We start from the raw sequence: 57,671 nt of genomic DNA on the forward strand, positions 1-57,671 counted from the left end.
ACGCCTTCCGGCAGTTCGATGGTACCGGTCACGTCGGTTGTACGGAAGTAGAACTGCGGACGGTAGCCCTTGAAGAACGGGGTATGACGACCACCTTCTTCTTTGGACAGTACGTACACTTCAGATTCAAACTTGGTGTGCGGCTTGATGGAGCCCGGCTTGGCCAGTACCTGACCACGCTCTACGTCTTCACGCTTGACGCCACGCAGCAGCGCGCCGATGTTCTCGCCTGCACGACCTTCGTCCAGCAGCTTGCGGAACATTTCAACACCGGTACAGGTGGTAGAAACGGTGTCTTTGATACCCACGATTTCTACGGTCTCACCGACTTTAACGATACCGCGCTCTACACGACCGGTAACTACGGTACCACGGCCAGCGATGGAGAATACGTCTTCGATAGGCATCAGGAACGGCAGGTCAATTGCGCGCTCCGGCTCCGGGATATAGGTATCCAAGTGGTTAGCCAGCTCGATGATCTTCTCTTCCCATGCAGCGTCGCCTTCCAGCGCTTTCAGCGCGGAACCACGAACTACCGGCAGGTCATCACCCGGGAAGTCATACTCGGTCAGCAGTTCACGAACTTCCATCTCGACCAGTTCGAGCAGCTCTTCGTCATCTACCATGTCGCACTTGTTCATGAACACGATCATGTACGGGATACCAACCTGGCGACCCAGCAGGATGTGCTCACGAGTTTGCGGCATCGGGCCGTCAGTCGCTGCTACTACCAGGATCGCGCCGTCCATCTGGGCAGCACCGGTGATCATGTTTTTAACGTAGTCGGCGTGACCCGGGCAATCTACGTGCGCGTAGTGACGGATGGCGGTGTCGTATTCTACGTGGGAGGTGTTGATGGTGATACCACGCTCACGCTCTTCCGGTGCCTTGTCGATCTGGTCGAAGGCGAAAGCTTTACCACCGAAGTGCTTGGCCAGCACGTTGGTGATGGCGGCAGTCAGGGTGGTTTTACCGTGGTCAACGTGGCCGATGGTACCCACGTTAACGTGCGGTTTATTACGCTCAAATTTTTCTTTAGACATGATCGTCCCTCTAAACTAACGCTGAGTACGCGGTGGCAAGCCAACCACAGAACAGTTTATATGATGGATTTGAATCTGGTAGGGAAGAGAGGTTGGTGCTGGCAGCCAGGTTCGATTGCCGAACTCACCCGCTAAGGTGTGACTCTTGCTATCGCCTGAGCCATATCAGCATCTTGGAACGGGCAGCGGGAATCGAACCCGCATCATCAGCTTGGAAGGCTGAGGTAATAGCCATTATACGATGCCCGCATTTCTCTAACCCAAAGAACTCAAACCGCAGAGAAATATGGTGGAGGGAGAAGGATTCGAACCTTCGAAGGCAGAGCCGTCAGATTTACAGTCTGATCCCTTTGGCCGCTCGGGAACCCCTCCGGTGCATAAATGCCACAACGGTAATTCTGCTTGCACCCGTTGTTTTTATCGCTTTTGCCGAGCAAATAACGACAGACATCCAAGCGTCGCGCATTTTATTGTAAGGATTTTGGGGATGCAACCATTGCGCCTTGCAAAATGTGCATTATTGCCGGGAAGTATGCAAAAAAGGACTCACTCCCTGCTCGGATCCGCAGCATAGCTTGTCGCTCCCCACCCCTTGGTGTATGGTCGCCCTGCCCAAGAAACAGTGATGACACCATGACGACAGAGCATAACCCCTATTTGCAATTCACCCGCGAACAATGGGCGTTATTGCGCGATGCGGTCCCCCTGACCCTGACCGAACACGATCTGCAGACCCTGCGCGGTATCAATGAAAAGGTGTCATTGCAGGAGGTGGAAGAGATATACCTGCCCCTCTCTCGCCTGCTCAATCTCTACGTCAAGGCCAAGCAGCGCCGCAGCCGGGTGCTGGAACAGTTCCTCGGCCAGTCCCGCGGCAAGGGCACTTACATCATCAGCATCGCCGGTAGCGTGGCGGGGGGAAAGAGCACCACGGCCCGTATCATGCAGGCGCTGCTGGAGCGCTGGCCGGAGCATCCTCGGGTAGAGCTGGTCACCACGGATGGCTTCCTTTATCCCAACAAGGTGCTGGAAGAGCGAGGCCTGATGCGCCGCAAGGGCTTTCCGGAATCCTACGACATCCGCCATCTGGTGGAGTTTGTCGCCAATATCCGCGCCGGCCATGAGAAGGTAGAGGCGCCTGTCTACTCCCACCTCATCTACGACATCATTCCGGATGAGAAGAAGGTGGTGGAACAGCCGGATATCCTGATCCTGGAAGGGCTCAATGTGCTGCAAAGCGGCATGGACTATCCACAGGAACCCCATAGAGTCTTCGTGTCAGATTTTGTCGATTTCTCCATCTATGTGGATGCCGAAACCGAGTTGCTGCGCACCTGGTATGTCGAGCGCTTCCTCAAGTTTCGCAGCGGCGCCTTCTCGGATCCAGACTCCTACTTCCACCACTACGCCAAGTTGGCGGAGAGTGAAGCCAGCAAGATCGCCAACACCATCTGGCAAGATATCAACTATCTCAATTTGCAGGAAAACATCCTGCCGACCCGGGAGCGGGCCAATCTGATCCTGACCAAGGGTCATGAGCATGCCATCGAGCAGATCAAACTGCGCAAGTGATGGCCGGTGAGCACAGTACATGAACGAAGAGGGGGCCTGCAGGCCCCCTCTTCCATTGGTGTCCCTGGCACACCGGGATATCAGTCGCCCCGTCGCAGGGAAATCTCTCCCCCCAGATAGAACTTGATCCCCTCGCTCGTCTCCAGGCGCAGGGCGCCGCGATCATCGATGCCGCGGGCGATGCCACGGATCTCCTGCTCCCCCATCAAGAGGCGCACCGGCCGACCGGCGAAGTGATCGAGCCGGTTCCAATCATCGACAAAGTGCGACAGCCCCTGCTGCTCGAAGGTCAACATGGCCTGTTGCAGGTGGCCAAGCATGCGGGCGGCCAGCAGATTGCGATCCACCAATTCCGGCTGTATGTGGCGAAGCTCGGACCAGGCCTGATCGATCCGCTCCCCCTCACGGGCTGGCATCGCCAGGTTGAGGCCCACCCCGATCACCAGGTTGCAGCTCGCGCCGGCGCTGCCGCTCATCTCCACCAGAATGCCAGCCAGCTTGCGGCCCTGATAATAGAGATCATTTGGCCACTTGAGCTCGACCCCCGGATAACCCAAGGACTCCAGCGCCTGCACCACGGCCACACCGACCGCCAGACTGAGGCCCATGGCCGCCGCCATGCCCTGCTCGAGTCGCCAATACATGCTCAGGATCAGCTGGCAGCCGAAGGGGGAAACCCAGGGCTTGCCACGGCGACCACGACCGGCAGTCTGGCACTCGGCCAGACAACTCTCGCCGGACTGCAGCTGGTTGACTCGCTCCAGCAGATACTGGTTGGTGGAGTCGATCACCGGGAAGCAGTGTACCGGCGCCATGGGGGCCAGCGCCTGCAACTGCGTCTGATCGTACAGCGCCATTGGCACCGCCAGCCTATAGCCCTTGCCGGTCAGACTGAACAGGTCCAGCCCCAGCTCCTTGAGCGCTGCCATGTGCTTGCCCACTGCTGCACGGCTGATGCCGAGCTGCTCGCCGAGCTGCTCGCCGGAATGAAACTGGCCATCGCTGAGCAGGGTGATCAGCGTCTGCCTGATGGGAGTAAGCGTCATGCCAGTACCTCATCGAGCCAAGTCTCACCGGTCAGCCCCATGAAGCGCACTTCGTGCTCCAGCACCACCCCGAATTTCTGCTCCACGCTGTCGCGCACATGGGCCGCCAGAGCGATGAGCTCCATGGCGCTGGCGCCCCCCAGATTGACCAGCACCAGGGCCTGCTCCTGGTGGACGGCTGCGCGGCCGATGGCAAAACCCTTGAGACCGCACTGATCGATGAGCCAGCCAGCCGCCAGCTTGGCCTGCCCTTCCCCAGCCGGGTAGCAGGGCATCTGCGGATATTGCTGCTTGAGCGTGTCGGCCAGCGTCGTCGTTACCACGGGATTCTTGAAGAAGCTGCCCGCATTGCCGAGCAGGTTGGGATCCGGCAGCTTGGCCATCCGGGTGGCGCAGACGGTATCGAAGATGGCCTGCGCCGTGGGCGAGTCACCGAGCGCCGCCAGCGGGCCATAACCCAGCATGGGCGTCCAGGCCTTGGGCAGACGCAGACCGACGGCGGTAATGAAGTGAGAATCCTGACAGGCGTGCTTGAAGATGCTGTCACGGTAGCCGAAATGACAATCGGCGGCCTTGATACGCTCCAACTGACCACGCTGCCAGTTGAATGCCTCCACATAGGCACAGAAACGAGCCAGCTCGACCCCGTAGGCACCGATATTCTGTACCGGCGCGGCGCCGACTGTACCCGGGATCAGCGCCAGATTCTCCAGACCATACCAGCCCTGTTGCAGGGCATGACACACCAGTTGATGCCAGTCCTCACCGGCGGCCACATGCAACAGCCAGTGCTCCCCCTCATCCTGCAGTGCGATACCCTTCAGCCGGTTGAGTACCACCAGGCCAGCGAAATCATTGCAAAACAATATATTGCTGCCGCCACCCAACACCAGGCGGGGCAATTCTGCCAGTTCAGGACTGGCCAGGATCTGCGGCAGGTCATCAAGATTGTCTACCTCCGCCAGCCAGAGGCAGTGGGCATCGAGGGCCAGGGTGTTGAGCGTCAACAAGGAGGCGTGGGGGGTGAGTTTCATCTGCGTGTCCCGACAATAGCAAGCGGGCAGTCTACCTTATATTCCCGCCGGACGAAAAATCCCGCCCTCTTTTCGGACTCGATCTGCTGGAGTAGAGTATCCGGCTCCGACTCCCGAGGAAGTACTCATGAACAACCAATTTGCCGTCATCGGACTGGGTCTGTTTGGCAGCGCCCTGTGCGAAGAGCTGCAACGGCAGGATGCAGAGGTGCTGGCGATTGATATCGACGAAAGCAAGACCCGCCAGATAGCCACCCTGTGTAGCCATGTCGTCGTCGCCGATGCGACCGATGAGGCTACCGTAGCCGAGCTGGGGCTGGCCAACTTCGATATCGTTTTCGTCGCCATCGGTGACAACCTCGAGACCAGCATACTCACCACGCTCGTCCTGAAAGAGGCTGGCGTGAAGAAGGTGTGGGTCAAGGCCCGTGACAAGTTTCACGCCAAAATCCTGCATAAAGTCGGGGCCGACAAGGTGATCAATCCGGAGTGGGACATGGGCCGACGGGTCGCCCAGAGCATGCTGGACAACCGGTTGTTCGACTATCTGGAGCTGGGCCACGATATGGTGCTGACCGAAGTCGTTATCGGTCTGCAGCAAAATGCCCGCAATCTCGGTGACTTGCATCTGCTGCAGCAGAACGACTTCCAGTTGCTCGCCATCAAGCGAGGCGATGTGCTGCATAACGTGCTGACCGGCAAGATGGAGCTGCAACTGGGCGACATACTGATCATGGCAGGCAACAAACACGCCATCGACCACTGGCTGGAAACCCTATGATCAATTGGCGCAGCAGCTACGCCTTCGCCCTGCATCGGGATGACAACTCCCGCTGGAGCGAAGCCAAGCTGATCCTGGGCAGCTTTCTGGTCATCCTGCTGATCGGCACCATTTTTCTGGTACAACCCTCAAGCCACAATGGCGAGGTCACCTTCGTCAACGCCCTGTTCACCGCCACCTCGGCCATCAGCGTTACCGGGCTCGGTGTGGTGGATACAGGTACCGCCTTCACGCTGCAGGGGCAGGTCTTCCTGTTGATATTGATGGAGATTGGCGGTCTGGGTCAGATGACAATGACACTGCTGCTGATCGCCATGTTCAGCAAACGGGTCGGCCTGCGCCAGCAGGTGCTGGCCAAGGAGGCGCTGGGACAGGAGGGCTCGGTCAACATAGTGGGGCTGGTCAGACGCATAGTGTTGTTCGCCTTTATCGCCCAGCTGATCGGCACCGCTGTCATGGCCATCCGCTGGGTGCCCGATATGGGCTGGGAACACGGCCTTTACGTCAGCTTCTTCCATGCGGTTTCTGCCTTCAACAACGCCGGTTTCTCGCTATTTTCCAATAACCTGATGAACTACCGGGATGACCCTATCATCAGCCTGACCATCGCTGGTCTGCTGGTCCTCGGGGGGATCGGCTTTACTGTCGTCGTCGATCTGGTGCGCAACCGGCGCTGGCGCAAGCTGAAGCTGCACAGCAAGCTGATGCTGGTGATGACCCCAGCCCTGCTGCTGCTGGGCACCCTGATGTTCTGGCTGCTGGAGCGCAACAATCCGGGCACCCTTGGCGCCACCTCCTTTGGGGGACAGTGGCTGGCTGCCTTCTTTCACTCTGCCAGTGCGCGGACCGCGGGCTTCAATACCATAGATATCGGGCTGATGACCCCTGCGGCCCTGCTATTCCTGATGATGCTGATGTTTATCGGGGCGGGTACCACCTCTACCGGCGGTGGTATCAAGGTGACCACCTTTGCGGTGGTGCTGCTGGCGACCCGTGCCTTCCTGAGCAAGCGACCCCATGTCACCGCCTTTGGTCGCACCTTGTCACCCCAGATAGTGACCCGCTCGCTGGCCATCATCATGGTCAGCACCATGGTACTGATGCTGGCGATGTTCCTGCTGATGGTGACCGAGGATCTGCCGTTCGACAAAATCATGTTCGAGACCGTCTCTGCGTTCGCCACTGTGGGGCTTTCCACCGGCATTACTGCCTCCTTGAGCGAGCCGGGAAAGCTTATCCTGGTACTGGTGATGATCTGTGGTCGTCTCGGTCCGCTGACCCTGGCCTTCATGCTGGCTCGCCCGAGTGAAACCCGCATCAAGTATCCGGAAGAGAGTGTCTATACGGGCTAGTCCAGGTGCAAAATAGAAAAAGGGGCCAAGGGCCCCTTTTTCTATTTTGCTTATCCAGCCTGGTATTGCGGCGCGGCGACTCAGGTCGCCTTGCTCTTGGCCGGGCGCTTGCCGGCACTCTTGCGAGGAGTGCCAGTGGTGCCTGCACTGCTCTTGCGACGGGTAAAATGCGGCTTGCCGGCCCCCGGCACCGCCTTGGGCAGGGCGCTGAAGCTGGCACCGGAATCCTGCCGGGCTCCCTCAATCAAGGCGTTCAACTGATCTGTCAGTGGCCCCATAAATTGCTGATAGCTGGCGTGCCGCTCGGCAATCTGGCCCAGGCTCTGCTCCCACAGAGCCGTCATGTCCGGCGTGGTGGCGGTGGTGGGCAGAGCCAGGATCAGTGCCCGTCCAGTGGGCGTGCCCTTGATGCTCTTGCCCTGGCGCACCAGAAAACGACGCCTGAACAGCAGGTCTATGATGCCGGCCCGGGTCGCCTCGGTGCCAAGACCGTCCGTTTCGCGCAGGGTCTTGCGGATCTCGGGATCCTGCACGTAGCGGGCTATGCCGGTCATGGCGGCCAGCAGGGTGGCGTCGGTGAACGACTTGGGCGCCTGGGTCATCTTCTCCAGCAGCTCACCGCGCTCGCACAGCAGTTGCTCTCCCTCTTTCAGGGCGGGCAGGGTACCGGCTTTCTCTTCGTCGTCATCTTCTTCGACCCCCAGCAGCGCCTTCCAGCCTGCCTTGAGGATCCGCCGCGCCTTGGCCTGGAACAGGCCACCCGCGATACGCAGCAGCACCTTGCTGTCGTTGTACTCGAACGGCGGGTAGAACTGCAGCAGGTATTGGCGCGCCACCAGACCGTAGATTTTGGCCTCATCGCCGCTGAGGCTGCTCTCGTTGCCACGCTTCTCGGTGGGGATGATGGCGTGGTGGGCATCCACCTTGCTGTCATTCCACGCCTTGCTACGGATCTTGCCGTCCGCCTCGCTCACCGCCCTGGCGAGTGCCGGCGCAGTGGCGGCGATGGCCTCCCGTACCTGGGCAGCCCGATTGAAGTGTTCGCTGGGCAGGTGACGGCTGTCGGATCTGGGATAAGTGATGAGCTTGTGGCGCTCGTAGAGCCCCTGACACACATCCAGCACTCGCTTGGCATCCATGCCAAAGCGCTTGGCAGCATCGATCTGCAAACTGGAGAGGTTGTAGGGCAGCGGTGCTGCCTGCTTGCGGGCCTGCTCCTCTACCTCTTCTACCGATGCTGGTTGGCCATTGATGCGACTGACCACTTTCTCCGCCAGCGCCCGGTTGAGCACCCGCCCCTCCTCATCCTGCCAGGGCAGGCAGGCCTCGGAGGGCAGCCACTTGGCGCTGAAGCGCTCGTTGCCGTCGGTCACCAGATGGGCCAGCACCTCATAGAAGGGCTTGGGTACGAAGGCCTCTATCTCCAGATCCCGCCGCACCACCAGCCCCAACAGCGGGGTCTGTACCCGACCGACCGACAGCAGTTCGCTGCAACCGCCCTTGCGACCTAGCAGGGTGTAAGCCCGGGTCATGTTGATGCCATAGAGCCAGTCGGCACGGCTGCGGGCCAGTGCCGATACCGCCAGCGGCACGAACTCCTTGTTGTCTCTGAGCTTGTCGAGGGCACGGCGCACCGCCGGCGGATTGAGATCGCTGATAAGGCAGCGCTGCACCGGTCTGGTCTTGGGGTAACCGAGAAAGTCGATCACCTCGTCCACCAGCAGTTGCCCTTCCCTGTCCGGGTCACCGGCATTCACCACGCAGTCGGCCAGCTTGATCAGCCGCTTGATGACGGTGAGCTGGGTCTTGGTCTTGGGCTTGGCCACCAGCTGCCACTGGGCGGGGATGATGGGCAGTTGCTCCATGCGCCACTGCTTGAAGGCGGCGTCGTAGGCATCGGGCTCGGCCTGCTCCAGCAGGTGGCCGATGCACCAGGTCACCACATCCCCCGCGGCAGTTTCGATGAAACCGTCCCCCTTCTTGTGGGGCTTGGGCAACACATCGGCAATGGCTCGGCCAAGACTGGGCTTCTCGGCGATAAAGAGTCGCATGGTAAACACACCTGAATACTGTATATGCGAACAGTATATACCGAGCCTTTTGCAAAGCCCAAGACTGGCCATCCGCGGGTTCGCTGATCATGAGCACGCTGTCGGTCAGAGGTGCGACTCGGGATAAAGCGGGCGACTACCCTTCAAGATGCTCATGCAGGCCATGTGATGAAACCTGACCCGAACGAGTTCGAATTGGATAGGGAACGCGTGGATATTAAATTAAATTCAATTAAATGATAAAATACAAAATTATAAATATATTTAAAATAACATTACAAAATAAAAATCATGATAGAGGTCAATCCCCTACCTCTCTCTAGCTACTACTATATTGGTAATATTTGATCGTAGGAAAATGCCGCCATGCTTGGAAAATTATTGAGAAAGACCTGGTTCTGGCTCCTGCTGCTCGGAGCCCTGCTGGGCGTCGCGGCATTGGGTGTCACCATGACAGTGATGCATAAAACCAGTTCTACCGAGTTCTGCGTCTCCTGCCACTCCATGCAAACCCCGCTGGCCGAGTATCAGGGCAGCGTCCACTTCCAGAACGTGAAGGGCATCCGGGCCGAGTGTGCAGACTGCCACATCCCCAATGAACCCAGCGCCTATCTGTGGACCAAGATCCGCGCCGTGAAGGATATCTATCACGAGGCGATCGGCACCCTCGACACCCCTGAAAAATACGAATCGCACAAGCTGCGCATGGCCCAGACAGTGTGGGACCAGCTCAAGGCCAATGACTCTGCCACCTGCCGCAGCTGCCACAGCTACGCCGCCATGGATATTCTGGCCCAGCGCCCCAATGCCCGGGCCGATCACCCGGTCGCCATCAAGGAAGGCCAGACCTGCATCGACTGCCACCGCGGTGTCGCCCACATCATGCCTGACATGAGCGAGCTGGCTGCCGCCGGTGCGAGCGAGCTGGCCCAGGCTGCCGCCCAGACCCCGGCCAACGTCACCACCCGTTACGCCATCGCCACGGCGCCGCTGTTCCTCGATGCCGCCGCCAAGACAGACGAAGGCACCCTGATGCCCTCCACCAAGGTGGAAGTACTGGCCAACGAAAATGGCCGTGCCCAGGTGCAGATCGAAGGCTGGCAACAGGACGGCGTGAGCGAAGTCTTCTACGCCGCTCCCGGCAAGCGGATCCTGAGCGTGCTGGTAGGCGATGCCGCCAAAAAATCCCTGGTCACCGGCCAGAGCGAAACCGACAGCGCCACCAACCTCACCTGGCATCAGGTCAAACTGACCGCCTGGGTGGATAAGACCCAGCTCATTGGCGATCAGGGCAAGCTGTGGCAATACGCCTCCACCCTGATGTCCAACAACTGCACCGGCTGCCACGGCCTCACGGCGCTGGATCACTTCAATGCCAACCAGTGGATCGGCGTCATCAAGGGGATGGAATCCCGTACCTCCCTGACCCCGGAACAGGCTCGCATGCTGACCCAATACGTCCAGAAACATGCCAGTGACATGAGCGCGGCGCACTAAGGCTGGCACAGAGGAAATCGTCATGACTTTTTTTACCGATAAGAACACCAATCTGTCCCGCCGCAACCTGCTCAAGGGGCTCGGCGCCTGCGCGGCACTGCCGCTGCTCGCCGGCATCTTCCCGAAGAGTGCGCGGGCCAAGGCCATCAGCACCGCACTGGAGCAGTTCCCGACCCTGGTCCCGGCCCAGAAGGGCATACTGACCGGCGCCCACTGGGGTGCCTTCGAAGCCATAGTCGAAGATGGCCGCATGGTGCGCGTCCAGCCGGTGGCCGATGATCCGGCGCCGAACGACCTCATCGACATGGCGCCCTACCAGGTCCATGCCAAGAACCGCATCAAGTACCCCATGGTACGCAAGAGCTGGCTGGAGCACGGTCCTGGCGCCAGACCCGAGCTGCGCGGCGCCGACGAATGGGTGCGGGTGAGCTGGGACAAGGCCATCGAACTGGTCGCCGGCGAGATTGGCCGGGTGCAGAGCGACTTCGGCCCGCAGGCGATCCACGCCGGTTCCTACGGCTGGAAGAGCGTCGGCATGTTCCACAACAGCCGTACCCTGCTGCACCGCCTGATGAACCTGGCCGGTGGTTTCACCGGTTATGCCGGTGACTACTCCGCCGGTGCCGCCCAGGTGATCATGTCCCACGTCATGGGCTCCATCGAGGTGTATGAGCAGCAGACCGCCTGGCCGAACGTGATCGAACACGCCGAACTGGTGGTGCTGTGGGGCGTCAACGCCCAGGTGACTCTGAAGAACAGCTGGAACATGCCGGACCACGAGGGTCAGGCCGGCTTCCAGGCGCTGAAGGAGAAGGGTACCCGCATCATCAGCATCGATCCCGTCTACAACGAGACCGCCAAGCTGGCCGGGGCCGAGTGGATTGCACCGAACGCCTATACCGACGTGGCCATGATGCTGGGGGTGGCCCACACCCTGTATACCGAGCAGAAGCACGATCAGGCCTTCCTCGATCGCTACACCAGCGGTTTCGACAAGTTCCTCTCCTACCTGCTGGGCAAGGACGACGGCCAGCCGAAGAGCGCCGAGTGGGCGAGCACAGTCTGCGGCGTCGATGCCGCCGTGATCCGTCAGCTGGCCCTCGACATGGCGTCCAAGCGCACCATGATCATGGCCGGCTGGGGCATGCAGCGTCAGCATCACGGCGAGCAGCCCAACTGGATGCTGGTAACCCTGGCCGCCATGCTGGGCCAGATCGGCCTGCCCGGTGGCGGCTACGGCTTCAGCTACCACTACTCCTCCGGCGGCAGCCCCACCACCAAGGGCGGCATACTGGCGGGTATCTCGGCCGGCAATGCACCCAAGAACAGCCCGGCGCCAATCCCGGTGGCCCGCATCGCCGACTGTCTCGCCAATCCGGGCAAGACCATCGACTTCAACGGCCGTCAGCTCAGCTATCCGGACATCAAGCTGGTCTATGTGGCGGGTGGCAACCCCTTCCACCATCATCAGGACACCAACAACCTGCTCAAAGCCTGGCGCAAGCCGCAGACCGTGATAGTCCACGAACCCTACTGGACCGCCACCGCCAAGCACGCAGACATAGTGCTGCCGGCCACCACCAGCTATGAGCGCAACGATCTGGAGATGGGGGGCGATTACTCCCAACGCTACGTGTTCCCCATGCACCAGTGCGTACCGCCCCAGCACGAGTCACGCAACGACTTCGACATCTTCAGCGCCATTGCCACCAAGCTGGGCCTGCTGGAAGCCTACACCGAAGGCAAGGACGAGATGCTGTGGCTCAAGCAGATGTATGACGGCATGGCCGCCCAAGCCCGTGGCGCGCGGGTGGCGCTGCCGCCATTCAACATGTTCTGGGAATCCAACAACTACATCCGCTTCCCCATTCCGGAGGCGAACCGCCAGTGGATCCGTCACGCCGATTTTCGCGAGAATCCCTTGCTCAACCCGCTCGGCACCCCGTCCGGCAAGATCGAGATCTTCTCCAACACCATCGCCGGCATGGGGTATGCCGACTGCGCCGGCCATCCCAAGTGGTATGAGCCCAAGGAGTGGGTGAAGAGCGAAACGGCCAGCCGTTATCCGCTGTCGCTCAATACCTCGCACCCGACCCAGCGCCTGCACTCCCAGCTGGACAACACGCCGCTGCGAGACAAGTTCGCCATCGCCGATCGGGAGGCCATCCTGATCCACCCGGATGATGCCAAGGCCCGTGGCATTCAGGATGGGGATCTGGTGCGCGCCTTCAACGATCGCGGCCAGATCCTGGTGGGCGCCCTGGTGTCGAAAGACATACGTCCTGGCGTGGTGCGCATCTGTGAAGGGGCCTGGTTCGACCCGGCCAAACCGGGCGAGGCGGGGGCCATCTGCAAGAACGGCAACGTCAACTGCCTGACCTTCGACGAGGGCACCTCCAGCCTGGCGCAAGGCAACTGCGGCCACATGGCCCAACTGCAGATCGAGAAATACAGGGGTCCGGCACTGGCCAACACCGCTCACGCGGTCCCGGCCAACGGCTGAGTCCACACTCGACCAACAAAAACGGCGCCATCAGGCGCCGTTTTTTATTGCTGTCAATTTGCTATGGCAGTGGTGACTCAGAAGTCGCCTTCCTGCATATACTCTTCCGCGCACTCCACCAGCTGGGGCCAGAGCTCTTCCGGCACCCAGGCGTCCGGGTCATCTTCGTCGCCGTCGTACTGGGTCCAGAAGTAGCGGCGCAGGCCGGCGGCGAAGTCATCGCTGACTTCGGCCAGCTCGGAGAGCGGCCCCAGCCAGGCGATACGGCGCAGGCCGGAGGCGAGATCGTTGAGCGCATCCATCAGGCCGCGATCGTCTCTGATCTGCTCCACCAGCAGGGTGAAGCGCTCGCGGGCGCTGGCAACTTCGTCTTCATCCAGCTCGCCTGCATCGGCCAGCAGATCGATGAAATCTTCCAGCAGGAATGCGATCAGGCTATCTCTGTCTTCAAACCACTGAAGCTGTGCCCCCTTGATCCCCAACACGGAGGAATCGAACGAGTCATCAAGGTGACATAGTGCCCATGGATCGTCTGTCATTGCTACCCTTCCTCAGGCTTAAACAAGTGTCTTATCTTATGCCTGACCCTCCCCCCTTGCCACCTTGGGCAGTGAAGGGACGCGGCCAGACCACCACAATTCCATCCGCCCCATAACAGGGCTGATAATATCTAGCTCTCTACCCTGGCCACCTTGGGCAGTGACAGAGACGCAGCCAGACCACCCAACTCCGCCCGACCCATGATGAGGTTGCCTCGATAGGCCTCGGCCAGATCGGAGACTATGTTGAGGCCGAGCCCCGAGCCCGGCACCTTCTCGTCGAACCGTACCCCGCGCAACACCGCCTTGGCGATCTGATCCTCGCTCATGCCGGGGCCGTCATCCTCGATGCGCAGCGTGATCCAGCCCCCCAGCTCGGCGCTGGAAATACGCAACTGACCGGCCGACCACTTGTAGGCGTTCTCCAGCAAGTTGCCCACCATCTCGTCGAAGTCCTGCTCCTCCACCCCGACCGCCAGATTGGCCGGCACCTGCAGATCCACCTCCTTGCCCGGATAGAGACGGGAGAAGGCGCGGCAGATGTACTCCACACGTGCCCGCACCGGAGTCGACACCCCGAGGATCTTGGCGGCGCCGGTCACCCGCGCCTTGCCGAGGTGATAGTCGATGTGGCGCTGGATCTGGTCGAGCTGCTCGCCGATGGCGGCTTGATCCTCCGGCGACAACTGGGCCACCTGATTGCGCATTATGCTGAGCGGCGTCTTGAGGGCGTGAGCCAGATTACCGGTATGGGAGCGGGCTCGCTGCAGCAGCTCGCTGTAGTGGTGCAGCAGGCGGTTGATGTCTTCCACCAGCGGCTGTATCTCCAGCGGATAACGCAGCCGGAATCCCTCCTGATGCCCCTGATGTACCCGTCCCAGTTCGCGGCGCAGCAGATGCAGCGGACGCAGACCATAGACGATCTGGAACATGAAGCCCAGCACCAGACCCGTGGCGGCGAAGCCGAGGCCCAGGAACAGGCTGATGCGGGTCTTCTTGAGGGTCTGGGTCAAGGCGCTGCTGTCCTTGGCCATCACCAGAGTAAACGTCCGATCCGACCCGGGCAGCAGCACGGTACGCGTCATGATGAGCAGGGGCTCCTTGTTGGGTCCCCTGCCGACAAACAGATCCGGATCGCCGAACGCCGACTTCAGACCCTGCACCTTGAGGTGCACATCCCACAGGGATCGCGAGCGGCTGACCACCTCATCCCCCAGCTCCAGCAGCCAGTAGTAGCCGGAATAGGGTTGACGAAAGCGGGGGTCGGCCATGGGTTCGGTGACGATGGGCAGGCCGTCTGGCTGGATCTCGAGGCGGGAGAGCAGATCGTAGAGCTGCAGGCGCAGGCCGTCAGCTTCCGCCTCTTGCCAGTAGTTGCGCATCATGGTCTGCAGGCTGAAACCTGTGGCAAACAGGAAGAGACCGCACCAGACCAGCGCTATGACTACCAGCCGCCCCCGCAGGGTCCTGACCAGCCTCATTCACCGCACCCTGGCAGTGGTTGCATCAAGGCCCGACTCATTCGTTGATCCGGTATCCAAGGCCACGCACAGTCTCAATGAGATCGGCGTGGGTCTTCTTGCGGATCCGGCCGATGAAGACTTCGACGGTATTGGAGTCGCGGTCAAAATCCTGGGCATAGATGTGGTCGATCAGCTCGCTGCGCGACACCACCTTGCCCCTGTGCTGCATCAGGTAGCCCAGCACCCGAAATTCATGGGCGGTGAGCTTGATGGGGGTGCCTTCGTACCAGACCTGAGAGGCCGCCATGTCGAGCCGCACTCCGCCGATCTCCAGGATCGAACTGGCATTGCCCGCCGCCCGCCGCACCAGCGCCTGCACCCGCGCCACCAGCTCGGCCACCTGGAACGGCTTCGTGAGGTAATCGTCGGCACCGGCATTGAGCCCTTCAATCTTCTCGTGCAGCTGGCCGCGGGCGGTCAGCACCAACACAGGGGTATCTATCCCCTTGCTGCGCCACTCTTTCAGCACGCTCAGTCCATCGCGACCCGGCAGGCCGAGATCCAGGATGATGGCGTCATAAGGCTCGGTCTCGCCGAGAAAGCCGGCCTCGTTGCCATCGTGGCAAAGGTCGGTCACGAAACCGGACAGACGCAGCTGTTCGGCCAGCTGGCCCGCCAGGGTCTTCTCATCTTCAACTATCAGAATTCGCATAAATGGGTATCCAAAGCAGGGTTACTCTTGCGTCAACGGAGATGGGAGGGTTGAACAGTTGTGCCGGATTGTCAGTTTGGAGCCCAACCTGGCACCCACCCAAAGGTCAATCTTCCTCTTGCGGCGGGCGTGGCTCGAACAGCCGCTCGAGATGGTGGCCCTTGAGCCACACCATCTCCAGGTTGTCGGCGCGATAGCCGACCTTGATGACGCTGTTCTCGCTGTCGATGAGCTTGAGCTCATACAGCCAGATGCCATCCTCTTCCCCCAGGTCGACGCGTAGCACGCGCACCGGCAGGAGGGAGGCCACCTCCATCACCTCATGAAAGGGCCTGACCCGACCCTCGCTGACAGCTTGTTGCAGCAAGGCCTCGTTCGGCGTGGTCGCCTGCGCCATCACGGGCAGCAGCAACCCAAGCAGAGACAGGGCTCTATTCATGGGTGATTCATCTCCAAAAACCTAACATAATGCCGTTTATAGTCTGCCAGCCATGAATCCGGAATGAATATGATCCCACGCAGTTTCCTGCTGATCCTTTGCCTTTTCTCCACCCTTGGCTGGGCGGCCCAGGCGCGTCTCGACATGCCGGCGCTGGTCAAGTTGTTGTTGGCCCAAGGGTACCACGACATTCGGGAAGTGGAGCTGGAAGGGGATAAATTCGAGGTAGAAACCCTGGATGCCGACGAACAGCGAGTGCAGTTGCTGGTCGATGCCTACACGGGCGACATCACCAAAAAAGAGGCCGATTAGGCCTCTTTTGCTATGCGAGTTCTGCGCTGTGATGCCTGAGCGGCAACTCACGCCTCTTTCAGCTTCTGGCGTTGACGCTGACGCCAGGGGCGCAGCAACTTCTCCCGCCGTGGCCATAGCAGAGCACAGGCCAGCAGCAGGTAGATGAGCGGCTCCTGCCAGCCACTCTTCACCGACCACCAATAGTGCACCGGCACCAGCAGGGCAACGGCATAGATCCAGTTGTGCAACTTCTGCCAGGCCGGCCCCATAACCCGCAGCAGGGCAGGGATAGAGGTCAGACTGAGCGCCGCCAGCAACAAGAGCGCCACTGCCCCCACCAGTATGTAGCTGCGCTTCACCAGCTCGCCGCCAATAAGCCTCCAGTCGAATTGCAGATCCAGCCCCAGCCACACCATAAAGTGCAACCCGGCCCAGGCCGCGCACCAGAGCCCGAGAGGGCGGCGCAGCTTGATGAGCTGCCCCTGCCGCCAGCGCTTGGCGAGCGGTGACACCAGCAGGGTGATCAGCAAAAGATTGAGCGCCCCCTTGCCGAGATAGTGGGTCAAACCCTGCACCGGGTCCCCCCCCAGCAACCCGGCTGGCAAGGCATACCCCAGCCAGAGCAGAAAGCCGAGAGAACCCAGATGCACCAGCACTCGCAGGCTCTTGATGTGAACCGCTGTCAGTCTCAGTACCATTGTCTCAGATCCATTCCCTGATAGAGCGAGGCCACCTCGTCGGCATAACCGTTGAACATCAGGGTAGGCTGACGCTTGGCACCGAAGATGCCACCCTCCCCGATGAAGCGCTCGCTGGCCTGACTCCAGCGCGGGTGATCCACCTCCGGGTTGACGTTGGCGTAGAAGCCATATTCGTTCGATGCCAGCAGATTCCAGGTGGTCGGTGGCATCTCTTCCACCAGCCGGATGGAAACTATGCTCTTGATGCTCTTGAAGCCGTACTTCCAGGGCACCACCAGCCGTATCGGTGCCCCGTTCTGGGCGGGCAGCGTCTTGCCATAGAGGCCCATCGCCAGGAAGGAGAGCGGGTTCATCGCCTCGTCGATACGCAGCCCCTCCACATAGGGATAATCTATGCCCCCTCCAAGAGAACGGGATGCCTGCCCCGGCAACTGCTCGGGGTCATAGAGGGTCTCGAAGGCCACGAACTTGGCGCGACTGGTGGGCTCGGCACGGCGAATGAGCTCCGCCAGACTGATACCGCTCCAGGGCAGCACCATGGACCAGGCCTCTACGCAGCGCAGCCGGTAGATGCGCTCCTCCAGCTCTGTCTTGTTGATGAGGTCCCACACATCCAGGGTGAAGGGCTTGGCCACCTCCCCCTCTACCCGCAATTGCCAAGGCTCGGGCTTGAGGTAGTGAGCATTGCGGGCCGGGTCCCCCTTGTCGGTACCCAGCTCATAGAAGTTGTTGTGGGTGGTGGCCTTCTCCTCCGGGGTGATGATCACGCCCTCAGGTCTGGCGGCGGCACGAATGTTGAGCGGTCTGGTCGATGCGGCAGGTGCCGGTTTGTCGGCGGAGAAGAGGTCAAGCACGCCAGCCTGAGCGGGAAACGCCAGGGTGGCGGCCCCCAGCCCCAACCCTTTCAGGATAAGGCGGCGATCCTGATAGACGGCTTCCGGGGTAACATCCTGTTCGGTGGGATGATGAGAAGAACGGCGCTTGATCAACATGGAAAAACTCCCGGGGCTATGAGGGTAACAACCATAAGACCTGCCCCGGCCGAGTTTTATTTCACGAAAATTTACATGAGCTGGTAAAGGGGCAGAGCCTTGGCCATGGTTCCGACCAGGAACAATGCTACGAATACCAGCAGAGGAACGATCACATTTGGCGCCATCAGACTCACTCCATGAGCAGGACAGGGCCCATAACTATGGTGCAGGGTCGAGCACGCCTCCAATGAATTTTTTTCGCGAGCGCAAGCGTATTCCTGAGTTGAAATGAGTGATGAAGATCACACACAATCTCGCCCCTGCTTGCCGCCCCCCCTGCGCGGGGTAGGCTCCCTTTCTTTACGAATTCCACTACTGAAGAGTCACGCCATGAGCCCATTGATCGCCATCGCCATCACGACCGGGATCCTCTCTGCCGTCTGGGGCTGGGTTGCCGTCACACTCGGCCTCATCTCCTGGGTCGGCTTTCTCGGCTGCACCAGCTACTTCGCCTCCAGCGGTGGCTACAAGGCACTGTTGCAAACCATGCTGTGCAATGGGAGCGGCATGCTGTGGGCATTGCTGCTGATCCACGGGGATGCCTGGTGGGGAGCGGGCATGGCGGGTTATGTGATGACGGGCGTGGTTGCGACCCTGATGTGTGTGCAGGCAAAGCAGCAGTGGCTGGGCTACATTCCCGGCACCTTCGCCGGTTGCTGCGCCACCTTCGGTGCCGCGGGGGAGTGGCGCCTGATACTGCCGTCCCTGGTGATAGGCGCACTGTTCGGTTATCTGATGAAAGCGAGCGGGCTCTGGCTATCCCAGAAAACCCAGAAAGCCCAAACCTCTACCGCCGTAGTCGATCCCGCCTGAATGGCACTCACCAGCGAATAATCCTTCGCCGGGACGCAAACCTATACTGCCCGGCTTATCCCTTCGATTTGAAGTTTGCCGCCTCTATGCCGTGCCGATTCAACAACTTGTAGAAATCGGTACGGTTTCTGCCCGCCATGTTGGCCGCCAGGGTCACGTTGCCCTCAGTGGTACGCAGCAGACGGATCAGATACTCCTTCTCGAACTCGGCCCGCGCCTCGTTGAACGAAGGGATGCCACCACCGCCGCCACTCAGGGCCGACTCCACCATGGACACCCCAATCACAGGACTGCAACAGAGGCTCGCCAGCTGTTCCACCACGCTGTAGAGCTGACGCACGTTACCGGGCCAGGCGGCGGCCGCCAGCATGGCCAGCGACTCGGGTGAAAAACCCAGGGCCGCACAGTCACTGTGACGACTGCGATATTCGTCCAGCGCCTGTCTGGCCAGCAGCGGAATGTCTTCACTGCGGGCGCTGAGAGGTGGCAAGGTGATGTTGGCCACATTGAGGCGGTAGAAGAGATCTTCCCGAAAACGCCCCTCTTCCATCGCCGTCACCAGATCCTGATGGCTGGAGCTGATGACCCGCACCTCGGGCGTACCCTGACCGTACTCCTGCAACACCTGCAACAGCTTGGCCTGTAGCGATTCCGACAGGTCCCCTATCTCGTCGAGAAACAGGGTCGCGCCTTTGGCTTGTTCGAACAGGCCGGACTGACCGTCCTCGCCAAACAGCTGCAGATCCAGCGCAGGCCACGGCAAGGCAGCGCAGTTGATGACGTGCAGCGGCTTGTCACGGCGACTGCTGGCCTGATGCAAGGCTTGAGTCATCACCCCTTTACCTGAACCGGACGGCCCCATGATCAGCACGGGCACTTCCATGCCGGCTATGCTGTTGGCTTGGATCAGCAACTGTTCCATCTGCGGATTGCGGGTCAGGATCAGCGATTGCCACTCCTGTTGCTGCTTTGGGCGTGTCAGGCTCAACGCATGCTCTATGGTGGCAAACAGCTCATCCTTGTCGATGGGCTTGGTGAGAAAACTGAACACCCCGGAGCGGGTAGCCTGGATGGCATCGGGAATGGTGCCGTGGGCTGTCATTATGATGACAGGCAACCCCAGCCACTGTGACTGGATGCGCTCGAACAGCGCCAGGCCGTCCATGCCGGCCATGCGCAAGTCGCTCAACACCAGATCGGCCCGTTGCTGGCGCAGTCTGTCCAGCGCCCCTTCGGCGCTGTCGGCGGTATCCACTTCGTAGCCCTGGCTGCGCAGGCGCATACTCATCAGCTTGAGCAGGCTGACATCGTCGTCAACCAGCAGGATCCGGCTCATGGCAGGGCCTCGCCACTGCCGTTGAGCTTGCGTTGATTGAGCTGTTCATCGATGGCGGAGAGCTGTTCAATCTGGCGGCGCAGACGCTGCACCTCCTGACTCTGGTCGTCACGACGGCTGTCACGTACCAGCAGCTCCTCACCCAGCGCAATCCAGCTGCGCAGGAAAGCCTGGGCATCGAGCCCGAGCTCGGGCAGCAGGCTCTTAAGTTTGTCCAGCCCGGCCCGACGGTTTGCCACCAACTCGGAGGGGTGGGTATTGACCATGGCCAGACTGACCCGGCTCTCGACATCGGTCGCACCCTTGAGGCGCTGACGCTCCTGCGCCCGCTGCTGAGCGTGACTGGCCAGCAGCCAGTCCGAGTATTGCAGGCGTACCTGCATCTCCTTGTTGGCAAACTCCATGCGCTTGGCGAGGGCGAGATCCGGCGACGCCGCCGGGTCACGCGCTGGCAGCAAAGAACAGCCTGTGAGCAGGCCCATCATCAATACCGGAACAACACATTGTTTCATCTTTTGCTTCACTTCAACGTCAACCGGAAACAGACATCAGCCTGTTCGTCTTCAATCAATACCAATTCACCGCCAAGACTCATCGCCGACTCGCGGGCGATGGAAAGCCCCATGCCGGAGCCTTTCAACAAACCTTGCCGCACTATACTGCCCTGCTCGAATGGCTCGAAGATCCGCTCCCGTTCGGCTACCGGAATGACGGGCCCTTCGTTGGCCACCTCCAGCCAGCCGCCGTTGGCATCCTGCCCGGCGCGGATCCAGATCTGGCCCCCCCTGGCGCCATAGCTGACCGCATTGGAAAACAGATTATCGAGGATCAACCGCAAGCGATACGGCTCCGCCTGCAGCATGATGGGATCGGTCGGCAAGTGTACACTGATTTGTTTGGATTCCAGCGCCAGCCGGTACTCAGCTGTCAACTCTGACAGCAAGGGCGCCAGCGCCACCGGCGTCAGGGTAAACACCTCCTGCTGGCTGAGGCGGTTGAAATCGAGCAGACGTTCGATCAGGGTCTGCAATCGGCGACTGTTCTCTTCCAGCATCTGGCAGATCTCCTGCTGATCCGGCGTAAGCGGCCCTACCAGCTGCTCGCCAAGCAGGTCCGAGCCCTCCCGCAGCACCGCCAGCGGCGTCTTGAGCTCATGGGAAACATGGCGCAGGAACTGGTATTTCTGCTGTTCCAGCTCCTTGAGCTTGTCGTGCAACCAGTTGATCCGCTCCCCCAATACCACCAACTCTGCCGGCCCGTCCACGGGTCGTTTGTCCGGCTCCACACCCGCGCCCAGACTCAAGATCCGCGACTCAATCTGACGCACAGGGTGGATAATCAGATAGGTAAACAACAACACCAGCAGCAGGCTGAGCACGGCCACGAAACCGCTGACCCACCAGATCTCTCTCATCAATTCTGCAATCATGGCGCGTACCCGGCTCACATGCTCATCGACCTGGCCTCGGGTAATCACTTCAAGCTGCTGATTAATTTGATTAAATTCATCAAATTGCGGGCTGGCCGAGGCAGCTCTGGCCTTGGCCAGATCCTGCAGGCTCTCGAGCCAGGCCAGCACCTGCTCGAGGCCGATGTAAGCCTCGGCATCCGGGATCGAGCCCTGATGAGCGGCGAGCAGGCTGCGGTAACTGGCTAGCTGCTGCTGGTAACTGGCCAGGATGCGCTCATCCCCCAGTACCGCATAACGGCGAAGAGTACGTTCCAGATCAATAGCCTGGGTTGTGAGCAGGGTCGCCCGACGGGTATCGCGCACCGCCCGCTCCAGCTCGTCGCTGGTCAACTGGCTCAAGTGCTCGAGGGCCTGACTGTCGTGCCAGATCATGCCGCCCAGCGGCATCAATACCAGGACGAAGCCCATCAATACCACTTGCAGCAAGGAACGTGGGCGTACCTTGGTCATCTTGTGCTGTCTCGATTCATCATGGGTGGGTCAGCATATCTGCACTCCCCCAAAAAGCAAAACCGGCCAGGAGGCCGGTTCATACCGCAAATGAGGGACGGGGTTCACGCCAGACCGACGGATGCCACACAGATAATCAGGATCATTGCCAACGCGCTGGATGCGGTCAACAGTGCCCATTTCAGTTCCACACTCATGCAAACCTCCTTTCTTGCCAACAAGAGCCTGATCACAACAGACAAATGTATGTTAATGCATAGTTAATCCCATAACCGTGAGCCGTGTATACATTTCAGATGAGCCCAACCCAAGGATCGGTGAGCATGTTCTATCTGTGCAGCATTGGATCGAATCTTGATCCCCATATTCACGTCAGTCAGGTGGTTGGCGAACTGCTTGAACACTTTGGCCGCCTGCAGCTGAGTTCGGTGATCCAGACCAAACCGGTGGGAATGCACTCCAGGCACGACTTCCTCAACTGCCTGTTCGTTGCCGAAAGCGGGCTGACAGCCCAGCAGTTGAAAACCCTCTTCATCGCCATGGAACTGGCCCATGGCCGGGATCGCAGCGATCCGAACTGCAAGGTGCTCGACCGGCCGCTGGATATCGACATTCTGGCCAGCAGTGCCGCAGACGATTTTGCCGCGACTCGCGTCGATGCCTATCTCAATGAACTGCTGGCCGAGCTGTATGGCCAGGGAGAAGTGCATGACCGCAAGGTCACGCTGCCACTGCATACCCGGCTGATGAAGGGCAAGGTGATCGAGGAGCTGCAGGTAGGCTTGACCCCCTTGCGGCTCAGTCAGGGTTCAGATGACCGCCAGGCTGCGGCCGCCATCTACCCGGATGCTGGCCCCCGTCATGTAGTCGTTCCCCATCAGTAGCTGCACCGCCTGCCAAATAGGCTCAAGCCCGCCTTCCCGCGCCAGCGGCGTCTTCGCCAGCACTTGCTGGCGCCACGCGTCGCCATGTTCGTCGAGAAACAAGATAGGGCCCGGCTCTATGGTGTTGACCCGGATGGCAGGCGCCAGTTCGCGGGCAAAGCTCATGGCAAGGGAGTGGGCTCCGGCCTTGGTGGCCACATAGCTGGCAAACTGGGGTGCTGGAGCGTGAATGTAGATATCCGTGATATGGATGATGCTGGCATTGGCATTGCGGGCCAACTGGGGCGCCAGCGCCCGGTTGAGTCTAAATGGCGCCGCCATGTGTACCCGATAGAACTGATCGAACTGGGCCAGCTGCGCCGCAGGATCTGCCGCCTCTGGTTCGAAGGCCGAGGCGTTGTGGATCACCAGCGCCAGATCCTGCTGTGATGCCAGCACCTCAATGAGCTGGCCGACCTGCTCTTCACAAGCGAAATCCACCTGCACCAGCGTCACTCCCAGGGCGCGCAGCCGAGCCAGCTCGGGTCGCTCGCTGCGATAGCTGCCCGTTACTTGCCAACCTGCCGCCACCAGCTGTTCACACAGGTAGAAACCGAGTCGACGGCCACAGCCCGTTACCAATGAACGCATAACCTCTCCTTTTGTCATTGCTCACCAGCCACTGGCATACCCGCGACGGTGGTACCTATCAATCCCTATGGCACAAACCACTGGCCTTGTCCGCCTCACAGCGCCCATAGTGGCACTACACCCCGCTTCTGGAGCCATCATATGCTACATATTCGCGATCACATGGGTCGCCTGACCCACTTCCTCACCCCGCAACTCGGTCTGGCCGAAGCGCTGGATCGGCTGCACCAATCAGGGCTTAGCGGCCTGCCTGTGCTGGATGACCAACAACAGCTGGTCGGGTTTCTCTCCGAACAGGACTGCATTCCCAGTCTGATCACCGGCAGCTACCACTGCGATACCCGCACTCAAGTGGAAGACATGATGAGCCGGACGCCTCTCTCGGTCGACCCGGACGACAGCATTCTGGATCTGGCGCGCCAGATGACCGGGGCAAAACCCAAGATCTATCCGGTGCTGGAGCAGGGCAAAGTGATCGGCATCATCAGCCGCCATCAAGTGATGCAAGCCCGGAGAGCGTCGCCAACGACGCCCCCAATACCAGCACCTCGGGCGCTCCGCTGACACTCAGCACCAGGCCACCCCAGGCAAACACCTGCAAGATGAAACGGATGCGCTTGTCATAGACATGCAGGCAGAGTCCGCATACCCCGCTGGCCACCACCAGCGCAGTCAACCAGACTGAGGGCGCTAAAAAATCCTGCCCGATCAGCAGGCTGGCCCCTCGACACACCAGCAATAAAGCTGCCAGACTCAAGCCAAGACGATAGAAGCAGACAGATAACCTGTCGATGCCATCCAACTCACTTTCGATTTCAGGATTTGCCATCCGGGGTCGTCTCTGTTGAATATTCGGGCCAATATACTTGAATCATGCCCGTGGGCGATTCCCTATTCCGTGCAGGAGATGTGGTTTGCGAAAGTTACCCCTGCTCTGTCTGCTGTTCCCTCTCTGGCTCCAGGCCAAAGAACTGGTCATAGGCGGCACCCTTGAGCCGCCACTGAAGTTTCTGGATGACAAGGCCCAGCCTGGCGGACTCGATGTGGACGTGGTCACCGCCATCTTCAACAAGCTCAAGATCCCCATCAAGATCGAACTGACCGATGCGGGTGCCCGCCTCACCCTCAATGCCGAGACCGGCGTGTATGACCTTGTGATGACCCACTCCTACAAGCCGGAGCGAGAGAGCTACCTGCTCTATCCACAGCAATCCCATCTGCGCCACAGCTGGCACTTCTTCGTGCGCAAAGCCGACATGCTGAGGATCCGCTACGATACACTGGAAGACCTCAAACCCTGGCGCATCGGGCTGACCAAGGACTTTGCCTACACTCCCGAACTGGCTGCGGCGCTCAAGGACCCCGCCTATCAGATCCAGGAGATCCCCATCAACCAGCTGCAACTGCGCAAACTGATCGCCGGGCGCATCGATACAGTGCCCATGCCGCTGGTTACCGCCTTCGCCCAGATCAGAGAGGAGGGGCTGGAGGGCAAACTCGATTACCTGCCCAAGCCACTCAAGGCCAGCCCCTACTACACCGTCTGGACCAGGGCCAAGGCCGATGCCGATACACCAGCCATGATGGCCGCCTACGATGCCGAGTTGTTGCGCATGAAGCGGGATGGCCGACTCAAGGCCATCTACGACAAGTACGGCATTCCCTATATCGAACCCTGATCCCGACGATCAGGCGGCTCGTCAAGGTTTCACGTCCCTCAATATCGGGTTCTGCAGCGAAATGAGCGTTTCGGTGGACTGTATCTCGTCTATGGTCTGGATCTTGTGGATCAGCACAGTCTGCAACTCGTCGATGGAGCGGGTCATCACCTTCATGAAAATACTGTAGTGACCCGTGGTGTAGTAGGCCTCCACCACCTCGTCCAGCGCCTGCAACTTGGCCAGTGCAGAGGGGTAATCCTTGGCGCTTTTGAGATTGATCCCGATGAAGCAACAGACGTCGTAACCCAGCTTCTTGGGGTTCACCTGCACCCGGGTGCCTTCGATGATCCCCGCCTGCTTCATCTTCTCCACCCGCACATGGATGGTACCCGGGCTGACCGCCAGCTGTTTGGCCAACTCGGCATAAGGGATCCGCGCATTCTCCATCAGGGCGGTGAGGATGGCCTGATCGAGATTATCGATCCGATAATTTTCCGGCACTTTTTTGCACTCCCGTTGAAGATATCTCATTAATTTGCGGTCTATTTTGAACAAAAAAATGTGTAAAGCCTATTTCTATTATCGAATATTGAATTTAGTGTTCATTCTGTTGAAGAATCGTCACATCCAACGGGTTCTAGACAGGTATTCAGCATGAAACAGCACTACATTCGCAGCCAACAGCAGATCAGCTTCGTCAAAGAGATGTTCTCCCGCCAACTCGCCCAGCAACTGGGCCTGATGGAGGTGCAAGCCCCCATTCTGAGCCGGGTCGGAGATGGTACTCAGGACAACCTGTCAGGCAGCGAGAATGCGGTGCAGGTCAAGGTGAAGACACTCCCCGGACACAGCTACGAAGTGGTTCACTCCCTTGCCAAGTGGAAGCGCCAGACCCTGGGTCGCTTCGGCTTCGGCCCGGGTGAAGGCATCTACACCCACATGAAGGCACTGCGCCCGGACGAAGACAAGCTCACCCCCATCCACTCCGTCTACGTGGATCAGTGGGACTGGGAGAAGGTGATGCCGAGCGAGCGCCGCGATCTCGCCTATCTGCAAGAAACCGTGCGCGGCATCTGGGCCGCCATCAAGGCCACCGAGCGTGCCGTCTGCGCCGAACACGAACTGACTCCCTTCCTGCCGGGCGAAATCCAGTTCCTCCACAGCGAAGCGCTGCTGGCCCGTTACCCGGATCTCGATGCCAAGGGGCGCGAACGCGCCATCGCCAAGGAGCTGGGTGCAGTCTTCCTCATCGGCATCGGCGGCGCCCTCTCCCACGGCGAGCGTCACGATGTGCGCGCCCCGGACTATGACGACTGGAGCAGCCACAGCGAACTGGGTCTGGCGGGTTTGAACGGTGACATTCTGGTGTGGAACCCTGTGCTGGAAGACAGCTTCGAGATCTCCTCCATGGGGATCCGGGTGGACGCAGAGGCCCTGCGCCGCCAGCTCGCCATCACAGGTGATGAAGGTCGCCTGCAATATGACTGGCACCGGGATCTGCTGGCAGAGCGGATGCCGCAGACCATAGGGGGCGGCATAGGCCAATCCCGTCTGGCCATGTTGCTGCTGCAAAAAGAGCACATAGGTCAGGTTCAGGTCGGCGTTTGGCCCTCAGAGATGAAGGCCGCCATCCCTGGCATGCTGTAAGCAAGATGATTCAATGGGTCTGACCCGCATGCTGCGGCGTTCAGGTCAGGCCTGACAGGTGTGTGGCCGCCCGGGATGAGAGAGCGCATCACGGGCATGCTGTAAGCAGAGGATCATTCCGACTCTCTGCGAAACCGGGGCTTGCCCCTGCGACCCGCTCAACCCACGTCAGGTCGCATGACTACATTCCTCCCGGCAATCTTAGGATTGCCGTTTTTTTATTCTCCGATATCACAGCTGACAGATATGACAACGCCAGCCCGAGGGCTGGCGTTGTTGGCATCGACACTGGTCGGTTTACTGGTTCATGGTCAGGCCGTTGCTGTCGGCCCCCAGCAACAGTTTCTTGCCGGGAACGATGCGACCGGAGAGCAGTGCCTGGGCCAGCGGGTTTTCCACCTTGTGCTGGATCGCCCGCTTGAGGGGCCGTGCCCCGTAGACGGGGTCAAACCCGGCGTGCACCAGCTTCTCGAGCAGCGCCTCGCTCACCTCCACTTCGTAACCCTGGGCCTCCAGACGACCCATCAGGCTCTTGAGCTGGATGCGGGCAATGGACTTGATGTGATCCTCGCCGAGCGGATGGAACACCACTGTCTCGTCGATCCGGTTGATGAACTCCGGTCGGAAGCTGCGGGTCAGCACCTCCATCAGCAGGGCCTTCATCTCGTCGTAATCCTTCTCGGAGTGGTGCTCCTGGATCAGATCCGACCCCAGGTTGGAGGTCATGATGACGACCGAGTTGCGGAAATCGACGGTACGGCCCTGACCGTCAGTCAGGCGGCCATCATCGAGCACCTGCAGCAGTATGTTGAACACATCCGGGTGCGCCTTCTCCACTTCATCGAGCAGGATCACCGAGTAGGGGCGACGGCGTACCGCCTCGGTCAGATAACCGCCCTCTTCGTAACCCACGTAGCCGGGAGGCGCCCCCACCAGACGGGCCACGCTGTGTTTCTCCATGAACTCGGACATGTCGATCCGCACCATGGCATCCTGGGTATCGAACAGGAACTCGGCCAGCGCCTTGCACAGCTCTGTCTTGCCCACCCCGGTCGGCCCGAGGAACAGGAAGGAACCTATGGGCCGGTTCGGATCGGAGAGCCCGGCACGGGAGCGACGAATGGCGTTGGATACGGCCTCGACCGCTTCCTCCTGACCGATCACCCGGCTGTGCAGCTTATCTTCCATCCGCAGCAGCTTGTCACGCTCTCCTTCCAGCATGCGTGCCACCGGAATACCGGTCCAGCGGGCCAGCACATCCGCTATCTCCACGTCAGTGACGCGGTTGCGCAGCAGGCTGGTCTCCTGCATCTCTGCCTGGGTGGCGAGATCCAGCTGTTTCTCCAGCTCGGGGATGCGGCCGTACTGCAGCTCTGACATCCGCCCCAGGTCGCCAGCACGACGGGCGACATCGAGATCCTGACGGGCCTGTTCCAGCGCCGCCTTGATGTGCTGGGTACCGGCGAGGGCAGCCTTCTCGGCCTTCCACACTTCATCCAGCTCGTTGTATTCCCGATCCTTTTCGCCAATCTCCTTGCTGATGAGATCCAATCGCTTTCGGCTGGCATCGTCATCCTCTTTCATCAACGCCTGCTGCTCCAGTTTCAGCTGGATGATGCGTCGCTCAAGCCGGTCGAGAGACTCCGGCTTGGAGTCAATCTGCAGACGAATGCTGGCGGCGGCCTCGTCAATGAGGTCGATGGCCTTGTCTGGCAGCTGGCGATCCGCAATGTAGCGATGCGACAGCTGGGCTGCCGCCACAATGGCGGGGTCGGTGATCTGCACATGGTGGTGCAGTTCATAACGCTCTTTCAGGCCGCGCAGTATGGCGATGGTGTCCTCCACGCTAGGCTCTTCCACCAGCACTTTCTGGAAGCGGCGCTCGAGGGCTGCATCCTTCTCTATGTACTGGCGGTACTCATCCAGCGTGGTGGCACCGACGCAGTGCAGGTCGCCACGGGCCAGCGCGGGCTTGAGCATGTTGCCCGCGTCCATGGCGCCCTCGCCTTTACCGGCGCCGACCATGGTGTGCAGCTCGTCGATGAAGAGGATGACGTTGCCCTCCTCCTTGGCCAGATCGCTCAGCACGGCTTTCAGCCGCTCTTCAAACTCGCCGCGATACTTGGCACCGGCCACCAGGGACCCCATATCCAGCGACAATACCCGCTTGTTCTTGAGCCCTTCCGGCACTTCACCGTTAATGATGCGCTGGGCCAGCCCTTCGACAATGGCGGTCTTGCCGACGCCGGGGGCACCGATCAGCACAGGGTTGTTCTTGGTCCGGCGTTGCAGCACCTGTATGGTGCGGCGGATCTCTTCGTCGCGACCGATCACGGGATCCAGCTTGCCGAGTTCGGCCCGCTCCGTGAGGTCTATGGTGTATTTCTCCAGCGCCTGGCGATTCTCCTCGGCGTTGGCATCATCGATCTTTCTGCCGCCACGCACCTTGTCGATGGCAGCTTCGAGTTTCTCTTTGGTCAGCCCCTGGGCACGCAGCAGCTCACCCAGGTTGCCCTTCTCGTCGAGGGCCGCCAGCACGAACAGCTCGGAAGAGATGAACTGATCCTTGCGCTGCTGGGCCAGCTTGTCACAGACGTTGAGCAGGCGGCGGAGACCGCTGGAGAGCTGAACGTCGCCCTCCACGCCACTCACCTTGGGCAGACGATCCAGCTCAATCCCCAGGCGTGAGCGCAGGGTATTGATGTCCATCCCGGTCAGGGTGAGCAGTGGACGAATGGAGCCGCCATCCTGATTGACCAGCGCAGTCATCAGATGGACGGGTTCGATAAATTGGTGATCACGACCCAGTGCAAGAGACTGGGCATCGGAAATAGCAATCTGGAATTTGCTGGTAAGACGATCGAGGCGCATTGCACTCCCCCTTCAAGGCAGACGCCGCTTGCGCGGCAAACAACATAACTTTCTGACAAGAAAAAAGATGAGGCCCGTACGGGTTATTTCAAGGGCAAGAGCTGGTTATTTTTTCTGCAAGGCGGGGATGGGCTGGATCCCGGCCCTTTTCCGGAGAAAAGAGCCGGGCACAGGCTATTGTGCCAACCAGACAAGCGATGCCATGCGGCCAGTCTGGCCATCGCGGCGATACGAGTAAAACCGCTCGCCATCGCCGAAGGTGCAGAACTCGCCACCGTAAACGGCGCTCACACCGGCACGGGCCAGCCGCAGCCTGGCCAACAAGTAGATATCCGCCAGCCATTTCCCCTCATTGGATGAAGGTACGAATGCAGCTTCTGCTTCGGCCTGCTGCGCCATAAAGGCGTCGCGCACTTCGCCCCCCACTTCGAAGGCCCCGGGGCCTATGGCGGGGCCAAGCCAGGCGAGGATATCGGCAGGATTGCACCCCATGGCCTGAATGCTGGCTTCCAGTACGCCACCCTGCTCATTGCCCAACAATCCGCGCCAACCGGCATGGGCGGCCGCCACGACAGTGCCGGCTCTGTCACAGAACAACACCGGCAGGCAGTCGGCGGTCATCACTATGCAGGCCAACCCCACCTCATGGGCACAGGCCGCATCGGCATCCGGCACGACATCATACTGCTTGCTGACCTGATGCACTGCGGTGCCATGCACCTGATTGAGCCAGTTGAGGGGCCCGGGGATCTGCGCCGCCTGCTGCAAGCGGGCCCGATTGGCCTCAACCCGCACCACTTCATCACCCACATGGGCTCCCAGGTTGAGACCGGCGAAGACACCCTGGCTCACTCCGCCATCCCGGGTGGTCGACAGCGCTCTGACACGAGCCGGTGCCGGCCAGTCGGGTTCGATCCATTTCATCTGAGGCTCCTCTCACATTTCTACATATAAAAACGGGGCTCCTTCGCTGTTGCCAGTCAAGGAGCCCCGTTTCAGGCATGATTCAAGGCCGGGCAACGGCAGAAACCGTCGCGGACAGCCTTGTTCATCAGCTCATCAGTTCCAGACCAAATCATCCGGATTGGCGAGGGTATCGGCCCGCATCACTTCCATCAGATCCAGCATGTCCTGCGGCGTGGGCGAGTGCCACTGCATCACTTCCCCCGTGATGGGGTGAGCCAGTTGCAGCATGGTGGCATGCAGTGCCTGACGGTTGAAGTTGCGCAGCGCCAGGGTCAGCTCGGGTGTCGCATTGCGCAGCGGGCGCAGACGACCACCGTAGGCGGGATCCCCAACCAGCGGATGCTTGATGTGAGACATGTGTACGCGGATCTGGTGAGTACGACCGGTTTCCAGTCGCAGACGCAGACGGGTGTGGCCACGGAACTTCTCATGTACCCGATAGTGGGTCACGGAAGGACGGCCATTGGGCACCACGGCCATATGGGTACGCTGGGTAGGGTGACGACCTATGGGGGCATCTACCGTGCCACCTGCGGTCATGTGACCGATGGCGATTGCTTCGTACTCACGGGTGATCTGGCGTGCCTGCAGCGCTTCCACCAGATGGGTCTGGGCCGGTACCGTCTTGGCCACCACCATCAGACCTGTGGTGTCTTTGTCCAGACGGTGCACGATACCGGCACGAGGCACCTCGGCGATATCGGGATAACGGTGCAGCAGGGCGTTGAGAATGGTGCCATCCGGCGTGCCTGCGCCTGGGTGAACCACCAGACCGGCCGGTTTGTCGATCACCAGAATGTGTTCATCTTCGTAGACGATGTTGAGTGCTATGTCCTGGGCATCCCAGCGGGTGTCATCTTCCAGCTCGACATCTACATGCACCTGTTGCCCGGCAAGTACCTTCTCGCGCGGCGTGTTCGCAACCTGACCATCCAGGGTCACTCTGTCCTGTAAAATCCACTCCTTGATGCGGGTTCGGGAGTAGTCTGGAAACAATTCGGCCAGGGCCTGGTCGAGTCGCTGCCCGAATTGGTGATCCTGAAATTCGCCTGTCAGTTCAATATGCTGGCTCATGTATGGTCTCTTGAGCGGGGGGTATCAATTCGAAATAATCCGGGTATTCTAGCTTTTCTTTTAGCCAAGCATAACGGATACTTTGCCAATTTCGTGGAAATGGACCGGATGTTGTTGATGGGAAAGAAGTCTCACCTGCTGATGTCACTCGCCTTGGTCGCTACCTTGATCACAGGCTGTTCCAGCACAAAACCCAAGGTACCCGACGAACCGCCGGAGACCCTGTACCAGAAAGCACGCCTCAAGCTGGATGCCGGTAACTATGTGAATGCTATCGAGTTACTGGAAGCTTTGGACTCGCGCTATCCTTTCGGCGCCTACTCCAACCAGGTTCAGCTTGACCTGATTTACGCCTATTACAAACAGGACGATACCGCTCAGGCGATCGCCAATATCGACCGTTTTATCCGCCTCAATCCGGCGCATAAAAATATCGATTATGTGTTCTATATGCGCGGTCTGACCAACATGGCCGGCGATTACAACTTCTTCCAGGACTTCCTGGGCATCAATCGGGACGATAAAGACCCCTCTTATGCCCGTCAGGCCTTCCAGGACTTCAAGACACTGTTGCAGAATTATCCCAACAGCGTCTATGCCGCCGATGCCCGTGCTCGCATGATCGGCCTGAAGAACCGCCTTGCCCGCTACGACCTGAGCGTGGCCGAGTACTACGTGAAGCGTGATGCTCTGATCGCCGCCGCCAACCGTGCCAAGCTGATTGTCGAGACCTATCCCGACACGGCCGAAACCGAAAAGGCGCTGGAGATCATGGTCGAGTCCTACGACACGCTGAAGATGCCGACCCTTGCCCAGCATGCCCGTGAAGTGCTGGCCAAGAACTACCCGGATAACCGCCTCGGCCGCGGCTGAGTGAAACGGCTAGACCGGTAGCAACAAAAACCGATGCCCAGGCATCGGTTTTTTTATACCTGCAATGTAGCCCGGCTGTGACGAGGAGGATGGTGCAGTGCACTGCGCCATCCTCCTTATCCTGTTATTTGGCGACATTGCCCGCCACATTGAGCACGTCCCAGGTGCGGGAGGAGAGAGACGGCGCATATATGCAGCGTCGTCATACTCTCACCTTTTATTTGGCGACGTTGCCCGCCACGTTGAGCACATCCCAGGTGCGGGAGAAAGGCGGCGCATAGGCAAAGTCCAGCATGCCGAGCTGCTCGGTAGTGACCCCCATTGTGATGGCGACCGCCAGCGCATCGATGCGGTGTACCGCCCCCTTGCGACCCAGGATCTGGCCACCCAGCAGGCGCTTGCTACCCGCCTCGTAGACCAGCTTGACGTGAATGTCGGACTGGCCTGGGCAGTAGTTGGTGTGGCACTTGTCCTTGATGACGACGGTGCGGTAATCGATGCCCATCGCCTGGGCTTCTTGCTCAGAGAGACCAGTGCGACCCGCCTCCAGCCCCAGCACCTTGAGCGCCGCAGAGCCTAGCGTGCCCGGGAACACCTGCTCGGCCCCGGCCAGGTTCTCGCCCACCATACGCCCCAGCTTGTTGGCTATGGTGGCGAGCGGTACATAGACCTGCTGCTGCTTGACGCTGTGCCAGACACTGGCGCAGTCGCCAGCCGACCAGACGTTGGCCAGCGAGGTGCGGCCCTGCCTGTCCACCTCGATGGCACCATTGGCCAGCCGCTTGATGCCGGTGTCGGCCAGGAACTCGGTGTTGGGCTTGACCCCGGTGCAGACCACCACTATATCGGCCTCATACTCTCCCTTGTCGGTACGCACGCCGGTCACCCTGCCATCCCCCAGCAAAGCCTCGACTCGCTCACCCAGATGGACACAGACCCCTTGCTCGCGCAGCTCGGTTTCGATGTGCCGGGTGATTTCGCTGTCGAAGGCATCCGGGATGACTCGATCCGCCAGTTCGATGAGGCGCACTTCTTTACCCTGATGCACCAGCGCCTCAACCACTTCCAGTCCGATAAAGCCGGAGCCGATCACCAGGGCCCGGGTATTGCGCTTGTCCTGCACAGCCGCCTTCAGCGCCAGACCGTCGGCCATGCGGCGCAGGCCGAACACCCCTTGCTGCTGCAGGCCGGGAATGGGGGGCATCACTTCACGGGCACCTGTGGCAACCATCAGACGATCGTATGTGTCGGTGAAGACATCCCCCTGGTGCTCCACTTGCACAGTACCGGCGCTGGCATCGAGCGACAGCACCCTATGACCCGTCTTGACCTCGATCCCCTTGGCGGCGAACTGCTCGGGGGTGAACTCGGCCATGTATCCCGGCTCCTGAAACTCGTCGCCGACAAAATAGGGCAGGCCGCAGGCACCGAAGGAGATCACCTCGGACGCCTCATACACCACGATTTCGGCATCCTTGGCCAGACGACGGGCCTTGGCCGCCGCACTCATACCGGCGGCTTCGCCACCTATGATCAGGATTCTCATACTTTCTCCTTTCAATGGCAGAGGGAGGGCATGCCCTCCCTCTGGTCTATCGATGGGCAGGGGCTGGCCCCTGCCCTGGCAAGCGGGTCAGATGGTGGACTCTTCGCCGTCCAGACACACTTCATGCTCGCTGTTGAACACCTGCATGTCTGTCTCGCCCAGCAAGCGGCTGGTGACAGTGCCCGCCGTGATGGAACCGGAGACGTTCAAGGCGGTGCGGCCCATGTCGATCAGCGGCTCGATGGAGATGAGCAGGCCCGCCAGTGCCACCGGGAAGTCCAGGGCTGAGAGCACGATCAAGGCGGCGAACGTCGCACCACCACCTATCCCGGCCACCCTGAAGGAGCTGACAGTGATGATGGCGATCAGCGTCATGATGAAACCGGGATCCATGGGATTGACCCCCACAGTGGGAGCTATCATCACCGCCAGCATGGCCGGATAGATGCCTGCGCAGCCGTTCTGGCCGATGGTGGAGCCGAAGGAGGCGGCGAAGTTGGCGATCCCCTCTGGAATGCCGAGCGCCTTGGTCTGGGTCTGCACGTTCATCGGGATCGAGCCCGCACTGGTGCGAGAGGTAAAGGCAAACGCCAGTACCGGCATGATCTTCTTGAGAAAACGCAGCGGATTGATCCCCACCAGACCCACCAGCAGCAGATGCACGGCGAACATGATGGCAATGGCGCCGTAAGAAGCCATGACGAAGTTGAGCAGGTTGAGGATATCGGCATAGTTGGAGCCGGAGACCACCTTGGCCATCAGCGCCAGCACGCCATAGGGGGTGAGGCGCAGTACCAGAGTCACCATCCGCATCACTATGACGTGGGCCACCTCCATGAAGCGGCCGAAGCTCTCGAAGATCTCGGGTTTCTTGCGGGCGATGCCGGTGGCGGACAGACCGATGAAAATGGAGAAGATCACCACGGCTATGGTGGAGGTCTTGCGCGAACCTGTCATGTCGAGGAAGGGGTTGGCAGGAATGAATTCCAGCACCATCTTGGCAAAGGACATGCTTTCGACGCTGCCGAGGGTGGTCTGCAATGCCGCGCCCCTGGCAGTCTCGGCGGCACCGGCGGTGAGTCCTTCAGCCGTCAGACCAAACAGGTTGGACATCAGTATGCCTGCGCCGGCGGCAAGCATGGTGGTGAAGATCAGCACCCCTATGGTCATGGCGCTGATCTTGCCAAGGGCAGTGCCGCCATTGAGCTTGAGGATGGCCCCTATGATGGAAACCATGATGAGTGGCGTGATGATCATCTGCAGCAGCTTCACATAGCCACTGCCGACGATATCCAGATAGTCGATGGTCTGGCCTATGACCCCTGCACCAGCCCCGTAGAGCAGTTGCAAGGCGGCACCAAACAGTATGCCCAGCCCCAGACCCGCAAACACCCGACGGGTGAAGCTCACATGTTTTTGCTGCAAGCGATAGAGAAACAGCAGCAAGATGGCCGCAATGGCCAGATTACCTATAACGCTAAGAGTCATGACGATATTCCCCAAAATAATCGGGCCGGGCCCGAGGTGTACGGACGAGTGCCCGGTACGCACACTCCTCCCTGAAACTCGCCGCATCGTGGCGGCACGTCCCCCGGTGCAACCGGGGTGACGCAAAACCGGGAAGTGCCAGGCAGGCACCTCCCTGACATCGACCGCATCGGACGCTCCATGGCCGGAGTGGCGTCAGCAGACGGAAAAACAGAGGGTGGCCTGCGCCACCCCTTGCATCACTGGGCTTTGCCTTGTTGCTTGGCCCGCATGATGTTGATGATCTCGATATCGGTATCCAGCATCCCCAGTTTGGAGAGGCGACCCAGGTTGGCGATGGTTTCGTCCACGTCGTCGGAGACTATGCCTTCGCTTTGGGGCACGTGCAGATTGTTGATGGCCATCAGCGATGATTTGACTGCCGCCGAGGTGGAGGTAGAGACCTTCATGGAGCAGGCACTGCCCGCGCCGTCGCAAATGATACCGGAAACGTCGCCGATCATGTTGTTGATGCAGTGACTAATTTGCTCGAATTGCCCCCCCAGCAGCCAGGTAATGGCGGCTCCCGAGCCCATGGCGGCAGTACTGGCGGCGCACAGCGCCGACAGCTTGTTCTGATGGGTCTTGATGTAGATGGCCACCAGATGGCTCATCACCAGCGCCCGGGTCAGCTGCTCGTCACTCGCCTTGAGGAAGCGGGCGGCGGCAACCACCGGCATGGTGGCGGCTATGCCCTGGTTGCCGGAGCCCGAATTGGACATTGCAGGCAGCATGGCACCGTCCATCCGCGCATCGGAGGCTGCGGAGGAGAGCCGCATGGCCAGCGTCATCAGATCGTCCGAGAGCAGCTTGCGCTCCACCTGCTCGGTCAGGATCTTGCCGATGCGCAGGCCGTAACCCTGCAGCCCTTCATCCGCCAGTGCCTGGTTCATGGTGGCGGCGGCACCGATGAAGTCGATCTCCGCCAGCGGCACCTCCAATGCAAAGGCCACGATTTCGCGCAGTGTCATGGCGGGCTTGTCAGACTTGGCGGGCTGGATCTGCACACCCGGGGCACTGTTTTGCTCCATCAGCACTTCACCATCCAGCTCCATCAAGACGATGCGGGTGTGATCGGTGCAGATCACCACACGGGCACTGTGACCCTCCACCTCGGCCAGTACCTCGGCGTAGAGCACATCCGGCACATCCTTCACGTCCACCTTGATGATGGGCAGCAGCGCCTTGGCCTCTTCCACCTGGGCCGGGGTCAGGGTATTGAGCACTTCCAGCCCCGCATCCGGGTTGCCCCCCGTGAACCCGACGGCGGCGGCCACGGGCAGCCCTATCATGCCGGTACCCGGCACGCCGACACCCATGCCATTCTTGAACAGGTTGCCGCTGACCCAGACGCTGACACGGGTCGGCGTTTGTCCAAGCAGCTTGCGGCAGTTGGCAGCCGCAAGCGCCACCGACATGGGTTCGGTGCAGCCCAGGGCCGGCACCACTTCACGCTTGAGCAGGGTAATAAAGTCGGTCCATTGTGCTTTCATTGCTGTGTTTCTCATGTTCATTGCGCCCACGATCGGGCTGTTATTGTTCGTTCAGATCCGCTTTGTGGTTGCGGATATGCAGATAGACGGTATGACGGGAGATGCCGAGCATCTCGGCCACCAGCTGAGCGGCATCCTTGATCTCGAAGATGCCCATGTCGTAGAGCCGGTGCACGATCGCCTTGTTGCGTACGCTGCTGCCGAGGCTCGCATCCTGATCCACCTTGTGGATCACCTGGGCGACCAGATCGTCAACCGAGCTGGCAAAGGTCTCGTTGTTGAGGGGCGCTGGCGCAGCGGGCAGCGAGAAGGTATCGAGCAGGGCCCCGAGCGGCGTCTCCAGGCTGAAGTTCACGCACAGCATGCCGATGGGTTTGCCCTCCCGGTTGCTGATGGTGATGGAGGAAGACTTGAGCAGACCCCCCTCCCGGGTGCGGGAAAAGTAGCTGCTCCACTGGCTGCCTGCGGCGCTCTGCAATTTGTTGAGGGCAAAGTCGGTGACAGGTGCACCCTCTTCCCGGCCTGTGATATGGCCGTTGGCGATCTTGATGACGGAAGCGTGCAGGCTGTCAAAAGCGTGCAGCACCACTTCACAACCCGGGCCGAACAGGGCGGAGAGCGCCTCCACGGCAGGTTCGAAGCTGGCGATCAGGTGGCGCTCTTCATCGGTCAACGCACTGGTTTGGCGTAATGGGGTGGCCTGCATCATAGGAGTCATCCAGTCAACTTGGGGTAACGCTAAAGCAATAAGACTCAAATAAAGTTGAGCCACATCGCTTTTTGCGCAGGCATTATGCCCAAGTGGCGGCAAAGTGCCACAGATTGTGAACGAGAGCACAACAAAAGGACCCGCCTGGTGACACGACTCAACAAACGGGACCTGGCCGTGCCTCAGAGCCCGTAGCGGGCTAGCAGGGCCTGATACTCGGGGGTCTGCTTGAAGGCTTTGAGGGCGAGGGAAAACTGATAGGCCAGGCGCTCGTGGCCGGGTTTGTGGGTGAAGGCGAGAAAGTTGCGGTTGTTGTCGGTCACCGTCTTGATGCTATGGCCCACCAGATCCTGCAACCCCTGCCCCTTGAGCAGATGTAACCCCACCCTCTGGTTCATCACAACGGCATCGAGCCGGCCCGCCATCATCATGTGCAATTGCTTGATCATGTTGCTCTCTCCCGTCATGGGAAAGCGGGTGAACTCGGTCGCGGTGAGGAAGGCTTCGCCATAGGCATAATCCGCCTGGGTGCCTATATGCAGCCCCTTGAGGCTGGCGAGGCTCTGGAAGTCGACGGGTTTGTTCAGGGGGAAAAATATCACTTCGCCACTCTGGGAGAGCGGCTCATCCGGATAGTGCAGCCACTCCAGCCGCCGCTCTTCGAAGAAGGCATCGACGATGGCATCCCCGTTCTGGAATCTGGCCTCCTGCAGCACCCGTTTCCAGGGCAACACCTTGACTGTGGTGCGATAGCCCATTTTTGTGAGTACTTTGCGGGCCAGCTCCAGATCGGCGCCCCCCAGACTGCCGTCGTCCAGCCGCATCACATAGGGCGGCCACAACTCGGTCAACAGAGTCAGGCTCGGCTGTTCGTTTGCCTGTACCGTCCATCCCCACCAGAGGCAGAGCAGGATCCATCCTTTACGCCACATCATGCCGTGATCTCCATCCATGCATTGGCTGAGGATATACCAAAAAGTGAGTAATAAAAAAGGAGGCCGAAGCCTCCTTTTGTCTCTCCTGGCCGACGCTTACAGCGCTTTCAGGATGGCCTCGACGCTGGCCTTGGCATCGCCAAACAGCATCTGGGTGTTCTCTTTGAAGAACAGCGGGTTCTGGACACCGGCATAGCCAGTGTTCATGGAGCGCTTGAAGCCGATGACGTTCTGCGCCTTCCAGACTTCCAGCACCGGCATGCCGGCGATCGGGCTGCCCGGATCTTCCATCGCAGCCGGGTTGACGGTGTCGTTGGCACCGATCACCAATACCACATCGGTATCGTTGAAGTCGTCGTTGATCTCGTCCATTTCCAGCACGATATCGTACGGGACCTTGGCTTCCGCCAGCAGCACGTTCATGTGGCCTGGCAGACGACCGGCAACCGGGTGGATACCGAAACGCACCTTAATGCCGCGATCACGCAGCTTCTGGGTGATTTCAGCCACCGGATACTGGGCCTGCGCCACCGCCATGCCGTAGCCCGGGGTAATGATGACTGAGCTGGAGTTCTTCAGCAGATCAGCCACTTCCTCGGCGCTGGTTTCGCGGTATTCGCCCATCTCCTGGTCGGCCGTGGAGGCCACGCCGTCGGAGCCGAAGCCACCGGCGATAACGGAGATGAAGGAGCGGTTCATCGCCTTACACATGATGTAAGAGAGGATGGCACCGGAGGAACCTACCAGCGCACCCACCACGATCAACAGGTCATTGGAGAGCATGAAGCCCGCCGCTGCCGCCGCCCAACCCGAGTAGGAGTTGAGCATGGAGACCACGACCGGCATGTCGGCGCCACCGATGGAGGCAACCAGATGCCAGCCGAAGGCGAAGGCGATCAGGGTCATCACCAACAGGGCGAAGGTAGAACCACCGGCATTGACGAAGTAGACCATCAGCGCCAGAGAGGCCAGCACAGCCAGCAGGTTCAGCTTGTGGCGATGGGGCAGCATCAGCGGCTTGGAAGAGATCAGGCCACGCAGTTTGCCAAACGCCACCACGGAACCGGTGAAGGTCACGGCACCGATGAAGACGCCCAGGAACACTTCCACCAGATGGATGTTCAGCATGGCGCCGGAGAGGTGCTCGACCTGGGCGACACTGGCCGCCTGCTCGAACGCCGCCCGGGCAGCAGCCAGGGTCGCATCCAGGTTGGAACCGACGGACACCACCACCTCGGCGGGCGCAGACGGGTGCAAGTCGATGAAGCTGTTGAAGCCCACCAGCACGGCCGCCATGCCCACGAAGCTGTGCAGCACGGCTACCAGCTCGGGCATCTCTGTCATCTCGACCTTGAGGGCCAGACGCACGCCGATGGCACCGCCGATCACCATGGCCAGGATGATCCAGTGCACGCCACTGGTTTCCGGGTTGAATACGGTAGCGAGCAGGGCGATGGCCATACCCGCGATACCGAACAAGTTGCCATGCTTGGCCGTTTCTTGCTTCGACAGTCCCGCGAGACTGAGGATGAAGAGCACGGCGGCAACGATATAGGATGCTGTTACCAGTCCTTGAGACACGTTAAACCCCCTTAATCCTTACGGAACATCTTCAGCATGCGCTGGGTGACTGTGAAGCCACCAAAGATGTTGATACTGGCAATCAGCACGGCGACAAACGAGAGCGCGGTGACGAGCGTAGAACCCTGACCAATTTGCAGCAGGGCACCGACCACGATAATGCCGGAGATGGCATTGGTGACCGACATCAGCGGCGTATGCAGGGAGTGGGAGACGTTCCACACCACGTAGTAACCGACCACGCAGGCCAGAATGAATACGGTGAAGTGAGACAGGAAGGCGGCAGGTGCCACGGCTGCCACCCAACCGAAGGCGGCGATGCCAAGGGCACCGAACACGAACTTCTTGTTGGAGGGCTGCTTCTCTTCGGCCTTCTTGATCGGGGCAGCTGCGGGCTTCTGCGGCGCGGCAGAGACGGAGATGGCGGGCGGCGGGAAGGTCACTTCACCGGCCTGGATCACCGTCATGTTGCGCTGGACCACGTCCTCGAAGTCGATGGCAACCTGGCCGTCCTTCTCCTTGCACATCAGCTTCATCAGGTTGACCAGGTTGGTACCGTAGAGCTGGGAGGATTGGGCAGGCAGACGACCCGGCAGGTCGGTGTAACCGATCACCTTGACGCCGTTGGGGGTCACGAACAACTCGGTCGGCTTGGTGTATTCACAGTTGCCACCCGTCGCCGCAGCCAGATCCACGATCACGGAACCCGGCTTCATGCTGTCGACCATCTCCTTGGTGATCAGCTTCGGAGCCGGACGACCAGGGATCAGGGCGGTAGTGATGATGATGTCCACTTCCTTGGCCTGCTGGGCAAACAGCGCCATCTCGGCTGCGATGAACTCATCGGACATGACCTTGGCATAACCATCGCTGGAGGCACCATCTTCGCTGCCGAAGTCCAGCTTGAGGAATTCCCCCCCCATGGATTCGATCTGCTCGGCCACTTCCAGACGGGTATCGAACGCGCGGACGATGGCGCCGAGGGAGCCGGCAGTACCGATGGCAGCCAGACCGGCCACGCCGGCACCGATCACCAATACCTTGGCGGGCGGGACTTTACCGGCGGCAGTGATCTGGCCGGTGAAGAAGCGACCAAACTGATGCGCCGCTTCGACCACGGCGCGATAGCCGCCTATGTTGGCCATGGAGGAGAGGGCATCAAGGGACTGGGCACGGGAGATCCGCGGCACCATGTCCATCGCCATCACATTGATGTTGCGCTCGGACAGCTTCTTGACCAGCTCAGGGTTCTGGGCAGGCCAGATGAAGCTCACCAGGGTGGCACCATCTTTAATTTGTGCGATCTCGGCATCGGTCGGCGCGTTGACCTTGAAGATAAGGTCGGCTTGCCAGACGCTCGGTACCACGCTGGCACCGGCAGCCTCGAAGGCGGCATCATCGAAGCTGGCCAGCTGGCCGGCACCGGCCTCGATGGCGACCTCGAAGCCGAGCTTTTTCAGCTGCTCAACGGTGGCCGGGGTCGCTGCGACCCGGGTCTCACCGGCGAGACTCTCTCTCGGTATTCCAATCTGCATGACTATTCCCTGATGGTTAATAAACAATCGCTGCCCAGTGTCGCATTTCTGGCGAAACAAGACATGACCAAAGTGCAGGTCACGGGCCCTTTGTTATGAAAATCAGTAGGCTTTACCTCAACCTCCTGTCATGGTCAGGCCCCCGCTTCTCAGGCGCGAAGGTGATTAGTATCAAATTTTGGAGTTTTATTACAACCGCAGTCCCGATGGTGCGCGTACAGAATTCAGCCCATCCCGGACCTGGATTTAAAAAAACAAACCAAATTAGCGACTTATACCAGTAAAAAGCACTGGAAAAAGTGATCCAACCAGTCAAAAAAAATGTTTTACCGGCCCTCTATCTTAGCGCTTTTTGTTCTTACGAAATCTGCTCCGATCACAGATATCGGGGCGAAAACAGGAAAAGTAACTGTTTTGTAACAGACAAGGGGCCGGCCACCCGCCAAATGGCAGGCCCCGACCCCTCTGAATTAATCGTTTCGATCCCGACGTTTTGCCCCTGTGCTGTTACCAGGCCGCTTCATAAATATGCTGGCTCTGCACCAGATCGATATCGCCATGCTCGCCAATGGCGGTCATGCCGTGCTCCGCCAGCTTGCCGATCAGGGTGTCGATGCCCAACTCGCTCAGACCATAGTCCCGCAGGCGAGTCTTGACGCCCATCCGCTCGAAGAAGTCACGGGTGGCGGCAATGGCCCCGTCGATACGGTCGCTCTCGCTGCCGCTGCGCAGATCCCACACCCGCTCTGCGTATTGCAGCAACTTGGCATGCTTCTGCTGGCGCTTGGCCTGCAACAGGGCGGGCAGCACCACAGCCAGGGTCTGGGCGTGGTCCAGGCCATGCAGGGCGGTCAGCTCGTGACCCAGCATGTGGGTAGCCCAGTCCTGGGGCACACCGGCACCGATCAGACCGTTGAGGGCCATGGTGGCACTCCACATTATGTTGGCGCGCACCTCGTAGTTCTCCGGTTCCACCAGCGCCTTGGGGCCCTCTTCGACAAGGGTCAACAACAGGCCTTCGGCGAAGCGATCCTGCACCTTGGCATTGACCGGGTAGGTGAGGTACTGCTCCAGGATATGGATGAAGGCATCCACCACACCGTTCGCCACCTGACGAGCCGGCAGCGTGTATGTGAGCACGGGATCCAGCACGGCGAAGCGCGGCATCACGAAGGGCGAGAAGAAGTGCACCTTGTCACCCGTGCTGCGGCGGGTCACCACGGCACCCATGTTCATCTCGGAACCGGTGGCCGGCAGGGTCAGCACGGCGCCGAGCGGAATGGCGGAGCGCACCTCGTTACCAACGGTCTCGAGTATGTGCCAGGGATCCCGGGCCTCATCGTAATGGGCAGCGGCGGCGATGAACTTGGTACCATCGAGCACTGAGCCGCCGCCCACGGCGAGCAGGAAGTCGATTCGCTCGGCGCGGGCCAGCGCCACCGCCCCCATCAGGGTCTCGTAAGTGGGGTTGGGCTCGATGCCACCGAATTCAAACAGTGTCATGCCCGCCAGCTCGTCGCGGATCTGGGCCAGCAGGCCGGTACGCACCACACTGCCACCGCCATAGATGATCAGGATGCGGGCATCGCTCGGGAGCTGTTCACGAAGCTGGGCAACCTGGCCCTTGCCGAACAGGATCTTGGTCGGGGTATGCAGAGTAAAGTTGTTCATCGACATTGCCTTTCTATGTTTCGGGCGGCCAGGCCGCAAAATGTGATTGCATTTTTCTCCAGACCACCTCTACCATCAAGACAACATCCTGCTTGATTCTTGCCTATTTCTACAAACCCGCCAGAATCACCACAAAAGAGACTCCATGCAGAACCGTTACACCGACCTCGCCGCCAAACTGACCCGTCACGGCTCCCGGCATCACAGCTTCTCCGGTTGAGCAGGTAAACCTTATCTACACCACCGAGTACCACGGTCGCATCCCCGTGCTCTACCAGCCACGGATGATAGTGATACTGCAGGGACACAAGGTGGGCTATATGGCGGATCAGGTGTTTCGTTACGATCCCAGCCACTATCTGCTGATGCCGCTGCCCTGTGAGTGTGAGTGTTTTGCCTCCCCCGAGCAGCCGCTTGTCGGTTTCTCCCTCGAGATCAACGTCGCCACCCTGCAGGAGCTGCTGCTGGAACTGGGGGATTCCCTGCCCGCCCCGGCTGTGCAAAAGAGCGGTGTCCACTCAGTCCCCCTGTCCGAAGAAATGTTCTGCGCCGCCGAGCGACTGATCGACCTGATGGACAAGCCCCACCACGCCCGGGTACTGGGGCCGCAGACGGTGCGGGAGATGCTCTTCTACGCGCTGCATGAGGGGGGAGGCCCGGCGCTGCAGGCGCTGGCCAACCGTCACAACCATGTGGGCCAGATAGCCCGGGTGCTGCGTATGATAGAGTCGCGCTTCGCCGACAACCTCACCATGGAGGAGCTGGCGCGGGAGGTGAACATGAGCGTCTCCGCCTTTCACCACCACTTCAAGGCGGTCACCTCCACCTCGCCGCTGCAGTACATCAAGTCATTTCGCCTCCACAAGGCGCGGCTCATGATGCTGCACGACGGCATCAAGGCCGGTGCCGCGGCGGCAAAGGTCGGCTACGAGAGCAACTCCCAGTTCAGCCGGGAGTACAAACGCTATTTCGGCAGCACGCCAACCGATCAGGCCTCCCGCTTTCGGGACGGCCAACTTCGTATCATTGAGGGATAAAAAGAGGGATAACTTATGCGTTCACTGTTCTGTCTGTTGTGTGGCCTGCTGTTGACGGCCTGTACCGGAATGGCCGATGGCATCCGTCCCGTCACCGGCTTCCAGCTCGACCGCTATCTTGGCACCTGGTATGAGATAGCGCGTCTGGATCACAGCTTCGAGCGGGGGCTGGAAGAGGTCAGCGCCAGCTACAGCCTGCGTGATGATGGTGGCGTCAGGGTGATCAATCGGGGCAAGCAGAGCAATGGCAGCTGGCGCGAGGCCGAGGGCAAGGCCTATTTTGTTGACAAGCCGGACGAGGCACGGCTCAAGGTGAGCTTCTTCGGCCCCTTCTACGGCGGCTACAACGTTATCGATCTTGACCCCGATTACCAGCTCTCCCTGGTGACCAGCTACAACCACGACTATCTCTGGATCCTCTCCCGCTCCCCCAACCCGCCGAAAGCCAAGGTCGATGCCCTGGTCGCCAAGGCGAGAGGGCTGGGTTTTGCCACCGACAAGCTCATCTGGGTCAAGCAGCCCGGATAACCTGCGGACATGCAAAAGGGCAGCCCGCGGGCTGCCCTTTTTATTGCTGGCCAGTTATTGCTGGCCGGTTTAGAGGCGGAAGCGGCCTATCTCCTGCTCCAGCCGCTCGGTCAGCGACTTGAGCTCGGCGGCCTGAGCAGCCTCTTCGCCCGCCTGCTCGGCCAGCTCCTGAGAAACGTGGCGTATGTTCTCGGTATTGCGGCTGATCTCGCTGGTGACCGAGGTCTGCTCTTCGGCCGCCGCCGCTATCTGGGTCGCCATGTCGCTGATGGAACCTATGGCCTGGTTGATCAGTGACAGACTTTGGTTGGCGGCTTCCGCATCCTCCACGCTGGTGCCCGCCAGCTGGCGACTGGTCTCCATGCCACCGACCGCACGGCGAGTGGTCTGCTGCAGGGTTTCGATCATCTGCTGGATCTCGTCGGTGGAGTCGTGGGTACGCTTGGACAACACCCGCACCTCGTCCGCCACCACGGCAAAGCCACGGCCCTGTTCGCCGGCCCGTGCCGCCTCGATGGCAGCGTTGAGCGCCAGCAGGTTGGTCTGCTCGGCGATGCCGCTGATGGTTGCCAGAATGCCGCTGATCTTCTGGGCATGGGCATCCAGCTCCACAATGATCTGGCTGGCATCGGCCACCTCGTCCGCCAGCCCTGTGATGCTGCGCTGGCTCTGGCCAACCTGGGACTGGCCCGCAACGGCGAGCTTGACCGCATCCCCCGAGGTGGTGGCCGCAAACTCGGCGTTACCGGCGATCTCCTGAGTTGCAGAAGCCATCTCGGTCACCGCAGTCGCCACCATGACGATCTCGTCCTGTTGCTGGCGCACCCGCTGGCTGCGAGCCAGGGCGCCGGCCGCCTGAGTACGGGACTGGGCCGCCAGCTCGACGGTCACATCCCGCAAGCGGCTGACGATACCGTGCAGGCGGGCCACAAACTGGTTGAAGCTCTCGGCCAGCTGGCCCACTTCATCCTTGCTGCGGGTGTTGATGTGGACTGTAAGGTCCCCCTCGCCGTGGGCGATATCGTGCAACGCCCCGGCCACCCGCCCCAGATCCTGGAACAGGTACTTGAAGGTGCTGGTCAGTACCAGGCCGAACACCAGGATCAGACCCGCACTGATGAGTGACAGCTGCAACAACAGGCTCTGCAGCGGCTCCATCAGCACATCCTCATGCATCACCATGGCCAGCAGCCAGTCGGTGTTGGGGATCGGCAACACCAGCATCTTGGTGTCGCGTCCACCGATCTGCACCGCCTGCAGGCCGCCCTGCTGACTCATGCCCACCAAGCGGTTGGCATCGAGCTCAGGCGCCAAATCCTGGCTCTTCTTGAGCGCCAGATCCTTGTTCGGGTGAGCGACGATGAGGCCGCTCTTGTCCAGCAGCATGGCGTAGCCATCCCCCTGCACCCGCATCGCCAGCACATCCTTGATGAGCTGTTCCAGCGCCAGGTTGGCACCGACCACACCGGCCAGCCGGCCCTGCTGCATCACGGGCTCGGCCAGGGTCACCACCAGCTGCTGCATGGTCACGCTGACATAAGGCTCCGTGATGATGAGCTTGCCCACCTTGACCGCATCCTGATACCAGGGTCGCGCACGCGGGTCATAGTCACCCTTGTTGAGGGAAGGATCGTTGCGGGTCATCACCCCCTCCTCCGAGCCGTAGTAGGCCAGCCCGAAGCCGCCGGAGCGCAAGGTCTGCTGCAGATGAGGCACCAGCTCGGACGTCGGGTGGTTGGCGATGACATTGACCTGGGCGGTCAGGCTCTCGCGCCTGTCCTGCATCCATTTCCCGATCCCCTCGGCGTAGGCGCTGGCATAGTTGCGCGCCTCGCTGTCGATGGCGCTCAGGGTCTGGTTTTTCAGGGTATAGAAGGCGGTCATGCCCAGCAGGCAAACCGTGATCAGGACCACGCCAAGACTGGTGGCCAACAACTTGCCGCGAAGGGAGAGATTCATGGGATATCCTTATGGCTGTCTCAATGGCGTCAAACAAAGCTGTACACCTTGTGTGGACTATATCGACTGAAAATCCTGTTCCATGAATACCAATCCCTTGATTTTAAATGCATCAGTAGCTATCCCACTGGCAACGCTCCTTTCCATCCGGCACTCATCCTTTCCCTCTTGATCCACTGTCGGTGCAACCCCAACCAACGTAAAAAGGCCGCCTTGAGAGGCGGCCCGTCTTGTATCCCGTCACACGCGCCTACCTAGCGCACCCGGGCGATGGCGGTATTGAGCCGCATATTGCCGGCATCCAGGCTCGGGGTTTGACCGTAAAACTCGAACTCCAGCTTGACCCCTGGGCGGAACACCAGACAGTGGGTCGAGCCGCCGAAGTGGAACATGCCGAGCGGATCCCCCTTCTTCACCCTGTCCCCCGCCCTCACGGTAACATCGCAGCTCGACACCTCGGCCATGCCCACAGGCACCACGCACATCAGCCCGATTTTGGGGTTGTCTGCTTCGATGAAGATCAGCGCCCGGGTTGCCACCGAGGTAAGGAAAGGCTGCGAGTTGTTGGGCGCGCTGGGATCCGCCCCCTGCGGGTCGACAAAGCCCTCGAACTGGTTCTCCAGATAGTAGGTGCCGTTGACCACGCGCACCTTGCGAATGGTGCCGCTCACCGGGTTGTGCCAACGGTGATAGCTGAGCGCACTGAGGAAGGCCTGATACACTGTGCCGCCATCGAAGCGGGGCGCCAGATCGTCGAAATCTAGCATGTTGTCCAGCGAATAGGGCTGTCCCTTGAGCCAGAACTGATCGCTGCGGCTCACCCCTTTCTTCACCTGCAACGGCGCCGATTCGCAGGCGTTGACGATGACGTTGTCATCCTCAGGTGCCGAAACGGGTCGCACATCAGGACGGAAGGTGCGGGTGAAAAAGTCATCCCAGCAACTGAAGCCGTGATACTCGGCCGACGGGTCACATTGGAAAATCTGCTCAAAACTGCCAGGTGTCGGATTTGTCCCTTCCCCCAGGGCCCCGCAGGCCACCTTGACCATTTCGCTCTTGGCCGCCTTGCCGAGCCAGGGCACCACCAGAGTCTCTTTATCCAGCTTGCTGACCGGCTCATTCAACACGTAACGCGAGGCCGGGCTTTGCAGAAACAGCGCCCAGTAATCGAGGATTTTCTTGAACTGCTGATTGATCAGGGCGTTGGCAAAGAAGTGATAACCGGATTGGGTCGCCATGGGCCAGTCGAGCAGGGCATTGATGGGAAAACCGATAAGGCCGGAGGGTTCGTGCGTCGGAATATCCTGATATGCCTCGGGTGCCGTGGTCATGATGCCGTTGAGCAACCCCAGAAACTCCTCGAAGGATCGCACCTCGACCTGGCCGAGCGGGGTCAGATGCTTGTGACGCCAGGCCTCCTTGAACATGGCTTCTGCCTGGGCGTGCAACCAGGGATCGGCATTGACCAGATCCCGCAGCTCGGCGATGGGGGGCACCAGCTCACCCGGCTGGTTGGCGACATAGTGCTTCATCCGCCGGATCCAGCGCGCTATATGGGCACTGTCCCGAGGTACCCAGCCACCGGGGCGAGACTTGTTCAGTCGGGTTTCAACTGCCTCGTTCATGAGTCTATCTCCGCAAGTGATGTTCACGCCCACAATCCACGGCTTGAGCATTGGCTATCTGAGTGCCATCAAGGCGCAATGGCACCGCCCGTCTTGTGTAGCACAGGGAGCCATGAAGCACGATTGCCAGAAACGACAGGGCGGATTGGTGCAATAGCGACTAGCGGTCAAGGCAGGCGTTGAATGTGAAGCGAGACAACTGCCGCGAAACGGCCGCAACACAGGGAAGAGAGAGGGAACCAGGGGAACAAAACTGGGAACGCAGAAATGGGAAAAGCCAGCTCAATGAGCTGGCTTTTCTGAAAATGGCAGGGGCGGCAGGACTCGAACCCGCAACCATCGGTTTTGGAGACCGCTGTTCTACCAATTGGAACTACGCCCCTGCAACAAACGAGGCGAATTATACAAAGCCGGGTTCAAAGGTAAAGGCTTTTTTCTCACTTTCGATGCGATTGCACAAATGACGAGCAACTTGCATTAATTTGCGCAGCATCACTGGGTAACTTGCTGTATTTACAGCCTTGTCAGGGTAGGAAAGCCGCATAAATGGGGGTAGGGTGAAGATTGGTTCCGGGAGGCTGTTCATGCTCAACTACCGATTGCTCCAACAACTGGCGCCGCTCAACTTCAGGGGTGAACGCAAGACGGAGTCCCTGCCCGACTATCTCGACCGGGTTGCCCCGCAGGTCCCCTTCATTCCCCACTGCGTGCTTTCTCAATGGATTTATCGTCATTGGCGCGGTTTTGAGTCCAACTGGAGCTTTATCGATCTCGCCCGTCACCAGTTCGAGTGCGAGCAGTGGCCCACTGAGCGGATCATCGCCCAGACCGGCTCCCGTCATATGGAGGTGATCGAGCGCTGGGGCGAGATGCTGCGCCACAACCGCTACGTACGTAGATCCTGGCTCGGCGACTACATGCTGACGCAAGGCACCTGGTCAGAGCCCATCATAGTGCTGGCCACGACGCCGGATAGCCGTTACCCGGACGGGCAGCCGCTGCCACAACCCTATTGCCTGCTGGAAGGACATCACAGACTCGCCTATCTGCGTTCCATGGCCGAAGATCAACAGCCCCTGCAAACAGAACACAGCGTGTGGGTTTGCCGACCCGTTCACGGCACTTAAACGTTTTCCTGTGCAAATCCTGCCTTTGAAATAAATTTTTGACAATTCAAAAACCGGCCCTATAATCTGTCCGGTTTTGAAAAAGGTCGGGACAAGACGATGCAGTTTTTGATTCGGAAAACAGCCTTGCAGACGGGTGGTGCGCACCAGAGCGGCCCCGTTGTTTCCGGTTCCCGCCCCACAGATCCCCAGTTATTTTTAAAAAAGGCCCCTGTTTCAGGGGCTTTTTTTTGTGCCCGAAAAACCTTCATTGATGTCAAAGGGAATGCAGACGATGACCAATCCACTCTATAAGAAACATGTCATCTCCATTTCGGACCTGACCCGGCCCGACATGGAACTGGTGGTCGCAACCGCACAGCGGTTGAAGGCCGAGCCCGACACCCGCCTGTTGAAAGACAAGCTGATTGCCAGCTGCTTCTTCGAAGCGTCTACCCGTACCCGCCTCTCGTTCGAGACCGCGGTCCAGCGCCTGGGTGGCAACATCATCGGCTTCGCCGACGGCGGCAACACCAGTGCCAAGAAAGGCGAGACCCTGGCCGACTCCATCAAGATCATCGGCTCCTACTCGGATGCAGTGGTGATGCGCCACCCGAAAGAGGGCGCCGCCCGTCTCGCCTCCGAGTTCTCCCGCGTGCCTGTCATCAACGGTGGTGACGGTTCCAACCAGCATCCGACCCAGACCCTGCTCGACCTCTTCTCCATCCATGAGACACAAGGCAAGCTCGATGGCCTCAACGTAGCCTTTGTTGGTGACCTGAAATACGGCCGCACAGTTCACTCCCTGGCCCAGGCCCTGAGCCTGTTCAACTGCCGCTTCTTCTTCATCTCCCCGGACGCGCTGGCGATGCCGGACTACATCTGCGAGGAGCTGGAAGAGAAGGGCATACGGTTCAGCGTGCACGAGACCATGGAAGAGGTGATGCCGGAGCTCGACATCCTCTACATGACCCGGGTGCAGAAAGAGCGCTTCGACGAGACCGAATACAAGCACATGGCCGCCAAATTCGTGCTGGAGCTGGCGACCCTGGAAGGAGCCAAACCCACCATGAAGATCCTGCACCCCCTGCCCCGCGTCGACGAGATCGATGTGGCGGTCGACAAGACGCCCTACGCCTACTACTTCCAGCAGGCGGAAAACGGGGTCTACGCGCGCCAGGCACTGCTGGCTCTGGTACTGAACGAAACCGTCTAAGGGAAAAGGGGAACATCATGTCCGAGAAGAATCAACTGCAAGTCGAAGCCATCCGTCACGGCTCCGTCATCGACCACGTCCCCGCCGGCCAGGGCATCAAGATCCTCAAGCTGTTCCAGCTGATCGAGACTCAGGAGCGGATCACCGTCGGTTTCAACCTCAAATCCGGCGCGCTGGGCAAGAAGGATCTCATCAAAATAGAGAACACCCGCCTGACCGCGGAACAGGCCAACCAGCTGGCCCTGTTCGCCCCCAAGGCGACCGTCAACATCATCGAAGACTTCGCCGTGGTGAAGAAGCATCAGCTGGAACTGCCTGAGTTCATTACCGGTGTGTTCCACTGCCCCAACTCCAACTGCATCTCCCACAACGAGCCGGTCGACAGCTACTTCCGGGTGCGCGAGGTGAAGGGCGTAGTACGCATGAAGTGCAAATACTGCGAGAAGTCCTTCACCCAGGACATCGTCAGCGAACGTTACTGATATCCAAGTGGGCCCCAATGGGCCCATTTTTGACCCCTGTCACATCACAGATTCTCCGTTTAGCTATAATTTGCCATCCAATAAAGGCTAAACATCGTTGATTCCCTGCCTCACGTCTTACCATCAGAATTTTTAGCTATAAAAAAGCATTGATGGCAGATATCGAGCGATAGCCTCCGGTCACCGTCAAAGGAAATCGCCGTGGTCAAAACCCTCAGTCGTCCCGTTGAACAAGAGCCCGATCTGGCCCAGCTGGATGCCTGTCGCCAGATCATCGGCCAGCACTGCTACAGCACCCAGGAAGAGATCCGCCGCGAGCTATCGATGCGCGGCTTTGCCGACATCAGCCAGTCCACCATCTCCCGTCTGTTGCGTCGTCTCGGCGTGGCCAAGGCCCAGAATGCCAACGGCAAGAAGGTCTACACACTAGTGGACGATCAGCTGGAACCCGCCGGCAGCACCCGCTCCATTCACGACATGGTGCGCGAAGTGGTGCACAACCAGCAGATGGTGCTGATCCACACCACACCGGGCGCCGCCACCGTAGTGGCACGGCTGCTGGATCGCAACGCCAATCCCGAGATCATGGGCGCCGTCGCCGGCAACGATGTTGTGCTGGTCGCCCCGCGCCATATCAGCCGTACCCGACAGGCCCACGCCGCCGTGGTGCGCACCCTGGAACAGGCCCGCTGACCTCCTCCCCTGAATGAAAAAGGCGACCCTGGGGTCGCCTTTTTGTAGCCTGAGCTCCGCTCGTATCATCACCCGCCCCTGCCGTTTTCCCCGACACCTCCCACATTGCGCTACGGCAAATAGCTATCCACGTTATCCAGCCATAAAAAACGGGAGCCACAGGCTCCCGTTTCATATTGCATGTCATCGGTGTCATGAGAGCACGGCGCCCAGGCTCAGGCAAACCACGATCAGCACTGTCAGGATACCGAGCAGCGGCGCCACCCACTTCAGCCAGCGCACATAAGGCACCTTGGCGATGGCCAGACCGCCCATCACCACGGCGGAGGTCGGGGTCACCAGGTTCACCAGACCGGAGGCAGACTGATAAGCGGTCACCACCAGCTCGCGACCCACGTTGGCGAAGTCGGCCAGCGGCGCCATGATAGGCATGGTCAGCACGGCCAGACCGGAGGAGGACGGCACCAGGAAGGAGAGCACCACTTCCAGCACGAACATGACGTTGATGAACACCACTGTGGAGAGACCGGTCACTATCCCTTCTGCGCTGTGCAAAATGGTGTGAGTGATCATGCCGTTGTCCATCACCACCACGATACCGCGAGCGATGCCTATGATCAGGGCCACACCGAGCAAGTCGCGGGCACCGTCGATGAAATTGGTGGTCAACTCCTCTTCGCTCATGCGGGAGATGACACCGACTATGATGGCGGCGGCCAGGAAAACGCCGGAGATCTGCGCCATCCACCAGCCGAGCACGGCAACACCGTAAATCATCACGGCGAAGGCGGCGACGAAGATACCCAGCACTATCTTGCGAGTCAGAGTGAACTCCAGCATCTGGTCGCTCTTGTTGCCAAGGAAGTGGGCACGGTTCTCTTCCCACTTGTCAGCCACCAGGGATTTGCTGGGGTCGTTGCGCACCATCTTGGCGTAACGCATCACATAAGCCACGCACAGCAACCAGCCGGCCACCAGCATGGCGACACGCAGCCAGATGCCGTCGGTGAAGGAGATGCCCGCCGCGTTGGCGGCAATGACGGTGGCGAACGGGTTGATGGTAGAACCCAGAGTACCAATACCGGCACCCAGCAATACGGTCGCAGCGGCCACTACCGGGTCGAAGCGGGCGGCCATCATCACGGGCACCAGCAAGGTGTAGAAGGGCAGCGACTCTTCGGCCATGCCGTAGATAGTGCCCCCTGCGGCGAACAACGCCATCAGGATCGGGATCATCCACTCTTCACGGCCACGCAGCCGATCGGTGACCCGTTCGATACCGGCATCGATGGCACCCGTCTTGGTCACAATGCCAAGAAAACCACCGATGATCAGGATGAAGAGGGAGACGTCGATGGCGCCTGCCTCATAAGTGTCATGGTTGTAGAGACCATCGATAGGTGCCAGCAGCACGTCGACTATCCCCTGGGGATTCCCCTCTACCAGCTTGTAGGTTCCGGCCACCGGCACTTCCTTGCCGAGGGCGTCGTTCATGATCATGTCATATTTGCCGGCTGGCACTACCCAGCTCAGGGCGGCCACCAAGGCGATCAGCACAAACAGTATCGTGTAGGCTGACGGGAACTTGAATTTGGTCATGGTCCAGCTTCCTTCTGTGGTGTGGTATCCATGCAAGCTGCGGGTTGTAGGGTTAGAGGTATTATGCCGCCGTCACATGGTCGAAAAGCCGGGGGTTACCCCCCGGCACCACTACTGCGACCTTAGTCGCCCAGCGTAGCAACCATCACTGCCTTGATGGTGTGCATCCGGTTTTCGGCCTCGTCAAACACGATACTGTGCTCTGATTCGAACACGTCCTCGGTCACTTCCAGACCTTTCATCCCATATTTGTCAGCCACTTCCTTGCCCATGGTGGTCTCATCGTTGTGGAACGCCGGCAGGCAGTGCATAAACTTCACATCCGGGTTCTTGGTGGCGTTGATGACGTCCATGTTGATCTGATACGGGGTCATCAGTTTCACCCTTTGATCCCAGGCTTCTTTTGCTTCACCCATGGATACCCAGACGTCGGTGTAGAGGAAGTCGGTGCCCAGCACGCCCTCTTTCACATCTTCGGTCAGGGTGATGCAAGCGCCTGTCTCTTCGGCGATCAGGCGGCACTTGGCAACCAGATCCTCTTCCGGCCAGAAGGCTTTCGGAGCGACCAGGCGAATATCCATACCCATCTTGGCGGCACCGACCATCAGGGAGTTGCCCATGTTGTTGCGGGCATCACCCAGGTAGGCGAACTTGATTTGATCCAGACGTTTGCCCTTGCCGTGCTCCAGCATGGTCATGAAGTCGGCCAGGATCTGGGTCGGGTGGAATTCGTTGGTCAGGCCGTTCCAGACCGGGACACCGGCATAAGCGCCCAGCTCTTCCACGATCTCTTGGCCGTAGCCACGATATTCGATGCCGTCATACATGCGCCCCAGTACACGGGCGGTGTCCTTCATGGACTCCTTGTGACCGATTTGGGAGCCGCTTGGGCCAAGGTAGGAGACCTGAGCGCCCTGGTCAAAGGCCGCCACTTCAAACGCACAGCGGGTGCGGGTGGAAGTCTTCTCGAAGATCAGGGCGATGTTCTTGCCGGTCAGGTGTTTGCGCTCATAGCCACCGTATTTGGCTTTTTTCAGGTCGATGGCCAGATCAATCATGTATTGGATTTCGCGCGGGGTGAAGTCCAGCAGTTTCAGGAAGTTACGGTTACGCAGATTAAAAGCCATGATGAGTTCTCTCTCTATATTTGTTCAGACCAAATAGGCAGTAGTGTTGGCTACGCATTCACAGTTCAAATTTGTTCGAGTCACATTCGGGTGCACTATTGGCTACACACCCACGGTGCGAGTGGCGATGATATTGGTACCCGCCTCTCCCTTGAGGATGGCCAGACCATCCTCCAGCGAGCCGATCCCGACCATGCCGCCAGTCGCTTTGACAAATTCACAGGACGCCTCAACCTTGGGCCCCATGGAACCGGCATCGAACTTGACGCCAGCCAGTTCATCCGGGCTGGTGACTCGCAGCGGATGCTGGGTCGGCTTGCCCCAATCCAGGTAGACGGCATCGGCATCGGTCAGGATCAGCAGGGCGTCGGCCTTGATCTGCTTGGCCAGATAGGCGGCAGACATGTCCTTGTCGATGACGGCTTCAATACCGGTCAGGCACTTGCCATCCCAGGTCACGGGAATGCCACCACCACCGGTACAGATGATGAGATGACCCTGGGCGATCAGGGTTTCGATGGCGTCTCCCTCGACGATGCGCTGGGGCAGCGGTGACGGCACCACGCGGCGGAAGAACTTGCCGTCAGCCTTGACGACCCAGCGCTTCTCTTCGGCCAGGGCGCGGGCTTCGGCTTCCTCATAGACGGGGCCGATAAATTTGGTCGGATTGGCAAACGCCGGATCCTTGGGGTCAACCTGCACCTGAGTCAGCAGCGCTGTGACATTGCGGCTCGGCATCAGATTTTTCAGCTCCTGGATCAGCATGTAGCCGATCATGCCCTGGGACTCGGCGCCCAGCACATCCAGGGGATAGGGAGAGACCTTGGTATAGGCGCTGTTTTGCAGGGCAAGCAGGCCGACTTGCGGGCCGTTGCCGTGCACCAGTACCACGTTGTACTCCTGAGCTATCAGGGCGATGGTCTTGGCAGCGGTGGCGATATTTTTGCGCTGAATATCCGCTTCAAGGGGCTCGCCACGACGGAGCAGGGCATTGCCACCCAGGGCGACGACGACAGTTGGTTTTTTCATGAGTGTTGATCTCGAGTCTTGGTATGTGTGGCGCCAGCCTCTGCCGGCGCCACGCCGTCTTGTCAGATGCCGTCACGTTCCATCGGGCAGCTCATGCAGCGGGCGCCGCCGCGGCCACGACCCAGTTCTTCACCCGGAATGGAGAGAACTGTGATGCCGGCCTTGTCATATTTCTCGTTGGTGTAGGTGTTGCGCTCATACCCCACCACCACGCCAGGACGCACTGTCAGCACGTTGTTGGCATCGTTCCACTGTTCGCGTTCGGCTTCGAAGCTGTCACCACCCGTGGTGATGAGCTTGAGCTGATCCACGCCCAGCGCTTTTTCAATGGCGGAAACAAAGTAACCCTCTTCCTTGATGTTCATGCCGGTGGCACCGCCCGGAGTCAGGCTCCAGCAGTTCACGTCCTTGCGGATGACTTCCGGATAGACGGAGAAGGTATCTATATCCATGTGGGTCATGACGGTATCCAGGTGCATGCAGCTGCGGTGTTTCGGCAGTTGCATGACGATGACCTGTTTGGCCTGACCGTGTTTGAACAGGCTGCGAGCCAGGTGCTCGACCCCTTGCGGAGTGGTGCGCTCGGACATGCCGATGAGCACGGAGCCACGACCGATTACCAGCACATCTCCCCCTTCGATGGTGGAGTTGTCATAGTCATGATCCTCATCACCGAAGTACTTGATGAAGTCCTGACCGGCAAACTGCGGGTGCCACCGGTAGATGGCCTTCACATGGTTGGTTTCACGGCGACGGGCGGCCTTGGCCATGGGGTTGATGGAGACGCCACCGTAAACCCAGCAGGAGGTGTCACGGGTAAAGAGATGGTTCGGCAGAGGTTCAATGATGAAATCGGTCGGAGCGTGCATGCCGACGACCATGTTGACACCACTGTAAGGCATCTCTGAGTAGGTCAGGCCGCCGGAGAGGATGCGGGCCAGCTCACGGTGCGGCATGTCCGCCAGGAAGCAACGCACGTCATTGGCAAGAGAAGAGCCGAGACGATAATCGGAGACCTGATGTTGCAACAGCCAGGTTTTGGCTTCCGGTACATCCAGGGTTTCAGCCAACAGGTTGGTCAGCAGGAAAACTTCGACATTCTGATCGCGCAGTACCTGAGCGAATTTGTCGTGCTCCTGACCGGCACGCTCAACGGACAGGACATCGTCGAACAGCAGATCCTGGCAGTTGGAAGGGGTCAGACGCTTCAGACTGAGGTTGGGGCGGTGCAGCATGACGCGGCGTAATTGGCCAACTTCAGAACCTACATAAAATTTGCTCATGATTATATTCCGTCTAGCAGTGGTCCCTGCGAGTGATTGAATAGATTCCTTCTATTCATGCTCGTGGCTAAGGCGGGATATTCTTTATGTAGGGTACTCAGCTTGTGTTCTATCCTGCCCTTGCCTTTCGAGACAGAGGTTAGACCTGCAAATCACGCCAAACTTGGACATTGATCACATTCAGCCAGAACTGAATAAAACCACAGTTTATTCTTTGACGAGCATAACAGAACTGACAATCTCCCATTCAACA

50 protein-coding genes, 3 tRNA genes and 2 pseudogenes are annotated in these 57,671 nt (G+C 59.8%); 18 read left to right on the forward strand and 37 right to left on the reverse strand.

Annotated features, from left to right (window positions below; genetic code table 11):
- The 3 genes from tuf to AXW79_RS15635 form a co-directional block, all read right to left on the reverse strand.
- A partial coding sequence (gene tuf / locus AXW79_RS15625; protein ID WP_063975708.1) for an elongation factor Tu occupies positions 1–1,043 on the reverse strand: 1,043 nt, incomplete at its 3' end.
- 174 nt (positions 1,044–1,217) lie between these two features.
- Positions 1,218–1,292: transfer RNA gene (locus AXW79_RS15630), tRNA-Gly, on the reverse strand.
- Positions 1,293–1,330: 38 nt separating this feature from the next.
- Positions 1,331–1,415: transfer RNA gene (locus AXW79_RS15635), tRNA-Tyr, on the reverse strand.
- A gap of 261 nt (positions 1,416–1,676) precedes the next feature.
- On the opposite strand from AXW79_RS15635, the gene coaA reads away from it, so the two are divergent.
- Positions 1,677–2,615 carry a type I pantothenate kinase gene (gene coaA, locus AXW79_RS15640; protein WP_011898271.1) on the forward strand — a complete coding sequence of 313 codons (939 nt, stop codon included), beginning with the start codon at positions 1,677–1,679 and terminating at the stop codon, positions 2,613–2,615.
- A gap of 80 nt (positions 2,616–2,695) precedes the next feature.
- Here coaA and birA read toward each other — a convergent pair whose 3' ends face one another.
- Entirely contained in the window at positions 2,696–3,661 is a 966-nt protein-coding gene (gene birA, locus AXW79_RS15645) for a bifunctional biotin--[acetyl-CoA-carboxylase] ligase/biotin operon repressor BirA (RefSeq protein ID WP_005318534.1), read from the reverse strand.
- Positions 3,658–4,695: a UDP-N-acetylmuramate dehydrogenase gene (murB, locus tag AXW79_RS15650; RefSeq protein ID WP_005318532.1), complete on the reverse strand. Its 1,038-nt coding sequence runs from the start codon at positions 4,693–4,695 to the stop codon at positions 3,658–3,660. Before murB ends, birA begins: the two co-directional genes overlap by 4 nt.
- A 127-nt stretch (positions 4,696–4,822) precedes the next feature.
- Between murB and AXW79_RS15655 the strand changes: the two genes are divergently transcribed.
- Both AXW79_RS15655 and AXW79_RS15660 read left to right on the forward strand, forming a co-directional pair.
- Complete coding sequence (locus AXW79_RS15655) at positions 4,823–5,476, forward strand: potassium channel family protein (protein WP_005318531.1); 654 nt, start codon at positions 4,823–4,825, stop codon at positions 5,474–5,476.
- Positions 5,473–6,828, forward strand: coding sequence for a TrkH family potassium uptake protein (locus AXW79_RS15660; RefSeq protein WP_005318529.1), 1,356 nt, complete (start codon positions 5,473–5,475; stop codon positions 6,826–6,828). The genes AXW79_RS15655 and AXW79_RS15660 overlap by 4 nt, the downstream gene beginning before the upstream one ends.
- A gap of 80 nt (positions 6,829–6,908) precedes the next feature.
- Here the strand turns inward: AXW79_RS15660 and AXW79_RS15665 are convergent, their stop codons facing one another.
- Positions 6,909–8,879 (reverse strand): DNA topoisomerase III, encoded by a 1,971-nt coding sequence (locus tag AXW79_RS15665; protein ID WP_005318526.1) that lies wholly within the window; start codon positions 8,877–8,879, stop codon positions 6,909–6,911.
- A 366-nt stretch (positions 8,880–9,245) separates the two neighbouring features.
- Here AXW79_RS15665 and AXW79_RS15670 point away from each other — a divergent pair, with 366 nt between their 5' ends.
- Positions 9,246–10,376: a NapC/NirT family cytochrome c gene (locus tag AXW79_RS15670; protein WP_011898270.1), complete on the forward strand. Its 1,131-nt coding sequence runs from the start codon at positions 9,246–9,248 to the stop codon at positions 10,374–10,376.
- A gap of 22 nt (positions 10,377–10,398) precedes the next feature.
- Positions 10,399–12,879 carry a trimethylamine-N-oxide reductase TorA gene (gene torA, locus AXW79_RS15675; RefSeq protein WP_005318522.1) on the forward strand — a complete coding sequence of 827 codons (2,481 nt, stop codon included), beginning with the start codon at positions 10,399–10,401 and terminating at the stop codon, positions 12,877–12,879.
- Between the two features lie 77 nt (positions 12,880–12,956).
- On the opposite strand, the gene AXW79_RS15680 is transcribed toward torA, so the two are convergent.
- From AXW79_RS15680 to AXW79_RS15695, 4 genes are all read right to left on the reverse strand, one after another.
- A complete protein-coding gene (locus tag AXW79_RS15680) occupies positions 12,957–13,418 on the reverse strand; it encodes a hypothetical protein (RefSeq protein ID WP_005318521.1) in 462 nt (153 codons plus the stop codon).
- Positions 13,419–13,549: 131 nt separating this feature from the next.
- Entirely contained in the window at positions 13,550–14,899 is a 1,350-nt protein-coding gene (locus AXW79_RS15685; RefSeq protein ID WP_005318519.1) for a sensor histidine kinase, read from the reverse strand.
- Positions 14,900–14,936: 37 nt separating this feature from the next.
- Complete coding sequence (locus AXW79_RS15690; protein WP_005318517.1) at positions 14,937–15,593, reverse strand: response regulator transcription factor; 657 nt, start codon at positions 15,591–15,593, stop codon at positions 14,937–14,939.
- 106 nt (positions 15,594–15,699) lie between these two features.
- Positions 15,700–16,032 carry a PepSY domain-containing protein gene (locus tag AXW79_RS15695; RefSeq protein ID WP_005318516.1) on the reverse strand — a complete coding sequence of 111 codons (333 nt, stop codon included), beginning with the start codon at positions 16,030–16,032 and terminating at the stop codon, positions 15,700–15,702.
- A 63-nt stretch (positions 16,033–16,095) separates the two neighbouring features.
- On the opposite strand from AXW79_RS15695, the gene AXW79_RS15700 reads away from it, so the two are divergent.
- On the forward strand, positions 16,096–16,344 hold the full coding sequence (locus tag AXW79_RS15700) for a PepSY domain-containing protein (RefSeq protein ID WP_005318514.1): 249 nt from the start codon (positions 16,096–16,098) through the stop codon (positions 16,342–16,344).
- Between the two features lie 47 nt (positions 16,345–16,391).
- Here the strand turns inward: AXW79_RS15700 and AXW79_RS15705 are convergent, their stop codons facing one another.
- Positions 16,392–17,024, reverse strand: coding sequence for a protein-methionine-sulfoxide reductase heme-binding subunit MsrQ (locus tag AXW79_RS15705; RefSeq protein WP_005318512.1), 633 nt, complete (start codon positions 17,022–17,024; stop codon positions 16,392–16,394).
- The gene (gene msrP, locus AXW79_RS15710; RefSeq protein ID WP_005318510.1) at positions 17,015–18,019 is read right to left on the reverse strand and encodes a protein-methionine-sulfoxide reductase catalytic subunit MsrP; all 1,005 of its coding nucleotides are present in this window, start codon (positions 18,017–18,019) and stop codon (positions 17,015–17,017) included. The genes AXW79_RS15705 and msrP overlap by 10 nt, the downstream gene beginning before the upstream one ends.
- Before the next feature lie 372 nt (positions 18,020–18,391).
- Between msrP and AXW79_RS15715 the strand changes: the two genes are divergently transcribed.
- Positions 18,392–18,874, forward strand: coding sequence for a DUF1097 domain-containing protein (locus AXW79_RS15715; RefSeq protein ID WP_005318506.1), 483 nt, complete (start codon positions 18,392–18,394; stop codon positions 18,872–18,874).
- A gap of 55 nt (positions 18,875–18,929) precedes the next feature.
- Here AXW79_RS15715 and AXW79_RS15720 read toward each other — a convergent pair whose 3' ends face one another.
- The 4 genes from AXW79_RS15720 to cydH all read right to left on the reverse strand — a co-directional run bounded on the left by AXW79_RS15720 (position 18,930) and on the right by cydH (position 22,328).
- Positions 18,930–20,210 carry a sigma 54-interacting transcriptional regulator gene (locus tag AXW79_RS15720; protein ID WP_005318504.1) on the reverse strand — a complete coding sequence of 427 codons (1,281 nt, stop codon included), beginning with the start codon at positions 20,208–20,210 and terminating at the stop codon, positions 18,930–18,932.
- The gene (locus AXW79_RS15725; protein WP_011898267.1) at positions 20,207–20,722 is read right to left on the reverse strand and encodes a hypothetical protein; all 516 of its coding nucleotides are present in this window, start codon (positions 20,720–20,722) and stop codon (positions 20,207–20,209) included. Before AXW79_RS15725 ends, AXW79_RS15720 begins: the two co-directional genes overlap by 4 nt.
- Before the next feature lie 8 nt (positions 20,723–20,730).
- Entirely contained in the window at positions 20,731–22,131 is a 1,401-nt protein-coding gene (locus AXW79_RS15730; protein ID WP_005318499.1) for a sensor histidine kinase, read from the reverse strand.
- A 104-nt stretch (positions 22,132–22,235) separates the two neighbouring features.
- Entirely contained in the window at positions 22,236–22,328 is a 93-nt protein-coding gene (gene cydH, locus AXW79_RS23005) for a cytochrome bd-I oxidase subunit CydH (RefSeq protein ID WP_096071838.1), read from the reverse strand.
- 126 nt (positions 22,329–22,454) lie between these two features.
- Here cydH and AXW79_RS15735 point away from each other — a divergent pair, with 126 nt between their 5' ends.
- Positions 22,455–23,015, forward strand: a complete 561-nt coding sequence (locus AXW79_RS15735; RefSeq protein ID WP_005318495.1) for a 2-amino-4-hydroxy-6-hydroxymethyldihydropteridine diphosphokinase — start codon at positions 22,455–22,457, stop codon at positions 23,013–23,015.
- Here AXW79_RS15735 and AXW79_RS15740 read toward each other — a convergent pair.
- Complete coding sequence (locus AXW79_RS15740; protein WP_005318492.1) at positions 22,941–23,645, reverse strand: SDR family oxidoreductase; 705 nt, start codon at positions 23,643–23,645, stop codon at positions 22,941–22,943. The two genes, AXW79_RS15735 and AXW79_RS15740, sit on opposite strands and share 75 nt — an antisense overlap.
- 141 nt (positions 23,646–23,786) lie before the next feature.
- Here AXW79_RS15740 and AXW79_RS15745 point away from each other — a divergent pair, with 141 nt between their 5' ends.
- Positions 23,787–24,209 carry a CBS domain-containing protein gene (locus AXW79_RS15745; protein ID WP_005318490.1) on the forward strand — a complete coding sequence of 141 codons (423 nt, stop codon included), beginning with the start codon at positions 23,787–23,789 and terminating at the stop codon, positions 24,207–24,209.
- Here AXW79_RS15745 and AXW79_RS22425 read toward each other — a convergent pair.
- Positions 24,148–24,474 (reverse strand): annotated as a pseudogene (locus tag AXW79_RS22425) (DUF2301 domain-containing membrane protein); the annotation flags it as partial. The gene AXW79_RS15745 and the pseudogene AXW79_RS22425 overlap by 62 nt on opposite strands.
- 85 nt (positions 24,475–24,559) lie before the next feature.
- Here AXW79_RS22425 and AXW79_RS15750 point away from each other — a divergent pair.
- Positions 24,560–25,324 (forward strand): substrate-binding periplasmic protein, encoded by a 765-nt coding sequence (locus AXW79_RS15750; protein WP_005318485.1) that lies wholly within the window; start codon positions 24,560–24,562, stop codon positions 25,322–25,324.
- A 21-nt stretch (positions 25,325–25,345) separates the two neighbouring features.
- Here AXW79_RS15750 and asnC read toward each other — a convergent pair whose 3' ends face one another.
- Positions 25,346–25,807 carry a transcriptional regulator AsnC gene (asnC, locus tag AXW79_RS15755; protein ID WP_005318482.1) on the reverse strand — a complete coding sequence of 154 codons (462 nt, stop codon included), beginning with the start codon at positions 25,805–25,807 and terminating at the stop codon, positions 25,346–25,348.
- A 153-nt stretch (positions 25,808–25,960) separates the two neighbouring features.
- Here asnC and asnA point away from each other — a divergent pair, with 153 nt between their 5' ends.
- Entirely contained in the window at positions 25,961–26,953 is a 993-nt protein-coding gene (gene asnA / locus AXW79_RS15760; RefSeq protein WP_005318480.1) for an aspartate--ammonia ligase, read from the forward strand.
- A gap of 297 nt (positions 26,954–27,250) precedes the next feature.
- On the opposite strand, the gene clpB is transcribed toward asnA, so the two are convergent.
- The 3 genes from clpB to rluD all read right to left on the reverse strand — a co-directional run bounded on the left by clpB (position 27,251) and on the right by rluD (position 31,864).
- The gene (gene clpB, locus AXW79_RS15765; protein ID WP_005318476.1) at positions 27,251–29,824 is read right to left on the reverse strand and encodes an ATP-dependent chaperone ClpB; all 2,574 of its coding nucleotides are present in this window, start codon (positions 29,822–29,824) and stop codon (positions 27,251–27,253) included.
- A 174-nt stretch (positions 29,825–29,998) separates the two neighbouring features.
- A complete protein-coding gene (gene pgeF, locus AXW79_RS15770; protein ID WP_005318474.1) occupies positions 29,999–30,748 on the reverse strand; it encodes a peptidoglycan editing factor PgeF in 750 nt (249 codons plus the stop codon).
- Between the two features lie 135 nt (positions 30,749–30,883).
- Positions 30,884–31,864, reverse strand: coding sequence for a 23S rRNA pseudouridine(1911/1915/1917) synthase RluD (rluD, locus tag AXW79_RS15775; RefSeq protein ID WP_005318472.1), 981 nt, complete (start codon positions 31,862–31,864; stop codon positions 30,884–30,886).
- Between the two features lie 117 nt (positions 31,865–31,981).
- Here rluD and AXW79_RS15780 point away from each other — a divergent pair, with 117 nt between their 5' ends.
- On the forward strand, positions 31,982–32,737 hold the full coding sequence (locus AXW79_RS15780) for an outer membrane protein assembly factor BamD (RefSeq protein WP_042467795.1): 756 nt from the start codon (positions 31,982–31,984) through the stop codon (positions 32,735–32,737).
- A 217-nt stretch (positions 32,738–32,954) separates the two neighbouring features.
- Here AXW79_RS15780 and AXW79_RS15785 read toward each other — a convergent pair whose 3' ends face one another.
- From AXW79_RS15785 to yqhD, 8 genes are all read right to left on the reverse strand, one after another.
- Entirely contained in the window at positions 32,955–34,283 is a 1,329-nt protein-coding gene (locus AXW79_RS15785; protein ID WP_005318468.1) for a CoA-disulfide reductase, read from the reverse strand.
- A gap of 87 nt (positions 34,284–34,370) precedes the next feature.
- Entirely contained in the window at positions 34,371–35,771 is a 1,401-nt protein-coding gene (locus AXW79_RS15790) for an L-cystine transporter (protein ID WP_005318465.1), read from the reverse strand.
- 239 nt (positions 35,772–36,010) lie between these two features.
- Positions 36,011–37,318 (reverse strand): L-cysteine desulfidase family protein, encoded by a 1,308-nt coding sequence (locus tag AXW79_RS15795; protein ID WP_011898262.1) that lies wholly within the window; start codon positions 37,316–37,318, stop codon positions 36,011–36,013.
- A gap of 25 nt (positions 37,319–37,343) precedes the next feature.
- A complete protein-coding gene (locus AXW79_RS15800) occupies positions 37,344–38,012 on the reverse strand; it encodes a helix-turn-helix transcriptional regulator (RefSeq protein WP_005318461.1) in 669 nt (222 codons plus the stop codon).
- 182 nt (positions 38,013–38,194) lie between these two features.
- Positions 38,195–38,947, reverse strand: a complete 753-nt coding sequence (locus AXW79_RS15805; protein WP_005318459.1) for a substrate-binding periplasmic protein — start codon at positions 38,945–38,947, stop codon at positions 38,195–38,197.
- A 96-nt stretch (positions 38,948–39,043) separates the two neighbouring features.
- Positions 39,044–40,528: a Re/Si-specific NAD(P)(+) transhydrogenase subunit beta gene (gene pntB / locus AXW79_RS15810; protein WP_005318456.1), complete on the reverse strand. Its 1,485-nt coding sequence runs from the start codon at positions 40,526–40,528 to the stop codon at positions 39,044–39,046.
- An 11-nt stretch (positions 40,529–40,539) separates the two neighbouring features.
- The gene (locus AXW79_RS15815; RefSeq protein WP_005318454.1) at positions 40,540–42,063 is read right to left on the reverse strand and encodes a Re/Si-specific NAD(P)(+) transhydrogenase subunit alpha; all 1,524 of its coding nucleotides are present in this window, start codon (positions 42,061–42,063) and stop codon (positions 40,540–40,542) included.
- A gap of 507 nt (positions 42,064–42,570) precedes the next feature.
- Positions 42,571–43,734 (reverse strand): alcohol dehydrogenase, encoded by a 1,164-nt coding sequence (gene yqhD / locus AXW79_RS15820; RefSeq protein ID WP_005318452.1) that lies wholly within the window; start codon positions 43,732–43,734, stop codon positions 42,571–42,573.
- Between the two features lie 145 nt (positions 43,735–43,879).
- On the opposite strand from yqhD, the pseudogene AXW79_RS15825 reads away from it, so the two are divergent.
- Both AXW79_RS15825 and AXW79_RS15830 read left to right on the forward strand, forming a co-directional pair.
- A pseudogene (locus tag AXW79_RS15825) lies at positions 43,880–44,771 on the forward strand (AraC family transcriptional regulator).
- 15 nt (positions 44,772–44,786) lie between these two features.
- On the forward strand, positions 44,787–45,299 hold the full coding sequence (locus AXW79_RS15830; protein ID WP_005318446.1) for a lipocalin family protein: 513 nt from the start codon (positions 44,787–44,789) through the stop codon (positions 45,297–45,299).
- Positions 45,300–45,368: 69 nt separating this feature from the next.
- On the opposite strand, the gene AXW79_RS15835 is transcribed toward AXW79_RS15830, so the two are convergent.
- The 3 genes from AXW79_RS15835 to AXW79_RS15845 form a co-directional block, all read right to left on the reverse strand.
- Entirely contained in the window at positions 45,369–47,258 is a 1,890-nt protein-coding gene (locus AXW79_RS15835) for a methyl-accepting chemotaxis protein (RefSeq protein WP_005318444.1), read from the reverse strand.
- 254 nt (positions 47,259–47,512) lie between these two features.
- On the reverse strand, positions 47,513–48,883 hold the full coding sequence (locus AXW79_RS15840; RefSeq protein WP_011898258.1) for a phosphatidylserine decarboxylase family protein: 1,371 nt from the start codon (positions 48,881–48,883) through the stop codon (positions 47,513–47,515).
- Between the two features lie 306 nt (positions 48,884–49,189).
- Positions 49,190–49,266: transfer RNA gene (locus tag AXW79_RS15845), tRNA-Trp, on the reverse strand.
- Between the two features lie 201 nt (positions 49,267–49,467).
- Between AXW79_RS15845 and AXW79_RS15850 the strand changes: the two genes are divergently transcribed.
- From AXW79_RS15850 to AXW79_RS15865, 4 genes are all read left to right on the forward strand, one after another.
- Entirely contained in the window at positions 49,468–50,010 is a 543-nt protein-coding gene (locus AXW79_RS15850; RefSeq protein ID WP_005318441.1) for a hypothetical protein, read from the forward strand.
- Between the two features lie 274 nt (positions 50,011–50,284).
- Positions 50,285–51,205, forward strand: coding sequence for an aspartate carbamoyltransferase (gene pyrB / locus AXW79_RS15855; RefSeq protein ID WP_005318439.1), 921 nt, complete (start codon positions 50,285–50,287; stop codon positions 51,203–51,205).
- Between the two features lie 17 nt (positions 51,206–51,222).
- Positions 51,223–51,687, forward strand: a complete 465-nt coding sequence (gene pyrI / locus AXW79_RS15860; protein WP_005318436.1) for an aspartate carbamoyltransferase regulatory subunit — start codon at positions 51,223–51,225, stop codon at positions 51,685–51,687.
- A 201-nt stretch (positions 51,688–51,888) separates the two neighbouring features.
- Entirely contained in the window at positions 51,889–52,380 is a 492-nt protein-coding gene (locus AXW79_RS15865) for an arginine repressor (RefSeq protein WP_005318434.1), read from the forward strand.
- Between the two features lie 192 nt (positions 52,381–52,572).
- On the opposite strand, the gene AXW79_RS15870 is transcribed toward AXW79_RS15865, so the two are convergent.
- From AXW79_RS15870 to arcA, 4 genes are all read right to left on the reverse strand, one after another.
- On the reverse strand, positions 52,573–53,979 hold the full coding sequence (locus AXW79_RS15870; protein WP_005318432.1) for a YfcC family protein: 1,407 nt from the start codon (positions 53,977–53,979) through the stop codon (positions 52,573–52,575).
- A 122-nt stretch (positions 53,980–54,101) separates the two neighbouring features.
- Complete coding sequence (gene argF / locus AXW79_RS15875) at positions 54,102–55,106, reverse strand: ornithine carbamoyltransferase (RefSeq protein ID WP_005318430.1); 1,005 nt, start codon at positions 55,104–55,106, stop codon at positions 54,102–54,104.
- A gap of 102 nt (positions 55,107–55,208) precedes the next feature.
- Positions 55,209–56,135: a carbamate kinase gene (arcC, locus tag AXW79_RS15880; RefSeq protein ID WP_005318428.1), complete on the reverse strand. Its 927-nt coding sequence runs from the start codon at positions 56,133–56,135 to the stop codon at positions 55,209–55,211.
- Positions 56,136–56,197: 62 nt separating this feature from the next.
- On the reverse strand, positions 56,198–57,418 hold the full coding sequence (gene arcA, locus AXW79_RS15885) for an arginine deiminase (protein ID WP_005318426.1): 1,221 nt from the start codon (positions 57,416–57,418) through the stop codon (positions 56,198–56,200).
- Positions 57,419–57,671 lie beyond the last annotated feature (253 nt).

Origin of the sequence: Aeromonas salmonicida subsp. salmonicida, from assembly GCF_001643305.1 — a bacterium.
Lineage (GTDB): Bacteria > Pseudomonadota > Gammaproteobacteria > Enterobacterales > Aeromonadaceae > Aeromonas > Aeromonas salmonicida.

Bases quoted from the DNA above. Each gene is read 5' to 3' on its own strand.
- coaA (WP_011898271.1), top strand. From the start codon at position 1,677: ATGACGACAGAGCATAACCCCTATTTGCAATTCACCCGCGAACAATGG.
- birA (WP_005318534.1), bottom strand. From the start codon at position 3,661: ATGACGCTTACTCCCATCAGGCAGACGCTGATCACCCTGCTCAGCGAT.
- murB (WP_005318532.1), bottom strand. From the start codon at position 4,695: ATGAAACTCACCCCCCACGCCTCCTTGTTGACGCTCAACACCCTGGCC.
- AXW79_RS15655 (WP_005318531.1), top strand. From the start codon at position 4,823: ATGAACAACCAATTTGCCGTCATCGGACTGGGTCTGTTTGGCAGCGCC.
- AXW79_RS15660 (WP_005318529.1), top strand. From the start codon at position 5,473: ATGATCAATTGGCGCAGCAGCTACGCCTTCGCCCTGCATCGGGATGAC.
- AXW79_RS15665 (WP_005318526.1), bottom strand. From the start codon at position 8,879: ATGCGACTCTTTATCGCCGAGAAGCCCAGTCTTGGCCGAGCCATTGCC.
- AXW79_RS15670 (WP_011898270.1), top strand. From the start codon at position 9,246: ATGCTTGGAAAATTATTGAGAAAGACCTGGTTCTGGCTCCTGCTGCTC.
- torA (WP_005318522.1), top strand. From the start codon at position 10,399: ATGACTTTTTTTACCGATAAGAACACCAATCTGTCCCGCCGCAACCTG.
- AXW79_RS15680 (WP_005318521.1), bottom strand. From the start codon at position 13,418: ATGACAGACGATCCATGGGCACTATGTCACCTTGATGACTCGTTCGAT.
- AXW79_RS15685 (WP_005318519.1), bottom strand. From the start codon at position 14,899: ATGAGGCTGGTCAGGACCCTGCGGGGGCGGCTGGTAGTCATAGCGCTG.
- AXW79_RS15690 (WP_005318517.1), bottom strand. From the start codon at position 15,593: ATGCGAATTCTGATAGTTGAAGATGAGAAGACCCTGGCGGGCCAGCTG.
- AXW79_RS15695 (WP_005318516.1), bottom strand. From the start codon at position 16,032: ATGAATAGAGCCCTGTCTCTGCTTGGGTTGCTGCTGCCCGTGATGGCG.
- AXW79_RS15700 (WP_005318514.1), top strand. From the start codon at position 16,096: ATGAATATGATCCCACGCAGTTTCCTGCTGATCCTTTGCCTTTTCTCC.
- AXW79_RS15705 (WP_005318512.1), bottom strand. From the start codon at position 17,024: ATGGTACTGAGACTGACAGCGGTTCACATCAAGAGCCTGCGAGTGCTG.
- msrP (WP_005318510.1), bottom strand. From the start codon at position 18,019: ATGTTGATCAAGCGCCGTTCTTCTCATCATCCCACCGAACAGGATGTT.
- AXW79_RS15715 (WP_005318506.1), top strand. From the start codon at position 18,392: ATGAGCCCATTGATCGCCATCGCCATCACGACCGGGATCCTCTCTGCC.
- AXW79_RS15720 (WP_005318504.1), bottom strand. From the start codon at position 20,210: ATGAGCCGGATCCTGCTGGTTGACGACGATGTCAGCCTGCTCAAGCTG.
- AXW79_RS15725 (WP_011898267.1), bottom strand. From the start codon at position 20,722: ATGAAACAATGTGTTGTTCCGGTATTGATGATGGGCCTGCTCACAGGC.
- AXW79_RS15730 (WP_005318499.1), bottom strand. From the start codon at position 22,131: ATGACCAAGGTACGCCCACGTTCCTTGCTGCAAGTGGTATTGATGGGC.
- cydH (WP_096071838.1), bottom strand. From the start codon at position 22,328: ATGAGTGTGGAACTGAAATGGGCACTGTTGACCGCATCCAGCGCGTTG.
- AXW79_RS15735 (WP_005318495.1), top strand. From the start codon at position 22,455: ATGTTCTATCTGTGCAGCATTGGATCGAATCTTGATCCCCATATTCAC.
- AXW79_RS15740 (WP_005318492.1), bottom strand. From the start codon at position 23,645: ATGCGTTCATTGGTAACGGGCTGTGGCCGTCGACTCGGTTTCTACCTG.
- AXW79_RS15745 (WP_005318490.1), top strand. From the start codon at position 23,787: ATGCTACATATTCGCGATCACATGGGTCGCCTGACCCACTTCCTCACC.
- asnA (WP_005318480.1), top strand. From the start codon at position 25,961: ATGAAACAGCACTACATTCGCAGCCAACAGCAGATCAGCTTCGTCAAA.
- clpB (WP_005318476.1), bottom strand. From the start codon at position 29,824: ATGCGCCTCGATCGTCTTACCAGCAAATTCCAGATTGCTATTTCCGAT.
- pgeF (WP_005318474.1), bottom strand. From the start codon at position 30,748: ATGAAATGGATCGAACCCGACTGGCCGGCACCGGCTCGTGTCAGAGCG.
- rluD (WP_005318472.1), bottom strand. From the start codon at position 31,864: ATGAGCCAGCATATTGAACTGACAGGCGAATTTCAGGATCACCAATTC.
- AXW79_RS15780 (WP_042467795.1), top strand. From the start codon at position 31,982: ATGGGAAAGAAGTCTCACCTGCTGATGTCACTCGCCTTGGTCGCTACC.
- AXW79_RS15785 (WP_005318468.1), bottom strand. From the start codon at position 34,283: ATGAGAATCCTGATCATAGGTGGCGAAGCCGCCGGTATGAGTGCGGCG.
- AXW79_RS15790 (WP_005318465.1), bottom strand. From the start codon at position 35,771: ATGACTCTTAGCGTTATAGGTAATCTGGCCATTGCGGCCATCTTGCTG.
- AXW79_RS15795 (WP_011898262.1), bottom strand. From the start codon at position 37,318: ATGAGAAACACAGCAATGAAAGCACAATGGACCGACTTTATTACCCTG.
- AXW79_RS15800 (WP_005318461.1), bottom strand. From the start codon at position 38,012: ATGATGCAGGCCACCCCATTACGCCAAACCAGTGCGTTGACCGATGAA.
- AXW79_RS15805 (WP_005318459.1), bottom strand. From the start codon at position 38,947: ATGATGTGGCGTAAAGGATGGATCCTGCTCTGCCTCTGGTGGGGATGG.
- AXW79_RS15815 (WP_005318454.1), bottom strand. From the start codon at position 42,063: ATGCAGATTGGAATACCGAGAGAGAGTCTCGCCGGTGAGACCCGGGTC.
- yqhD (WP_005318452.1), bottom strand. From the start codon at position 43,734: ATGAACAACTTTACTCTGCATACCCCGACCAAGATCCTGTTCGGCAAG.
- AXW79_RS15830 (WP_005318446.1), top strand. From the start codon at position 44,787: ATGCGTTCACTGTTCTGTCTGTTGTGTGGCCTGCTGTTGACGGCCTGT.
- AXW79_RS15835 (WP_005318444.1), bottom strand. From the start codon at position 47,258: ATGAATCTCTCCCTTCGCGGCAAGTTGTTGGCCACCAGTCTTGGCGTG.
- AXW79_RS15840 (WP_011898258.1), bottom strand. From the start codon at position 48,883: ATGAACGAGGCAGTTGAAACCCGACTGAACAAGTCTCGCCCCGGTGGC.
- AXW79_RS15850 (WP_005318441.1), top strand. From the start codon at position 49,468: ATGCTCAACTACCGATTGCTCCAACAACTGGCGCCGCTCAACTTCAGG.
- pyrB (WP_005318439.1), top strand. From the start codon at position 50,285: ATGACCAATCCACTCTATAAGAAACATGTCATCTCCATTTCGGACCTG.
- pyrI (WP_005318436.1), top strand. From the start codon at position 51,223: ATGTCCGAGAAGAATCAACTGCAAGTCGAAGCCATCCGTCACGGCTCC.
- AXW79_RS15870 (WP_005318432.1), bottom strand. From the start codon at position 53,979: ATGACCAAATTCAAGTTCCCGTCAGCCTACACGATACTGTTTGTGCTG.
- argF (WP_005318430.1), bottom strand. From the start codon at position 55,106: ATGGCTTTTAATCTGCGTAACCGTAACTTCCTGAAACTGCTGGACTTC.
- arcC (WP_005318428.1), bottom strand. From the start codon at position 56,135: ATGAAAAAACCAACTGTCGTCGTCGCCCTGGGTGGCAATGCCCTGCTC.
- arcA (WP_005318426.1), bottom strand. From the start codon at position 57,418: ATGAGCAAATTTTATGTAGGTTCTGAAGTTGGCCAATTACGCCGCGTC.